Source organism: Pseudomonas sp. GW821-FHT09C10 (assembly GCF_059418085.1).
This window is the reverse complement of the sequence record NZ_JBWKPE010000003.1, coordinates 450,378-492,239: the sequence shown is the minus strand read 5'-3', so window position 1 is coordinate 492,239 and position 41,862 is coordinate 450,378. Positions and strand designations below refer to the sequence as shown.

Genomic DNA, 41,862 nt, shown 5'->3' with positions numbered 1-41,862 from the left:
TCGCCGATGGTAGTGTGGGGTTTCCCCATGTGAGAGTAGGTCATCGTCAAGATTAAATTCCGAAACCCCATTTGCGAGAGCAGATGGGGTTTTGTTTTGGGCGGTCGGAAAGTGCGAAGAAGCGCCTCGGGAGGGGCTTCAGTGCTAAAGTCCACGCCCATTGCGTGAAACAGGATCTCCGCTCGAAGCGCTAGCAGTACTTTGGGTGGGTCCAGGGGTAACCAAGGGTCGTTTTAGTGTTCTCGCAAGGCCTGTGAGTGGGCCTGCTGGACTTTATGGTGGGGGTTGAGGGGGATCGCACTATCTCGCTCTCTGGGGGCTGTCGCGGCCTCAGGGCGCTTTTCTGCAGACGAAAAAAAAGACCTTGAAATTCAAGGTCTTTCTTTAAGATGGTGCCCCGAGGGAGACTCGAACTCCCACTCCTTTCGAAAACGGATTTTGAATCCGCCGCGTCTACCAATTCCGCCATCAGGGCTCAATGGCGGCGAAGTATAGAGATGAGATTACCGTTGGTCAATCACGTTTCATGGTCTATTTTCACTATTTCCGCTAGACTTCCCGGCCCTGCTAGACGAACCCCATCATGCGCGTTGCTGACTTTACTTTTGAACTCCCTGATTCGCTGATTGCTCGCCACCCTTTGGCCGAGCGTCGCGCCAGTCGACTGCTGACCCTGGACGGGGCCAGCGGCACCCTCGCACACCGTCAATTCACTGATTTGCTTGAGCATTTGCATCCGGGCGATCTGATGGTGTTCAACAATACCCGGGTCATCCCGGCACGGCTGTTTGGCCAGAAAGCATCCGGCGGCAAGCTGGAAATTCTGGTGGAGCGAGTGTTGGACAGCCATCGTGTGCTGGCCCATGTACGCTCCAGCAAGTCGCCGAAACCGGGTTCGAGCATCCTCATCGAGGGTGGCGGTGAAGCCGAGATGGTGGCGCGTCATGATGCGCTGTTCGAACTCCGGTTCGCCGAAGAGGTTTTGCCGTTGCTGGAGCGCGTCGGTCATATGCCATTGCCTCCTTATATCGACCGCCCCGACGAAGACTCGGACCGTGAGCGCTATCAAACGGTCTATTCCCAGCGCCTCGGTGCGGTTGCCGCTCCGACTGCCGGGCTGCATTTTGACCAGTTGCTGCTGGATGCGATTGCCGCCAAGGGCGTCGAGACAGCCTATGTGACCCTGCACGTGGGGGCCGGCACGTTTCAGCCGGTGCGTGTGGATAACATTGAAGACCACCATATGCACAGCGAATGGCTGGAAGTCAGCCAGGACGTCGTGGACGCAGTTAGCGCCTGCAAGGCGCGCGGCGGGCGGGTGGTTGCGGTGGGCACCACCAGCGTGCGCTCCCTTGAGAGCGCGGCGCGTGATGGCGTGCTCAAACCATTCAGTGGCGACACCGATATCTTTATTTACCCAGGCCGGCCGTTCCATGTGGTCGACTGCCTGGTGACCAACTTCCATTTGCCGGAGTCCACGCTATTGATGCTGGTGTCGGCCTTCGCGGGTTATCCCGAAACAATGGCGGCGTACAAAGCAGCCATCGACAATGGATACCGTTTTTTCAGCTACGGTGATGCGATGTTTATCACCCGTAATCCGGCGCCGCGCGGCCCAGAGGAACAACTATGAGTCGTATGTCGTTTGAATTGCTCGCCACCGACGGCAAGGCCCGTCGCGGCCGCCTGACGTTTCCGCGCGGTACGGTAGAGACCCCGGCATTCATGCCCGTGGGCACCTACGGCACCGTCAAAGGCATGCTGCCGCGTGACATCGTCGCCACCGGCGCCGAGATCATCCTCGGCAACACCTTCCACCTGTGGCTGCGTCCAGGCACTGAAGTGATCAAGAAGCATGGCGACCTGCATGATTTCATGAAGTGGCAAGGCCCGATCCTCACGGACTCGGGTGGTTTCCAGGTGTTCAGCCTGGGTGCCATGCGCAAGATCAAGGAGGAGGGCGTGACCTTCGCCTCTCCGGTGGACGGTTCCAAGGTATTCATGGGCCCGGAAGAGTCCATGCAGGTGCAACGCGACCTGGGTTCGGACATCGTGATGATTTTCGACGAGTGCACGCCGTACCCGGCCGATGAAGACGTCGCGCGGATTTCCATGGAGCTGTCCCTGCGTTGGGCCCAGCGTTCGAAGAATGCCCATGGCGACAACACCGCGGCGCTGTTCGGTATCGTCCAGGGCGGCATGCATGAAAGCCTGCGCAAACGCTCGCTGGAAGGCCTCGACAAGATCGGTTTTGACGGCCTGGCCATCGGCGGTTTGTCGGTGGGCGAACCCAAGCACGAGATGATCAAGGTACTGGACTACCTGCCAGGCCTGATGCCCGCTGACAAACCTCGTTACCTTATGGGCGTTGGCAAACCCGAAGATCTCGTAGAGGGTGTGCGCCGCGGTGTGGACATGTTCGATTGCGTGATGCCAACCCGTAATGCCCGCAATGGGCATCTGTTCATCGATACAGGCGTGCTCAAGATCCGTAACGCGTTCCATCGCCATGATGATTCGCCGCTGGATCCCACCTGTGATTGCTACACCTGCCAGAACTTCTCCCGTGCTTATCTGCACCATCTGGACAAATGCGGGGAAATGCTGGGTAGCATGTTGAATACCATCCACAATTTGCGTCACTACCAAGTCCTGATGGCTGGTTTGCGCGAGGCTATTCAACAGGGTACATTGGCCGCCTTCGTCGATGCCTTCTATGCCAAGCGCGGGCTCCCTGTGCCGCCCTTGGACTGAGTTTTCCGACCCTAAGATTCACTATTTGCAACTGGAGTGCTAAATGAGCTTTTTTATCTCTAACGCCATGGCTGACGCCGCTGCGCCTGCTGCTGCCGGCCCTATGGGCGGTGGTTTCGAGTGGATTTTCCTGGTCGGCTTCCTGGTCATCTTCTACCTGATGATCTGGCGTCCACAGGCCAAGCGTGCCAAAGAGCAGAAGAACCTGCTGGGCAGCCTGCAGAAAGGCGACGAAGTCGTGACCACCGGCGGTATCGCGGGCAAGATCACCAAGGTTTCCGATGCTTTCGTGGTTCTGGAAGTCTCCGACACCGTGGAAATGAAGTTCCAGAAGGGCGCCATCGCCGCCACGCTGCCAAAAGGCACGCTCAAAGCGATCTAAGTTCCAACCTTTACCAATCGACGGGGCGCGCAAGGCGCCCCGCGTTATAAGCGGGCGGCGTGATGCTGAACAAATACCCTCTGTGGAAATACGTACTGATCCTGGCGGTGCTGGCGATCGGTTTTATTTATTCCGCTCCCAATCTTTACCCTGATGACCCGGCGATCCAGATCACTGGCGCCAGCACGTCGCTGCAGGTCAACCAGGCTGACCTGGAGCGCGCGAGCAAGGCACTGGCCGACGCGGGTATCCAGGTTAAAGCGGCAACATTGGCAGCTGGTGCGAAGGGCGGGTTGTTGCGCCTGACCAAGCAAGAAGACCAATTGCCGGCAAAAGATGTCGTACGCAAGGCCATGGGTGACGACTACGTCGTTGCGCTGAACCTGGCACAGACCACCCCACAGTGGTTGCGCAGCATTGGCGCGCACCCGATGAAGCTGGGTCTGGACTTGTCCGGCGGTGTGCACTTCCTGCTGGAAGTCGACATGGACAAAGCCCTCGACGCACGCCTGAAGGTCTATGAAGGCGACGTGAAGAGCCTGCTGCGCAAAGAGAAGTTGCGTTATCGCAGCCTGCCGCAGCTCAACGGTGCCATCCAGCTGGGCTTCTCTGACGAAGCTTCCCGTGAACAGGCCCGTGCGCTGATCCGCAAGAACTTCAATGATTTCGACATCGTACCGGCCGACCTGAATGGTCAGGCGGTACTGCGTCTGGCGATGAGCCCGGCCAAAATCGCGGAAATCCGCGAATACTCCATCAAGCAGAACTTGACCACGGTACGTAACCGCGTCAACGAGCTGGGTGTGGCCGAGCCGATTGTTCAGCGTCAGGGCGCCAACCGCATCGTGGTTGAGCTGCCGGGCGTGCAGGACACCGCTGAAGCCAAGCGCATCCTGGGTAAAACCGCCAACCTGGAGTTCCGTCTCGCGGCTGAGCCGGGTGCTTCCCGTGCAACTTCCGAAGAGTTCGAGTTCCGTGAAGGCAATCGTCCTCCGGCGCTGATCGAGCGTGGCTTGATCATCACCGGTGACCAGGTGACCGACGCCAAGGCCGGTTTCGGCGAGCACGGTACCCCTGAAGTGAACATCCGCCTGGATGGCCACGGCGGCGAACTGATGAGCCGCGCCACGCGTAGCAACGTTGGTCGCAGCATGGCGGTGATCTTCATCGAGCAGCGCCCGGTGACCACCTACACCAAGCAAATGGTCAACGGCGTCGAGAAAGACGTACCGGTGCAGACCTTCAAGGAAGAGAAGAAGATCATCAGCCTGGCGACCATCCAGTCGCCGCTGGGTGCTCAATTCCGCATCACCGGCCTGAACGGCCAGGGCGAATCCTCGGAGCTGGCCCTGTTGCTGCGTGCCGGTGGCCTGGCTGCGCCGATGTACTTCGCTGAAGAACGTACCATCGGTCCGAGCCTGGGTGCCGACAACATCACCAAGGGTATCGACGCGGCCTTGTGGGGCATGCTGTTCGTGTCGCTGTTCATCATCGCCATCTACCGCTTCTTTGGCATCATTGCCACCGTGGCCCTGGCGGGCAACATGGTGATGCTGCTGGCCCTGATGTCGCTGCTGGGCGCCACGCTGACCCTGCCAGGTATCGCCGGTATCGTACTCACCATGGGTATGGCGGTAGATGCCAACGTGCTGATCTTCTCGCGGATTCGTGAAGAGATCGCCGCCGGCATGACCGTACAGCGAGCAATCAACGAAGGCTTCGGCCGGGCATTTACCGCGATTCTCGACTCCAACCTGACCACATTGCTGGTTGGCGGGATCCTCTTTGCCATGGGCACCGGCCCGGTCAAAGGTTTTGCGGTAACCATGTCCCTCGGTATCTTTACCTCGATGTTCACGGCCATCATGGTGACCCGCGCAATGGTCAACCTGATCTTTGGCGGGCGTGACTTCAAGAAGTTGTGGATTTAAGGGGCTGCCATGTTACGTACAATCAACTTCATGGGCGTTCGCAACATTGCGTTCGGCGTCACCGTGCTCCTTACCGTTCTGGCGTTGTTCAGCTGGTTCCATAAGGGCCTGAACTACGGTCTGGACTTCACCGGCGGTACGCTCATCGAGCTGACCTACGAGAAGCCTGCCGACGTCACCCTGGTGCGCAGTGAGCTGGTCAAGGCCGGCTATCACGAAGCCATCGTGCAGAGCTTCGGTGCGACCACCGACCTGCTGGTGCGCATGCCTGGCGAAGACCCGCAACTGGGTCACCAGGTAGCCGAGGCCTTGCAGAAGGTGGGTGGCGACAACCCGGCGTCGGTCAAGCGCGTCGAGTTCGTGGGCCCGCAAGTGGGTGAAGAGCTGCGCGACCAGGGCGGCCTCGGCATGCTGATGGCGCTGGTCGGCATCATGATCTACCTGGCTTTCCGCTTTCAGTGGAAGTTCGGTGTCGGCGCCATTGTGTCGCTGATCCACGACGTGATCGTGACCGTGGGTATCCTGGCGTACTTCCAGGTCACCTTCGACCTGACCGTGCTGGCGGCCGTGCTGGCGATCATTGGTTACTCCCTCAATGACACCATCGTGGTATTCGACCGGGTCCGCGAGAACTTCCGCGTACTGCGCAAGGCGTCGCTGATCGAGAACATCAACATCTCCACCACCCAGACCCTGTTGCGGACCATGGCGACGTCGATCTCCACCTTGCTGGCGATCGCGGCGCTGATGATCTTCGGCGGCGACAACCTGTGGGGCTTCTCCCTGGCGCTGTTCATCGGCGTCCTGGCGGGCACCTACTCGTCGATCTACATCGCCAACGTGGTGCTGATCTGGCTGAACCTCAACAGCGAAGACCTGATCCCTCCTGCCGCCACTGGCAAGGAGGTCGACGACCGTCCTTGATGGGCGCTTGTTGATCTGCTGTTACGAAAAGGGCGCGAGTATTGAACTCGTGCCTTTTTTTTTGCTCCAAGGCTGGGTATAGCGCGGATCTTTCGGTCCGTTTGTGATGGTCAGGAGGTTCAACGTGAACAAGTCGTTACTGGTTGGTGCGGTATTGGGTGCTGTCGGTGTGACTGCCGGGGGTGCTGTTGCCACCTACAGCCTGGTAAAAAGCGGCCCTGAGTATGCGCAAGTGCTGGCGGTGCAGCCGGTGAAAACCCAGATTAAAACACCTCGCGAAGTCTGCAAGGACGTCGCAGTAACCCGGCAGAAGCCGGTGCAGGATCAACATCAGATCGTCGGTACCGTGGTGGGTGCACTGGCCGGTGGTCTGTTGGGTAACCAGGTCGGTGGCGGTAACGGCAAGAAGCTGGCCACCGTGGCCGGTGCGGTCGGTGGTGGTTACGCCGGTAACAAGGTTCAGGAAGGCATGCAGAACCGCGATACCTATACCACCACCCAGACTCGCTGTAACACCGTCAACGACATCAGTGACAAGGTCGTCGGCTATGACGTGCGTTACACCTTGGATGGCAAGGAAGGTTCGGTGCGCATGGATCGTGATCCGGGCGGCCAGATTCCAGTCGACAAGGAAGGGCGTCTCGTCCTGGGCCAGAACCAGCAGTAAGCCTTTTCTTGTATTTGATTTGTGGTGGTGTTGGTATTTAAGCTCATACCAAACAAATCACAGGCATAAAAAAAGCACCCCGCAGGGTGCTTTTTTATGCTCGCTCGTTTAGCGCTTCAGCGAGGCCGGCAGGTGCGGCTGGATCGCCGTCAGTACGGCCTTGAAGCATTTGGTGTTGCCGGCAACGACGTGGCCTTTTTCCAGGAAGTCATGACCGCCGGTGAAGTCGCTCACCAGGCCGCCGGCCTCTTGGATCAGCAGGGCGCCTGCAGCCATGTCCCACTCGGACAGGCCTGACTCCCAGAACGCATCAAAACGACCGGCAGCCACATAGGCCAGGTCCAGGCTGGCCGCGCCAGCGCGACGGATGCCGGCAGTCTGGCCAACCAGGGCGCGGAACATACCCAGGTAGTTTTCCAGGTTGTCCATCTGGTCGTCACGGAACGGGAAGCCGGTACCCAGCAGGGCGCCGTCCAGGCTGGTGCGACCGCTGACGCGCAGGCGACGACCGTTCAGTTGGGCGCCACGGCCACGGCTGGCGGTGAATTCTTCCTGGCGAACAGGATCGAGTACTACAGCGTGTTCCAAGCGGCCACGGTATTTGCAAGCAATGCTGACGGCAAAGTGGGGGATGCCGCGCAGGAAGTTGGTGGTGCCATCCAGTGGGTCGATGATCCACAGGTAGTCTTCGCCTTCGCCGCTGCCTTTGTGCAGGCCGGTTTCCTCGCCGAGGATGCCGTGGGTAGGGTAGGCCTTGCGCAGCGCGTCGATGATCTTCTGTTCAGCGGCGCGATCCACCTCGGACACATAATCCTTGGCGTCTTTTTCGTCGACCTTGATGGTATCCAGGCGCTCGATGGAGCGGAAGATCAATTCACTGGCGCTGCGGGCGGCGCGCAGCGCGATATTCAGCATGGGCTGCATGGATGTGTCACCTAAGGTTGTTAAAGAAAGCCGAGCATTCTAGCAGAAACTTTCTTCAGGTGAAGGACGACGTTAGCTTTCATGGCATAACCTTAGGCTGTTCTGTAAGATTTGCTCCCCTTTCCCGTGTCCGAGAGCGCCTACCTTGCTGCAAAACATTCGTGTCGTCTTGGTCAATACCAGTCATCCCGGCAATATCGGCGGGGTGGCGCGAGCCATGAAAAACATGGGGCTGACGCGCCTGGTGCTGGTCGAGCCGCGCGTGTTCCCGCACCACGAGGCCGATGCCCGCGCATCCGGCGCCAATGACATCCTGGAAAAAGCCCAGGTGGTCGCCACTCTGGAAGACGCCTTGGTCGGCTGCAACCTGGTGCTTGGCACCAGTGCCCGTGACCGCCGCATCCCCTGGCCGCTGCTGGATCCGCGTGAGTGCGGTACCAAGGTGGTGGAAGAGGCGGCCGGCGGTGCTGAAATCGCCCTGGTGTTCGGCCGTGAAGACTCCGGCCTCACCAATGAAGAGCTGCAACGATGTCATTATCACGTGCACATTCCATCAGACCCTGAGTTCAGTTCGCTGAACCTCGGAGCAGCGGTGCAGGTGTTGAGTTACGAAGTGCGCATGGCTTGGCTGGCCGCTGAAGGCCAGCCGAGCAAGGTAGAGAAGGATGAAGTGGCGTCGACCAAGAGTGGCGAGCTGGCCACCATGGACGAGCTGGAGCGGTTCTATGAGCACCTGGAGCAAACCCTAGTGGCCATCGAATTCCTCGATCCGGAAAAGCCTCGACACTTGATGGCGCGCCTGCGCCGCCTGTACGGGCGCAGCTCGGTCAGCCGGGCGGAAATGAATATATTGCGTGGCATTCTCACGGAAACCCAGAAAGCGGCCCGTGGCGAGCTTCTTAAGCGGAAGGATTAAAAATGTTCGAGCGTTTGCGAGAAGATATCCAGAGTGTTTTCCATCGTGATCCGGCGGCGCGCAACGCCTTTGAAGTGCTGACCTGCTACCCGGGCATGCACGCGATCTGGATCCATCGCCTGTCCGGCGCCTTGTGGAATATGGGCTGGAAATGGCTGGCGCGGCTGGTGTCGAACTTCGGCCGCTGGTTGACCGGGATCGAGATTCACCCAGGTGCCAAGGTGGGACGTCGCTTCTTTATCGATCACGGTATGGGCATCGTCATTGGCGAGACTGCCGAGATTGGTGACGACGTGACCCTCTACCAGGGCGTGACATTGGGCGGCACCAGTTGGAACAAGGGTAAGCGCCACCCGACGCTGGAGGATGGCGTGGTGGTGGGCGCGGGTGCCAAGGTGCTTGGTCCGTTCACCGTAGGCGCTGGCGCCAAGGTCGGCTCTAACGCCGTGGTGACCAAGGCCGTGCCGGCCGGTGCCACAGTGGTGGGTATTCCGGGGCGGATCATCGTCAAGCCGGACGTGGGCGATGAGCAGGAGGCTAAGCGCAAGGCCATGGCCGAGAAAATCGGTTTCGATGCCTACGGTGTCAGTGAGGACATGCCCGACCCGGTGGCGCGCGCCATCGGCCAGTTGCTTGACCACCTGCAAGCGGTGGACGGCAAGCTGGACGGTATGTGTGGCGCGCTGAAGGAGTTGGGCAGCAGCTACTGTGCAAAAGACCTGCCTGAGCTGCGCGAAGAGGACTTTGCCGAGATCAAGAGTGAGCCCGCAACCAAGGCTGGCTGAGATCTCGCATTTGCTGCTAGGCCCATGATGGAGGGCGCTTGCCCCCCGATGGCCGTCTGTCAGTCATCCAATATATTGACTGATCCACCGCTATCGGGGGCAAGCTCCCTCCCACATTTGATCTCCATTGGTCTTGATATCGAGCCATCACCCCCGCTGCTGCTGTTCGTCCTCGCCCCATCCTGCTATGATTCGCGCGCCCTTTTTACGGGTAATCCTGACTAAAGTACTAGGTCTTATAGTTGACTTAAATACTCGGGAATCGCATACTTGCTCCCATTCTGAAACACCTTGGTACTTGTCCATGAGACTGACTACAAAAGGCCGATACGCGGTGACCGCCATGCTTGACTTGGCCTTGCACGCGCAAACTGGGCCGGTGTCCCTGGCCGATATCTCCGAGCGCCAAGGCATTTCCCTGTCCTACCTTGAGCAACTGTTCGCCAAGTTGCGCCGCAGCAATCTGGTCTCCAGTGTGCGTGGGCCGGGCGGCGGCTATCAGCTGTCCCGCGACATGCAGGGCATCCAGGTGGCCCAGGTGATCGACGCGGTCAACGAATCCGTCGACGCGACCAAGTGCCAGGGCCTGGGTGACTGCCACGCCGGCGATACCTGCCTGACGCACCACTTGTGGTGTGACTTGAGCCTGCAGATCCATGAGTTTTTGAGTGGTATCAGCTTGGCTGATCTTGTGACTCGCCGTGAGGTGCAAGAAGTAGCCCAGCGTCAGGACCAGCGCCGTTGCAACACCAAGGCGCCGCGTCTGGACAAGATCGAAGCGTCCGCCGTCGAGTGACAGCCGAAGAGCTAACGGCACGCCAGCCAGCCTGATTTAGGAGAAAGTCCATGAAATTGCCGATTTACCTTGATTACTCAGCGACCACCCCGGTTGATCCGCGTGTCGCGCAAAAGATGAGCGAGTGCCTGCTGGTCGACGGAAACTTCGGCAACCCGGCCTCCCGTTCCCACGTTTTCGGCTGGAAAGCCGAGGAAGCGGTCGAGAACGCTCGTCGCCAGGTTGCTGACCTGGTTGGCGCCGATCCGCGTGAAATCGTCTGGACCTCCGGTGCCACCGAGTCCGACAACCTGGCTATCAAGGGCGCGGCGCATTTCTACGCGACCAAAGGCAAGCACCTGATCACCACCAAGATTGAGCACAAGGCTGTCCTCGACACCATGCGCCAACTGGAGCGTGAAGGTTTCGAGGTCACTTACCTCGAGCCAACCACCGACGGTATCGTCACCCCGGCGATGATCGAAGCCGCGCTGCGTGAAGACACCATTCTGGTTTCCGTGATCCACGTGAACAACGAAATCGGCACCATCAACGACATCGCGGCCATCGGCGAGCTGACTCGCTCCAAAGGCATCCTGCTGCACGTCGACGCCGCTCAGTCCACCGGCAAGGTCGACATCGACCTGTCCAAGCTGAAAGTCGACCTGATGTCGTTTTCGGCCCACAAGACCTACGGCCCCAAAGGCATCGGCGCCCTGTACGTGAGCCGCAAACCACGCGTGCGCATCGAAGCCACCATGCACGGCGGCGGTCACGAGCGCGGCATGCGTTCGGGCACCCTGGCGACCCACCAGATCGTCGGCATGGGCGAAGCCTTCCGCGTCGCCAAGGAAGACATGGCAGCCGAAAACGTACGTATCAAGGCCTTGAGCGATCGCTTCTACAAGCAGGTCGAGAACCTTGAAGAGCTGTACATCAACGGCAGCATGACTGCCCGTGTACCGCACAACCTGAATTTGAGCTTCAACTATGTCGAAGGCGAGTCGCTGATCATGGCGCTCAAGGACCTGGCGGTTTCGTCCGGTTCGGCCTGCACCTCGGCTTCGCTTGAGCCTTCGTACGTACTGCGCGCCCTGGGCCGCAACGACGAACTGGCTCACAGCTCCATCCGCTTTACGTTCGGCCGTTTCACCACCGAAGAGCAAGTCGACTACGCCGCGCAGAAGGTCTGCGAAGCCGTCAACAAGCTGCGCGTCCTGTCGCCGCTGTGGGACATGTACAAAGACGGTGTCGATATTTCCAAGATCGAGTGGGCGGCACACTAACTATAGAAGCCGCCACCCCAGCTCTGTAGGAACGTGGCGGAAAACGCAGGCGTTTCTACAGGGTTCCAGAGCGGCCCTGATGAGTGAGGATTCAGTACCATGGCTTACAGCGAAAAGGTCATCGACCACTACGAAAACCCGCGCAACGTCGGCAAGATGAACGCGGAAGATCCTGATGTCGGCACCGGCATGGTCGGCGCTCCGGCGTGCGGCGATGTGATGCGCCTGCAGATCAAGGTCAACGACGCCGGCGTTATCGAAGACGCCAAGTTCAAGACTTACGGTTGCGGTTCGGCCATCGCCTCCAGCTCCCTGGCGACCGAATGGATGAAAGGCAAGACCCTGGATGAGGCTGTGACTATCAGCAATACCCAGCTGGCCGAAGAACTGGCCCTGCCGCCAGTGAAAATCCACTGCTCCGTGCTCGCTGAAGACGCCATCAAGGCGGCCGTTCGCGACTACAAGCAGAAGAAAGGCTTGATCTAAGCATTTGGCGACGAGTAAGGAGTCAACGATGGCTATCAGCATGACAGAAGCGGCTGCGCGGCACGTGCGACGCTCCCTGGATGGGCGCGGTAAAGGTGAGGGGATTCGTCTGGGTGTTCGCACCACGGGCTGCTCCGGCCTTGCCTATGTGCTGGAGTTCGTCGACGAGGTGGTCGATGAGGACCAGGTGTTCGAAAGTCACGGCGAGAAAGTGATCATCGACCCTAAAAGCCTGACCTACCTGGACGGCACCGAACTCGATTTCGTGAAGGAAGGGTTGAACGAAGGCTTCAAGTTCAACAACCCCAACGTACGCGGTGAATGTGGCTGCGGCGAAAGCTTCAACATCTGAGGCTATTCGTGGGTACTCCTTGTCATTTCGCTTTATTCGAGCTGCAGCCGAGTTTTCGGCTGGATCTCGAGCAGCTTGCCACGCGCTACCGAGAATTGGCGCGTGGGGTGCATCCGGACCGTTTTGCTGACGCCTCCGAGCGTGAGCAACGCCTGGCGCTGGAGCAGTCGGCCAGCCTCAACGAAGCCTATCAGACGCTCAAGAGCCCTCCTAAACGCGCGCGTTACTTGCTCGCGATGAACGGTGGCGAGTTGCCGCTGGAAGTGACCGTGCACGACCCGGACTTCCTGATGCAGCAGATGCAATGGCGTGAAGAACTCGAAGACCTGCAGGACGAAGCCGATGTGGCGGGTGTCGCGGTCTTCAAGCGTCGTCTGAAAGTTGCCCAGGATGAGCTCAACGAAAGCTTCGCAGCCTGTTGGGACGATGCAGCGCAACGTGAACAGGCCGAGCGCCTGATGCGGCGCATGCAGTTCCTCGACAAGCTCACCTACGAAGTGCGCCAGCTGGAAGAGCGCCTCGACGATTAACCCAGTGTGCTGCCCGTGATGCGCGCCTGATAGACAGATAAGACCTGATTACCATGGCTCTACTGCAAATCGCCGAACCCGGCCAAAGCCCTCAGCCGCACCAGCGTCGCCTGGCGGTGGGGATTGACCTGGGTACCACCAATTCCCTGGTTGCTGCCTTGCGCAGCGGCCTGTCCGAGCCGCTGCCCGATGCCGATGGCCAGGTGATCCTGCCGTCCGCCGTGCGTTATCACGCTGATCGCACCGAAGTCGGTGAGTCAGCCAGGTTGGCGGCGTCTACCGATCCTTTGAACACCGTGCTGTCGGTCAAGCGCTTGATGGGCCGTGGTCTGTCCGACGTCAAGCAATTGGGCGACCAGTTGCCGTACCGCTTTGTCGGTGGCGAATCCCATATGCCGTTCATCGACACCGTCCAGGGCCCGAAAAGCCCGGTGGAAGTGTCGGCGGATATCCTCAAGGTGCTGCGCCAGCGCGCGGAAACCACGTTGGGTGGCGAACTGGTCGGCGCGGTGATCACCGTCCCGGCGTATTTCGATGATGCCCAGCGCCAGGCCACCAAGGACGCGGCGAAACTCGCCGGCCTGAACGTGTTGCGCCTGCTCAACGAGCCGACCGCTGCGGCCGTGGCCTATGGCCTGGACCAGCATGCCGAAGGCTTGGTCGCTATTTACGACCTGGGTGGTGGCACTTTTGATATTTCGATCCTGCGCCTGACTGGCGGCGTGTTCGAAGTACTGGCTACCGGTGGCGATACAGCGCTGGGTGGCGATGACTTCGACCACGCCATCGCGGGTTGGATCATCAGCAGCGCCGGCTTGTCCGCTGACCTGGATCCGGGCGAGCAGCGTAACTTGCTGCAAACGGCCTGTGCCGCTAAAGAGGCGCTGACTGACGCTGCTTCTGTTGACGTTTCCTACGGCAGTTGGTGCGCCAAGCTGACTCGCGAAGCCTTCGATTTGTTGATCGAACCGATGATCGCCCGCAGCCTGAAAGCATGCCGTCGAGCCGTGCGTGACTCCGGCATCGAGTTGGAAGACGTCGGTGCCGTGGTCATGGTCGGCGGTTCAACCCGTGTGCCGCGGGTTCGCGAAGCCGTTGCCGAAGCCTTTGGTCGCCAGCCGCTGACGGAAATCGACCCGGACCAGGTGGTCGCCATCGGCGCCGCCATCCAGGCCGATACCCTGGCCGGCAACAAGCGTGATGGCGGCGAATTGCTGTTGCTCGACGTCATCCCGCTGTCCCTGGGGCTGGAGACCATGGGTGGCCTGATGGAGAAGGTGATTCCGCGCAACACCACCATCCCCGTCGCGCGCGCCCAGGACTTCACCACCTACAAAGATGGCCAGACGGCCATGATGATTCATGTACTGCAAGGTGAGCGCGAGCTGATCAGCGACTGCCGCTCCCTGGCCCGCTTTGAATTGCGCGGCATCCCGGCCATGGTCGCGGGTGCGGCGAAGATTCGCGTGACCTTCCAGGTCGACGCCGACGGCCTGCTCAGCGTCGCCGCGCGCGAACTGGCGTCCGGCGTTGAAGCCAGCATCCAGGTCAAGCCGTCCTACGGCCTGACTGACGGTGAAATCGCCAAGATGCTCAAGGATTCGTTCCAATACGCCGGCGACGACAAGGTCGCGCGCGTACTGCGCGAGCAACAAGTGGATGCCCAGCGCCTGCTCGAAGCGGTGCAGGGCGCCCTGGATGCCGACGGCGAGCGGCTGCTGGATGCCGAAGAGCGCATGGTCATCGACCTGCAGATGCAGGAACTGGCCGAACTGATGAAAGGCAACGATGGTTACGCCATCGAGCAACAGACCAAGCGCTTGTCGCAGGTCACTGACGCCTTTGCCGCCCGCCGCATGGATCAGACGGTGAAAGCCGCACTGGCCGGGCGCAACCTGAATGAAATCGAGGAATAATTAATGCCGCAGGTCATTTTTCTGCCACACGCCGAGCATTGCCCGGACGGTATGGTTGTTGAGGCTGAGACCGGCAAGTCCATCCTCGAAGTTGCCCATGACAACCACATCGAGATCGAAAGTGCCTGTGGTGGTGTGTGTGCCTGCACCACTTGCCACTGCATCATTCGCGAAGGCTTCAATAGCCTGGAAGAGGCCGATGAGTTGGAAGAGGATTTTCTTGATCGCGCCTGGGGCCTGGAAGCCACTTCTCGCCTAAGCTGTCAGGCCAGGGTCGGGACTGAAGACATTACCGTCGAAATTCCGAAATATTCGCTCAACCATGCGGCCGAAGCGCCGCACTGATTCAAGGAAGTGGCATGAGTCTTAAATGGGTTGATGTGCAAGAGATCGCTATCCTGTTGGCCGACGGCAACCCGGATATGGATCCCTATTCCCTGAATTTTGTTGCTTTGCGTGACATGGTCATGGCCTTGCCAGGCTTTGATGATGAGCGCGATCGCGGCGGCGAAAAGGTTCTGGAAGCTATCCAGACTGCCTGGAAAGAAGAACAGGACTGACGCCTCCCTTACGCAGTTAGGCAATACCCAAGAACCCGCGTATAATTCGCGGGTTTAATTTTTCGTAAATTACCGTTTCTGGAGTTACACCATGGCTGTTCAACGTACTTTCTCCATCATCAAGCCTGACGCTGTTGCAAAAAACGTCATCGGCGAGATCACCACTCGTTTCGAAAAAGCCGGCCTGAAGGTTGTAGCTTCGAAACTCAAGCAACTGTCCAAGGCTGAAGCTGAAGGCTTCTACGCTGAGCACAGCGCTCGTGGCTTCTTCGGCGACCTGGTTGCCTTCATGATCTCCGGTCCTGTTGTTGTTCAGGTTCTGGAAGGCGAAAACGCCATCGCTCTGAACCGTGAGCTGATGGGCGCTACCAACCCTAAAGAAGCCGCTGCCGGCACCATCCGTGCTGACTTCGCTGACTCCATCGACGCCAACGCTGTACACGGTTCGGACTCCGAAGCCGCTGCTGCTCGCGAAATCTCGTACTTCTTCGCAGCTACCGAAGTAACCACTCGCTAAGCATCGGCTTAAAGAGTGAGGGTGAATCCATGACGACATCGACTGTAAAAACCAACCTGCTGGGTCTGACTCAACAGGAAATGGAAAAATTCTTCGACTCAATCGGGGAGAAGCGTTTCCGTGCCGGTCAGGTAATGAAATGGATTCACCACTTTGGCGTCGACGATTTCGACGCCATGACGAACGTCAGCAAGGCCCTGCGCGACAAGCTCAAGGCTATTGCTGAAGTACGTGGCCCCGAAGTGGTCAGCGAGGACATCTCCAGCGACGGCACCCGTAAGTGGGTGGTGCGCGTAGCGTCCGGCAGCTGCGTCGAGACCGTGTACATTCCCCAGGGCAAGCGCGGCACCTTGTGCGTTTCGTCCCAGGCAGGCTGTGCCCTGGACTGCAGTTTCTGCTCCACCGGCAAGCAAGGCTTCAATAGCAACCTCACTGCCGCCGAAGTGATCGGCCAGGTGTGGATTGCCAACAAATCCTTTGGCAGCGTCCCGGCGACCGTCGACCGTGCCATCACCAACGTGGTGATGATGGGCATGGGTGAGCCGCTGCTGAACTTCGACAACGTCATCGCAGCCATGCACCTTATGATGGACGACCTGGGCTACGGCATCTCCAAGCGCCGTGTGACCCTGTCGACCTCCGGCGTGGTCCCGATGATCGATGAGCTGGCCAAGCACATCGACGTCTCCCTGGCGTTGTCGCTGCATGCACCCAATGACGCATTGCGTAACCAATTGGTGCCGATCAACAAGAAGTATCCGCTTAAGATGCTGCTCGAATCCTGCCAGCGTTATATGGCGACCTTGGGCGAGAAGCGTGTGCTGACCATTGAGTACACCATGCTCAAGGATGTTAACGACAAGGTCGAACACGCGGTCGAGATGATTGAACTGCTCAAGAACACCCCGTGCAAGATCAACCTGATTCCGTTTAACCCGTTTCCACATTCTGGTTACGAGCGGCCAAGCAACAACGCCATTCGCCGTTTCCAGGATCAACTGCACCAGGCCGGCTACAACGTCACCGTGCGCACCACCCGTGGTGAAGACATCGACGCCGCCTGTGGTCAATTGGTCGGGCAGGTGATGGACCGTACCCGCCGCAGCGAGCGCTATATCGCCGTGCGTGAATTGAACGCCGCCGACGATCTGCCGCAAATTGCTGTGAATCGAATCTGAGAGAGGATCTCTATGCCCTTGCGCCTTGCGCTGCTTTTGCTGGTTACCGGCCTCGCCGCCGGTTGTGTTTCATCGGGCCATGACAGCCCTTTGCAAACCGGCAAGGGCCGTGACGAGGCGCGGGTTGCCTATGTGCAACTGGGGTTGGGTTACCTGCGACAAGGCATGAGCGAGCAGGCCAAGGTGCCGTTGAAAAAAGCCCTTGAACTGGACAGCGACGATGCCGACGCCAACGCTGCGCTGGCCCTGGTGTTCCACGCCCAGGCCGAGCCTGAACTGGCTGACCGGTACTTCAACAAAGCCCTGGCCGCACGGCCTGCCGATCCGAAACTGCTGAACAATTACGGCAGTTTCCTGTTCAAGCAAAAGCGTTATGAGCAGGCCGCCCTTTATTTCCAGCAAGCCAGTACCGATACCCTCTATCCTGAGCGCGCACGGGTGTTCGAGAACCTTGGGGTAACCTCGATGCGCCTCGGCCAGCGCGACAGCGCACGCCAGCAGCTGGAAAAAGCCCTGCACTTGAACGGCCATCAGCCACGAGCGCTGCTCGAAATGGCTGAGTTGTCCTACGAAGACAGGCATTATGTGCCGGCACGTGACTATTACGAGCGTTTTAGCCTGCTCAGCGGGCAAAATGCACGTAGTCTATTGCTCGGCGTGCGCCTGGCGACGGTTCATGAAGAACACGACACGGCCGCACGTTTTGGCCAGCAACTCGAACGACTCTATCCCGGTACGCCGGAATATCAGCAATACCTGTCGGAGCAATGATGAAAGCGGCGCACCCGGAAGTTGTAGCAGCTAATCGCGTAAACCCAGGCGACACCTTGCGTCAGGCCCGCGAAAGCAATGGTTGGTCGCTGGCGGAAGTGGCCCTCAAGCTCAATTTGACCACCACCTCCCTGGGCAACCTTGAGGCCGGCGCATTCGACAAGCTGCCTGGGCATACCTTCGCCCGTGGCTATATCCGCGCCTACGCCAAGTTGCTGGGCATCGACCAGGCCGTGTTGGTCCAGGAGTTCGACCAGTTCACCGGCACCGACTCCCAGGGCAGCAACGTGCATGGCCTGGGGCGCATCGAAGAACCGGTGCGGGTTTCCCACACAATCCTGCGTATTGTCAGCCTGTTGCTGCTGATCGCCGTGATCGGCGGCGGTTTCGTCTGGTGGCAAGACCAGACGTCCCAGCGCAGTAAGGACCTGACCAGCAACGCCATGGAGCACGTCGAAGTCGAAAGCGCCGACGGCACCACCCAGATTCATCCGCTGGATGAGCCGGAAGACCAGGCCGTAGCCCAAGGCCAGGCTGCCCCCGAAACCCCGGCCGCCGCTGAACCGTCCGAGCCGGAAAGTGCCCCGACCGCCGCCGTACCGACCCCAGTGACACCGACCGCGCCAACTCACACGCCCGCGGCTCCGGTTGCCCAGGCTCATACACCGGCTGCTCCGGCCCCGGCGCCAGCGAGTACTACGGCGCCAACCGCTCCGGCAGCCCCGGCGATTTCACCACCCACCACCCCTGCGTTGATCGCCGGTGACGGGCGTGTACAAATTACCTTCGTCGCTGACTGCTGGACGCAAGTCACCGATGGCAACGGCAAAGTGCTGGTCAGTGGTCTCAAGCGTAAGGGCGATACGCTCGACCTGGGCGGCAAGCCTCCTTTGACGCTGCGTCTGGGCTTCGCCCGTGGCGCGCAAGTGGCCTACAACGGCCAGCCTGTAGACGTAGCGCCGTTCACCACTGGCGAGACCGCTCGCCTGAAGTTGGGACAATAGTCATGCACGGCGAATCTCCAATCAAACGTCGCGTATCGCGCAAGATCTGGGTCGGCTCGGTGCCGGTGGGTGGCGACGCCCCCATCGCGGTACAGAGCATGACCAACAGCGACACCAATGACGTTGCCGCTACCGTTGCCCAGATCAATCGCCTGGAAGCGGCCGGGGTAGACATCGTTCGGGTATCCGTCCCGGACATGGACGCTGCCGAGGCGTTCGGTCGCATCAAGCAGCTGGTCAAGGTGCCGCTGGTGGCCGACATTCACTTCGACTACAAGATCGCCCTGCGCGTGGCCGAGTTGGGTGTCGATTGCCTGCGTATCAACCCGGGCAACATCGGTCGTGAAGACCGTGTGCGCGCTGTGGTGGACGCTGCTCGTGATCGCGGGATCCCGATCCGCATCGGCGTCAACGCCGGTTCCCTGGAAAAAGACCTGCAAAAGAAGTACGGCGAGCCGACCCCGGCAGCGCTGGTCGAGTCTGCACTGCGTCACGTTGAACACCTCGAACGCCTGAACTTCCAGGACTTCAAGGTCAGCGTAAAGGCCTCCGACGTGTTCATGGCGGTGGAAGCCTACCGCCTGCTGGCCAAGGAAATCGTGCAGCCGTTGCACCTGGGGATCACCGAAGCCGGCGGTTTGCGCTCAGGCACAGTGAAATCTGCGGTGGGTCTCGGTATGCTGCTCGCCGAAGGGATTGGCGATACTATCCGCATCTCGTTGGCGGCAGACCCGGTAGAGGAAGTGAAAGTCGGCTACGACATTCTCAAATCCCTGCGTTTGCGTTCACGCGGTATCAACTTCATTGCCTGCCCGAGTTGCTCGCGGCAGAACTTCGACGTGGTGAAAACCATGAACGACCTTGAGTTGCGCCTCGAAGACCTGCTGGTGCCGCTGGATGTTGCAGTGATCGGTTGTGTGGTCAACGGCCCGGGTGAAGCCAAGGAAGCCCATGTGGGCTTGACCGGCGGTACACCGAACCTGATTTACATCGACGGTAAGCCGTCGCAGAAGTTAACGAATGACAATCTGGTGGATGAGCTGGAAAAGCTGATCCGCGAGAAAGCGGCCGAAAAGGTCGCGGCTGACGCAGCGCTGATCGCTCGCGGCTGATTGGACGAATTTAAGGATTTGATGTGAGCAAGTCTCTGCAAGCCATTCGTGGCATGAACGACATCCTGCCGGAGCAAACGCCGCTGTGGCGCTACTTCGAGGGGACTGTCGCGCGCCTGCTGGATAACTACGGTTACAAGCAGATCCGCATGCCGATCGTCGAGTTCACCGAGCTGTTCAAGCGCTCCATCGGTGAAGTGACCGACATCGTCGAAAAAGAGATGTACACCTTTGAAGACCGTAACGGCGACTCCCTGACCTTGCGTCCGGAAGGTACCGCCGCGTGCGTGCGCGCCGTGCTTGAGCATGGCCTCACCGGTGCTGGCCAGCCGCAGAAACTGTGGTACATCGGCCCGATGTTCCGTCACGAACGTCCACAGAAAGGCCGTTATCGCCAGTTTCATCAGATCGGCCTGGAAGTGTTCAACATCGACGGCCCGGACATCGACGCGGAGCTGATCGTGCTGACGTGGCGCCTATGGGGCCTGCTGGGCATCCGCGACGCGGTCAAGCTTGAGCTCAACAGCTTGGGCACCAGTGAATCCCGCGGCCGCTATAAAGTGGCCCTGGTCGAGTACCTGTCCGCCCACCTGGACAAGTTGGATGAAGACAGCCAGCGTCGTTTGAAGACCAACCCGTTGCGCGTCCTCGATACCAAGAACGCCGACACCCAGGCCGTGCTGGTCAATGCACCGAAAATGGCCGATTACCTGGACGACGAATCCCGCATTCACTTCGAAGGCCTCAAGGCTCGTCTGGACGCGGCCGGCATTCCGTTCGTGATCAATACCAAGCTGGTGCGTGGCCTCGATTACTACAGCAAGACCGTGTTCGAGTGGGTCACCGACAAGCTCGGCGCCCAGGGTACCGTGTGTGCGGGTGGCCGTTACGACGGCCTGGTCGAGCAGATGGGCGGCAAGCCGACCACCGGCGTGGGCTTCGCCATGGGGATCGAGCGGCTGATCCTGCTGCTGGAAACGCTGGAGAAGGTTCCGGAAGAAATCTCCCGTCAGGTGGACGTGTACCTGTGCGCCTTTGGCGAGGCCGCCGAACTGGCTGCCCTGGCCCTGAGCGAAAAAGTACGTGACCAGTTGCCCAACCTGCGCCTTCAGGTCAATGCCGGCGCAGGCAGCTTCAAGAGCCAGTTCAAGAAGGCCGACAGGAGCGGTGCGCTGTACGCACTGATCCTTGGCGATGACGAGTTGGCCCAGCAAGTGATAGGTTTCAAACCCCTGCGTGGCCAGGGCGAGCAACAGAACATTGCCTTTGATGCGCTCGCTGCGCATTTGGCCACCTGCGTCGTGCAGGGTTGAAGCTGTCGAACAGCCGAATTTAGCGATTAAGGAGTATTGGGGTGTCGAGTACTGATGATGAGCAGTTGGCCGAGTTCAAGGACTGGTGGCAGCGTAACGGCAAGCCCCTGGTTACTGGCGGTCTGCTGGCTTTAGTGGTGGTGTTCGGCTGGCAAGCCTGGACAAAGTATCAGGCCAACCAGTCCCAGGGCGCCTCGATCGTTTATCAGCAATTGCTGGAAACCACCCTGACGCCGGACGGCAAGCCCAACCCCGCGCAGGTTGCAGACCTGGCCGGCAAGCTGAAGAACGAATTCGGCGGCAGCACCTACGCCCAATACGGCAGCCTGTTCGTCGCGAAAGTCGCGGTCGATACCGGCAAGCTGGATGACGCCGCCGCAGAACTCAAGGCCATCGCCGACAAGCCGACCAACCCGACCCTGGGTGAAATCGCGCGTCAGCGCCTGGCCCAGGTATTGGCGGCACAGAACAAGGCTGACGAAGCACTCAAACTGCTCGACGGCGATGCGGACAAGGCATTTGTAGCCACTCGCGAAGAGCTCAAGGGCGACCTGTTGGTCCAATTGGGTCGTACCGACGAAGCCAATGCTGCGTACAAGAAAGCCAAGGCGGCGCTGTCTGATGAAGCGGCGGTCGGTGGCTTACAAATCAAGCTGGACGACTTGGCCAAAGGGGATGCATGACGTGATCCGTTGGAAACATGCAGCATTGCTGGCTCTGGCCGTTCTGGCCGCGGGTTGCAGCAGCAACAGTAAAAAAGAACTGCCTCCGGCCGAGCTGACCAGCTTCAAGGAAGAAGTCGTCCTGCAAAAGCAATGGAGCCGCTCCATCGGTGACGGCCAGGGCGAGACCTACAACATGCTGGTGCCGGCAATCGACGGTGACAACATTGTGGCCGCTGACGTAACCGGCGTGGTGATCTCCATGGATCGCATGAACGGCGACGTGAAGTGGAAGAAAGACCTCGAATTGCCTGTATCCGGCGCTGTAGGCGTGGGTTACGGCATGGTCATGCTCGGCACGCTCAAGGGCGAAGTCGTGGCGCTGGACTCCAGCACCGGTGAAGAGAAATGGCGCGCTCGCGTGACCAGTGAAGTCCTCGCACCGCCTGCCACCAACGGCGATATCGTCGTGGTGCAAACCCAGGATGACCGTGTGATCGGCCTGGACGCCAGCACCGGCGAACAGCGTTGGTTGTACGACAGCACCCCGGCGGTGCTGACCTTGCGCGGTACCAGTGGTCCGGTTGTGACCAACAATCTGGCCGTTGCAGGCCTGTCGACCGGTAAAGTGGTCGCCTTGGACACCAGGAACGGCGTGCCGGCCTGGGAAACCCGTGTGGCCATCCCACAAGGTCGTTCCGAGCTGGATCGCGTAGTGGACATCGACGGTGGCTTGCTGCTGTCGGGTGAAACCCTCTACGTCGCCACTTACCAGGGCCGTGTTGCCGCGCTGGACCTGCAGAGCGGCCGTGTCAACTGGCAGCGTGATGCTTCCAGTTATGCGGGTGTCGCCCAAGGGTTTGGCAGCGTCTACGTAAGCCTGTCGTCCGGCACCGTTGAAAGTGTCGACGAGCGTTCCACCACTGCACTGTGGAGCAACGACTCCCTGGTCCGTCGTCAACTGTCGGCCCCGGAAGTGTTCTCCAGCTACGTAGCGGTCGGCGACTTCGAAGGCTACCTGCACCTGCTGAGCCAAGTGGATGGTCGTTTTGTAGGTCGTGAGCGTATCGACAGCGATGGCCTGCGTGCCCGTCCGCTGGTCGTGGGTAACATGCTTTATGTGTTTGGCAACAGCGGCAAGCTGGAAGCCCTGACCATCAAGTAAAGGTTTGACTATGCTTGGGGTAAAACCCAGGCGGCCCCGCTTCGGCGGGGCATGCGGCATTTGAATATGCTGCCCCGAGCACCAGCCGCTGCCTTGCAGCGGCTTTTGTATTTTCTGAAATAACGAAGTGGAGAGCCGCATGGTTCCCGTAATCGCCCTGGTGGGCCGACCTAACGTCGGCAAGTCCACCTTGTTCAACCGCCTGACCAGGACTCGTGACGCCATCGTCGGCGACTTGTCCGGTCTGACCCGTGATCGCCAATACGGTGAGGCAAAGTGGCAAGGGCGCTCCTACATTATTGTCGACACCGGTGGTATCTCCGGTGATGAGCATGGCATGGACGAAAAGATGGCCGAGCAGTCGCTGCTGGCCATTGAAGAAGCCGATGTCGTGTTGTTCCTGGTGGACGCCCGCGCGGGCTACACCGCTGCCGACCAGATGATTGGCGAGCACCTGCGCAAGCGCAACAAGCGTTCCTATCTGGTCGCCAACAAGATCGACAACATCGACCCTGAGGCGGCCCGTGCCGAATTCAGCCCGATGGGTCTTGGCGACGCGATCCCGGTCGCCGGTGCCCACGGTCGCGGCATCACCCAGATGCTGGAAATCGCCCTGCGCGACTTCCCCAAGGATGACGTCGAGGAAGAAGAAGGCGAAGAAGAGATCGTTGCCGAAGGCGAGGAAGCCAAGCGCATTCCCGGCCCAAGCGAAAAAGACGGTATCAAGATTGCAATCATCGGCCGCCCGAACGTGGGCAAGTCGACCCTCGTCAACCGCATGCTCGGTGAAGACCGGGTAATCGTCTACGACCAGCCCGGCACCACCCGCGACAGCATCTACATCCCGTTCGAGCGTAACGACGAGAAGTACACGCTGATCGACACCGCCGGTGTGCGCAAGCGCGGCAAGATCCACGAGGAAGTTGAAAAGTTCTCCGTGGTGAAAACCCTGCAGGCGATCAAAGACGCCAACGTGGTGATCTTCGTGATGGACGCCCGCGAAGGCGTGGTGGACCACGACCTCAACCTGCTGGGCTTTGCCCTCGAAGCCGGTCGGGCGCTGGTTATCGCGATCAACAAGTGGGACGGCATGACGCCGAGCGAGCGCGATTTCGTCAAGATCGAGCTGCAGCGCCGCCTGTTCTTCGTCGAGTTCGCCGATATCCACTTTATCTCGGCCCTGCACGGCACGGGTGTGGGCAACCTCTACGCCTCCGTACAGAACTCGTTCAAGTCCGCCGTGACCCGCTGGCCGACCAACCGTCTGACCCAGATCCTCGAAGACGCCGTTGGCGAGCACGCACCGCCGATGGTCAACAACCGCCGGATCAAACTGCGTTACGCCCACTTGGGTGGTGCCAACCCGCCGATTATCGTGATCCACGGTAACCAGATCGAGAAGGTGCCCAAGTCCTACGTGCGTTATCTGGAAAACACCTACCGCCGTGTCCTGAAACTGGTTGGTACGCCGATCCGTATCGAGTTCAAGGGGGGCGAGAACCCGTACGAAGGCAACAAGAACACACTGACTGACCGCCAGGTGAACAAGAAGCGTCGTTTGATGACTCACCACAAGAAGGCCGACAAGAAGCGTCGCGACAAGAAATAGCAGCCGCTTCACGTTGTAAGTTACAGGCTGCAAGAGAGGGCTCCTTTGGAGCCCTTTTTTGTGCCTGGCGGTTTGTCGCTTGACCTGCTTGCAGCTTGCAGCTTAAAACTTGCAGCTCACCCGAAGGGGGCTCCCATGATCACCAGCAAGCTGCCAAATGTCGGCACGACCATTTTCACCACCATGTCGCAACTCGCTGCCGAAACCGGCGCGCTCAACCTGTCCCAGGGGTTTCCCGACTTCAATGGGCCTCAGGCTTTGCTCGATGCCGTGGGCAAACATGTTGCCAGCGGGCACAACCAATATTCACCGATGACCGGCCTGCCGGCCTTGCGCCAGCAAGTGGCGACCAAGATCGCCCGCAGCTATGGCGCCACGGTGAATGCCGACAGTGAAGTGACCATCACCCCTGGCGCCACCGCCGCGATCTTCTGCGCGATCCAGGCGGTGATTCGCACTGGCGATGAGGTCATTGTGTTCGACCCCTGCTACGACAGCTATGAGCCCTCGGTCGAACTGGCCGGTGGCCGCTGCGTGCATGTGCAACTGAGCCTGCAAGGCTTTGCATTGGACTTCGAGAAGATCAAGGCCGCGCTGTCGCCACGTACGCGCATGATCATCCTCAATACCCCGCACAACCCAACCGGCGCGCTGATCAGCCACGCCGAGCTGGACCAGTTGGCCGAACTGATCCGCGACCGCGATATCTACCTGGTCAGCGACGAGGTCTACGAACACCTGGTATTCGACGGCGTGCCCCACGTCAGCGTGCTGGCCCATGAAGAGCTGTACCCGCGTGCGTTCGTGGTCAGCTCCTTTGGCAAGACCTACCACGTCACCGGCTGGAAAACCGGCTACGTGGTCGCGCCACCGGCCCTGACGGCCGAACTGCGCAAGGTGCATCAATACGTCAATTTCTGTGGTGTGACCCCGTTGCAGTTCGCGTTGGCCGATTTCATGGCTGAACACCCGGAGCACGTCGATGAACTGCCGGGGTTCTACCAGGCCAAGCGCGACCTGTTCTGCGACCTGCTGGCACCGTCGAGTTTCAGTTTTAGCCGAGTGGCCGGCACCTACTTCCAGTTGGTCGATTACTCACAAATACGCCCGGACCTGGATGACGTCGCCATGTCCCTGTGGATGACCCGCGAGCATGGTGTGGCGACCATCCCGGTCTCGGTGTTCTACCAGAGCCCACCGCAAGGCCAGCGCCTGGTGCGCCTGTGTTTTGCCAAACGCGAGGAGACGCTGCGGCAAGCGGCTGAAAAACTATGCGTGATCTGACGGCATTGCCTGACTTGAATATCGCCCTGGTCCAGACCACCCTGGCCTGGCACGACCGCCAGGCCAACCTCGAGCATTTCGAGGGGCTGCTGGAGCAGGCCCGCGGCGCCGACCTGATCGTACTGCCGGAAATGTTCACCACCGGTTTCTCCATGGCGTCGCAAACCCTCGCCGAGCCGGAAAACGGCCCGACCCATCAGTGGCTCCAGGCCCAGGCTGCGAAGTACAACGCCGTGATCACCGGCAGCGTGATTATCCAGGCCGCTGATGGCAGCCACCGCAACCGCCTGTTGTGGGCGCGGCCGGATGGCGAGGTGTTGCACTACGACAAGCGTCATCTGTTTCGTATGGCCGGTGAGCACAATCACTACACCCCCGGCGAGCGCCAGGTGCAGTTCGAATTGAAAGGCTGGCGTGTTCGGCCGCTGATTTGCTACGACCTGCGCTTCCCGGTGTGGAGTCGGGATGCCCACGACACTGACTTGCTGCTCTACACCGCCAATTGGCCGGGGGCGCGGCGCCAGCACTGGAACCGCTTGTTGCCGGCGCGGGCTATCGAGAACCTGTGCTACGTAGCGGCGGTGAATCGAGTGGGCACCGACGGCAAGGGCTTTGCCTACAGCGGTGATAGCCAGGTGCTGGATTTCCAGGGCGAGAGCCTGCTGAGTGCGGGGGAGGCCGATGGCGTGTTCCAGGTGTGCCTGGGTGCAGCTGAACTGGCGACGTATCGCACCAGGTTTCCGGCGAACCTGGATGCCGATAGCTTTCAGTTTGTCTGACAGGCCGTTATCGGGGGCAACCCAAATCTGAAACTCAATAAAAAAGGCCCCTGGGTTCTCACCCAGGGGCCTTCTGTATGACGGCGAAGGTTACGCCGCTTTCGCTTCCTGCTGGCTCAACGAGCGGTTCAGCGCACTGAACAGTGCCTTGAAGCTCGCCGTGGTGATGTTTTCATCAATACCCACGCCATGCACCGGGCGTTCACCGTTCACACGCAGTTCGATGTAGGCTGCGGCCTTGGCGTTGGTGCCTGCGCCGATGGCATGTTCGTTGTAGTCCATGATCTCCACCCCAATTGGCAGGCCGGCCACCAGCGCTTCCAGTGCGCCGTTGCCCTTGCCTTTCCAGTGCAGGTTGGTTTCGCCCTGGCCCTTGCCCGAGACTTCCACTTCGACAAAGCTGTTGCCGTTCTCTTCCTGCAGGCGATGGCTGACCAGCGCATACGGGGTGTTGGCTTGCAGGTATTCACGCTGCAGCAAGGCGTAGATCTGCGGTGCGGTCATCTCCAGGCCCACGCGGTCGGTTTCGGCCTGGACCACCTGGCTGAACTCGATCTGCATGCGGCGTGGCAAGCTGATGTCGTATTCCTGCTCCAGCAGGTAGGCGATGCCGCCTTTGCCCGACTGGCTGTTCACCCGAATCACCGCCTCGTAGCTGCGACCGATATCGGCCGGGTCGATCGGCAAGTACGGCACTTCCCACAGCGCATCCTCTTTCTGCTGGGAGAAGCCTTTGCGGATCGCGTCCTGGTGAGAACCGGAGAAAGCGGTGTGCACCAGATCGCCGACGTACGGATGACGGGGGTGAACCTGGATCTGGTTGCACTCCTCGACGACTTTGCGTACGCCGTCGATGTCGGAGAAGTCCAGTTGCGGGTCGAGGCCCTGGGTGTACATGTTCAAGGCCACGGTGACGAGGTCGACGTTACCGGTACGCTCGCCGTTACCGAACAGGCAACCCTCGACACGGTCGGCGCCAGCCATCAGGCCCAGCTCGGTGGCGGCAACGCCGGTGCCACGGTCGTTGTGGGTGTGCAGGCTGATGATCACGCTGTCACGACGATTGATATGGCGACCGAACCACTCGATCTGGTCGGCATAGATGTTCGGCGTGGCGCACTCGACGGTGGCCGGCAGGTTGAGGATCATCTTGTGCTCAGGCGTCGGGTTCCAGACCTCGATCACCGCATCACAGACTTCCTTGGCAAACTCCAGCTCGGTAGCGCTGAAGGTCTCCGGCGAGTACTCGAAAGTCCACTGGGTTTCCGGCTGCTGGGCGGCGTACTTGACGAACAGCTTGGCCGCGTTGACCGCGATGGCCTTGATGCCGTCCTTGTCCTGGTTGAACACGATGCGGCGGAACGACGGCGAGGTGGCGTTGTACAGGTGCACGATGGCCTTTTTGGCGCCGCGCAGGGATTCGAAGGTGCGTGCGATCAAGTCTTCACGGCCCTGGGTCAGCACCTGGATGGTGGTGTCCTCGGGGATGTGGTTGTCTTCGATCAGGGTGCGCACGAAGTCGAAGTCGGTTTGCGAGGCGGCAGGGAACGAAGCCTCGATTTCCTTCACGCCGACGGCAACCAGGGTCTTCCAGAAGCGCAGTTTTTTCACCGCGTCCATCGGCTCGATCAGCGACTGGTTGCCATCACGCAGGTCGGAGCTGCACCAGATCGGCGCGGTGGTGATGGTTTTGGACGGCCAGGTGCGATCCGGGATGTCGATGGTCGGAAACGCGCGGTACTTCGAAGACGGGTCTTTGAGCATGCTCATCGGGAAATCCTTTGTTGTAGGGGCCGAGAAAAGGCGGCCTGCCGTAGAACTGTTTTTAGGGATAAAACGTAAAGACGAGGCAGATCGATTCAGCCTGGCAGTCGTGCGCTGACAAGACACAGGCTGCGGTGCTGGCGGAGCTGAATGAGGGTGTGAGAGGTTTTCATAAGCTCAACCCTAACCGCCGGGGTGAAAGATGGCAAGCAGTCGCTAAAAATTGAGATAAGTTCTTTTATCTGCGTAAGAAACGGGATTTTATGGTTGTGAATTGCGCCGGGGCTAGATTAAATTGCGCTACCGTTATCGGGCGCGCAATCGCTTCATTCACGGTTGGAACGCCCCGATGAAAATCGCTGGGTCGACCCGCGCATCGTTCAGGCTCACATTCCAGTGCATATGCGGTCCGGTGGCGCGGCCGGTTGCGCCGACCTTGCCCACCACCGTACCGCGCACCAGTTGATCGCCGACTTTTACATCGATCTTCGACATGTGGCAGAACATGCTGATAAAGCCCTGGCCGTGGTCGACAAACACGGTATTGCCGTTGAAGAAGTAGTTACCGACCAGAATCACCTTGCCGTTCGCCGGAGTCTTGATCGGCGTGCCTGCGGGTACGGCGAAATCCAGGCCCGAATGCGGGTTGCGTTCTTCACCGTTGAAGAAGCGACGCACACCGAACTTGCTCGACAGCGGCCCATTCACCGGCTTATCCAGCACCAGATTGCTTGGCAGGTTGGGGCTGAAGCTGCGATAGGCCTTGATCTGTACCGCCAGTTCCGCCTCGATGCGCTTGAGTTGCGCTGGGGCCGGGTTGACCTGGCTTTTGTTCTTCAGGGTGATGCGCTGTTCCGGGTACTTCTTGTAACCAACGATAAACGGCAGGCTGCGCCCGCCGCTGCTGATACGCTCGTTGCCCGGTTTGACCGTCAGCGGGATGCCGACAATCGCCAGCCAGTTGTCCTGCTCCTTCACCACCAGCACGGGTTTGCCCTGGTACGTGGCTTTCGGCGCGGCAGCCGAAGGGCCGAGTTCAACCACCGCAACGCCGCCGGGCACCGGCTTGTTCAAGGTACGGCTGATATAGCTGTCGGCATGAGCGTTAACGGCGAGGCATAGCAGCAACAACACACTAAAGAAACGTGGCATCAATCAATCCAATAACGAAAGGGTGACGGGGGTCAGGTGGTTATCTTCCACCCGCACCTGCAATTGGCCTTCCCCGAGGCGCGCGGTGAGGCGTTGGCCGGTGTGGGTCTGTGCGGCGTTGCGGATGGCCTGGCCACGCTCGTCGAGCAAAATGCTGTAGCCACGGCCCAAGGTTGCCAGCGGGCTGACCACCTGCAACGTCTGCACCTGGCTTTGCAGTTGCAGGCGACGCGCCTTGAGGCCTTCGCGCATGGCGCGGGGCAGGCGTTCGGCAAGGCTGTCCAGGCGCTGGCGCAGCAGGGCCAACTGGCGCCCCGGATGCTGGCCGGCGAGGCGGGTTTCCAGGCGGATCAGGCGTTCGCGGCGGGTATTGAGGCTGCGCTCGAAGGCGCGGCGCAGGCGCATATCCAGATCATCCAGGCGCTGGGCCTGTTGGCGCAGGCGTTCGCCGGGGTGCCGCAGGCGTCGGGCCATTCCTTCCAGGCGCAGACGGTCGTGGGCCAGGCGATTGCGCATCAGCATCACCAGGCGGCGGTGCAGGTTCTCCACCTGGCGCACCAGGTGGCTGGCGTCCGGCGCCAGCAGTTCAGCGGCGGCGGAGGGGGTGGGGGCGCGCACGTCCGCTACGAAGTCGCTGATCGACACATCGGTTTCATGGCCGACGGCACTGACGATTGGCGTCACGCAAGCATCCACCGCCCGCGCCACGGCTTCTTCGTTGAAGCACCAGAGGTCTTCCAGCGAACCGCCTCCACGCGCCAGGATCAACGCGTCAAAGCCGCGGGCGTCGGCGAGTTTCAACGCACGTACAATCTGAGGGATCGCTTCGCGGCCTTGCACGGCCGTCGGGATCAAGGTCAGTTCAACGTTCGGCGCTCGACGGCGGAACACGCTGATGATGTCGCGTATCACCGCACCGGTCGGCGAGCTGATAATGCCAATACGCCGAGGGTGCGCCGGCAGCGGCACCTTGCGTTCGGCACTGAACAGGCCCTCGGCGCTGAGTTTTTCCTTCAGGGCATCGAAGGCCAGGCGCAACGCACCATCACCGGCCGGCTCCACGGTATCGAGGATCAACTGGTAGTCGCCACGGCCCTCGAACAGCGAGACCTTGCCGCGCACCTTCACCGCCAGGCCATCCTTCAACGCCTGGCGAACCCGCGCGGCGTTATTGCGGAACAGTGCGCAGCGCACCTGGGCGCCGCTGTCCTTGAGGGTGAAGTACACATGGCCGGAGGCCGGGCGAGCGAGGTTGGAGATCTCGCCTTCGACCCAGATATTGGTGAATACGTCTTCCAGCAACACCCGCGCGCGGCCGTTGAGCTGGCTGACAGTCAGGACTTCGCGGTCCAGGCCCAAGCGGGCAAAGGGATCTTTAATCATGGGCGGCAGTTTATAGGCATTCGCGCAGGGTTTGACAGAACTGCTCTACCAACGCGCTCGGTGACTGCTGGCAGGCCAGGGCGACGGTGCTCAGGCAGTCCGGGTCGGCCAGGGGCAAAAAGTGCACGTTGGCGGGGGCGATGTCCTGCATGGACTTTGGCAGCAAGGCTATACCGAAACCGGCCTGGATCAACTGTAACTGGGTGGTCTTGCGTGACATCACTCGCGCGGCCTTGGGGAAAAATCCCGCGCGCATGCACAGTTCGGCCGACAGATAACTCAGGCCGCCACGCTGGGGATGGGGGATCGAGATAAACGCCTGGTCTTTCAGTTGCTCCAGTTCGATGGGCGCCTGGTTGCGTGCCAGCGCATGATTCGCAGGCACGGCCAGCAGCAGGGGTTCGCTGTATAAAGGCATGACCCGTACACCTTCGCGCTGGCGCAGCACGGGTAAACGCAGCACCCCGACTTCCAGGCGACCGTCGGCGATTTCTTCCAACTGCGCTTCGGAGGACAGTTTGCCGATATCCATCGACACCCCAGGGCAGCGCTCCAGCCAGGTGCTGATGCCTTGCAGTAAAGGCCCGCTCATCGGCACGGTGCTCGAATGGCTGAGGCGCAGCGTGCCCAATTCGCCATTGCCCACTTGGGTCGCCATCTCGCTGGCCTTGAGCAATTCGCTCAGCAGGTTGCGCGCCCGTGGATAGAAGGCTTCACCGGCAGCGGTCAGCCGCGGCTGGCGCGCGGTGCGTTCGAACAGCGGGGTTTGCAGTTGGTTTTCCAGCTCCTTGATCTGCCGGCTCAGGGCCGATTGCGCCACGAACAAACGTTCGGCGGCCGCACTGAAGCTGCCGCTGTCGGCGATTTCGACGAAGTAACGCAGTTGGCGAGTGGAGATCACACGTCATGCCTTTTCGAGATGGGTGGAGGGCTTTGAAGATATTAGTCGCATCCCTCACCGATGGCTAAAGTGATGGTCATCTTCAATAAGGAATTCCCCATGAGCCCGGTTGAGCTGATGAGTCAGTGGTCATTTGGTGGTGTGGATTGGCTGGTGATCGGCCTGGGCATCGTCGTGGCCTATATCGTATTTGGCATCGCTGGCTTCGGTACGGCGCTGGTGGCGGGGCCGATCCTACTTGTGTTTATGCCACTGTCGAAGATCATCCCGCTGTTGGTGCTGCTGGATTTCGTCGCTGCCTTCGGCGGCCTGCTGCAAACGCGGCGTGACGTGAACAAGGCTGAGTTGCTGCGCCTGCTGCCGTGCATGGCCATCGGCTGCACCCTGGGCGTGGTGTTTCTGCTCAACCTGCATTCGGACCTGTTGCTGCTGCTGATGGGGCTGTTTATCAGCGCCTATGCGATCTACAGCCTGGCGGTGAAAACCCGGCCAACGCAGCTGGCCGCTGGCTGGTCGATCCCCATGGGCACCGTAGGCGGGTTGTTCGGTGCGTTGTTCGGCAGTGGTGGCTTTTTATATGCAATCTACCTCAACAGCCGCTTGCCCAAGGACGCGGCGCGCGCCACCCAAAGCGCGTTGATCAGCTGCAGCACGGTGGTGCGCTTGAGCCTGTTCCTGATCGCCGGGGTGTATGCTGACTGGCCGCTGCTGATGTTGGCGCTGTGCCTGCTGCCGGCGATGGCCCTGGGGCTGTGGTGTGGGCGCAGGCTGACCATGCGCATGTCCCGTGAGGCCTTCGTCCGGCTGGTGACGTGGTTGGTGCTGGCCAGTGGCATTGCGTTGATTGGGCGGTACTTGAGCACTTGACCTGATTTCTTCAGGGATTAAGCTGCCGTCCTCCCGGGCCTCATCGCGGGCTTGTCCGCGATGAGGCCAGAAGCCACGCCGCAGGTCCCCCATGAATTCCCAAAGCATCCTTGTCCCGAAAATCTCCACCTTGCCCGTCCACGAACCCCGCGCCCGGGCGATCGTGCGGTGGCTGGTGCGCAAGAACATCATCAAGGAAGAACTGACCACCTGTGGCCGCACCGGCAACCGCATGGCCTATGCCCTGGCCGACGGCGCCCGCGCCGTTGTGCTGCACCCCGAGGCGCTGCCGTTCAACGAGCCGATCAATGGCCTGGAGATCATCTACAAGCGCTGCATCTATACCCCGGCCAAGGGCTTTCTCGAAGAAGCCGGCTGCCCGGAATGCCTCAAGGAAGTCGGCGAGGCGCTGTTCGAAAGCCTGGAGGACTGGATGCCCGGCCACACCGACAACTTCACCTGCCCGCTGTGTGGGCATGAAGATGACATCAACGGTTTCCTGTTCCTGCAGGCGTGCGGGTTTTCCAACCTGGGATTCATCTTCAACAACTGGGCGGAGGCGGGGTTCAAGCAGAGCTTTATCGACGAATTCGCCGATTGGCTGGACCAGAAGATCAGCTGGGTCAAAGTCGAGCTGTAGTCCTTCTATCACTATTCCCAAATATGTCAGAGTTTTACATTGAGACCTGGGGGGTGTCTGAGTATAATGGCGCGCTTCCATTTTCCCGCTCGGGAGCCCCCGCGATGCTGCGTATCAGCCAAGAAGCTCTGACATTCGACGACATTCTCCTAGTGCCCGGTTATTCCGAGGTGCTTCCTAACGAAGTCAGTCTCAAGACCCGCCTAACCCGTGGCATCGAGCTGAATATTCCCCTGGTTTCCGCTGCCATGGACACCGTCACCGAAGCCCGTTTGGCAATCGCCATGGCTCAGGAAGGCGGCATCGGCATCATCCACAAGAACATGACCATCGAGCAGCAAGCTGCCGAAGTGCGCAAGGTCAAGCGTTACGAAGCCGGTGTGGTGAAGGATCCGATCACCATCGAAGCCGACGCTACCGTGCGTGACCTGTTCGACCTGACTCGCCTGCACAACATCTCCGGCGTTCCGGTACTGCACGATGGCGACCTGGTCGGCATCGTCACTTCCCGTGACGTGCGTTTCGAGAACCGTCTTGAAGTCACCGTCCGCGAAGTGATGACGCCTAAAGAGCGCCTCGTGACTGTCAAGGAAGGCGCCGACAAGAACGACGTGCGCGAACTGCTGCACAAGCACCGTATCGAGCGCGTGCTGATCGTCGACGACAAATTCGCCCTCAAGGGCATGATGACCGTCAACGACATCGAAAAAGCCAAGGCTTACCCGCTGGCCAGCAAGGATGACCAAGGTCGTCTGCGCGTCGGCGCTGCCGTCGGTACCGGCAAAGACACCGGTGATCGCGTTTCGGCCCTGGTGGCTGCCGGTGTTGACGTGGTGGTGGTCGACACCGCCCACGGTCACTCCAAAGGCGTGATCGACCGCGTTCGCTGGGTCAAGCAGAACTTCCCTGAGGTGCAGGTGATCGGCGGCAACATTGCCACCGGCGCGGCCGCCAAGGCCCTGGCCGAAGCCGGTGCCGATGCGGTCAAGGTCGGTATCGGCCCTGGCTCTATCTGCACCACGCGTATCGTCGCCGGTGTGGGCGTGCCGCAAATCAGCGCCATCGCCAACGTCGCCGCTGCCCTTGAAGGCACTGGCGTACCGTTGATCGCCGACGGCGGCATTCGTTTCTCCGGTGACCTGTCCAAGGCCATCGTTGCCGGTGCTTCCTGCGTAATGATGGGCTCGATGTTCGCCGGTACCGAAGAAGCGCCGGGCGAGATCGAACTGTTCCAGGGCCGTTCCTACAAGGCTTACCGCGGCATGGGTTCGCTGGGCGCCATGTCCCAGGCGCAAGGCTCTTCCGACCGTTACTTCCAGGACTCTTCGGCAGGCGCCGAGAAGCTCGTACCGGAAGGCATCGAAGGCCGTGTGCCGTACAAGGGCACCCTGAGCGCCATCATCCATCAACTGATGGGTGGCCTGCGCTCCTCGATGGGCTACACCGGCAGCGCCGACATCGAAGAAATGCGCACCAAGCCAGAGTTCGTACGGATCACCGGCGCCGGCATGGCTGAATCCCATGTCCACGACGTGCAGATCACCAAGGAAGCGCCAAACTACCGCGTAGGTTGAAGCTTCCAGCAAAACGTTAAGTAACCGGGGCTGTTCTTTCAGCCCCGAGTTGTTTCTGATTCATTAGACGAGACTGACTTCATGGCCCTCGACATTCACGCCCACCGCATCCTGATCCTCGACTTCGGTTCCCAGTACACCCAGCTGATCGCCCGCCGCGTGCGTGAAATCGGCGTGTACTGCGAACTGCACCCGTTCGACATGGATGACGAAGCGATCCGCGAATTCGCACCGAAAGGCGTCATCCTCGCCGGTGGCCCCGAGTCCGTGCACGAAGCCAACAGCCCGCGTTGCCCGCAAGCCGTGTTCGACCTGGGTGTTCCTGTCTTTGGTATCTGCTACGGCATGCAGACCATGGCCGAGCAACTGGGCGGCAAGGTTGAAGGTTCCGAGCTGCGTGAATTCGGTTATGCCCGTGTCGACGTGGTCGGCAAGAGCCGCCTGCTGGACGGCATCGAAGACCACATCGACGCCGACGGCCTGTTCGGCCTCGACGTGTGGATGAGCCACGGTGACAAGGTCACCAGGATGCCGGAAGACTTCCACATCCTGGCCAGCACCCCGAGCTGCCCGATCGCCGGCATGTTCAGCGACGAGCGTCGCTACTACGGCGTGCAGTTCCACCCGGAAGTGACCCACACCAAGCAAGGCGGGCGCATCCTGTCGCGCTTCATCCTCGACATCTGCGAGTGTGAAGCCCTGTGGACCCCGTCGAAAATCGCTGAAGACGCGATCGCCAACGTGCGCGCCCAGGTCGGCACCGACAACGTGCTGCTCGGCCTGTCCGGCGGCGTTGACTCCTCCGTGGTTGCTGCGCTGCTGCACAAGGCCATCGGCGACCAACTGACCTGCGTGTTCGTCGACAACGGCCTGCTGCGTCTGCACGAAGGTGAGCAAGTGATGGCCATGTTCGCCGAGAACATGGGCGTCAAGGTGATCCGCGCCAACGCCGAAGAGCAGTTCTTGAACAACCTGGCCGGCGAGTCCGACCCGGAGAAGAAGCGCAAGATCATCGGCCGCACTTTCATCGACGTATTCGATGCCCAGTCCAACAAGCTGGACAACATCAAATACCTCGCCCAAGGCACCATCTACCCCGATGTGATCGAGTCGGCCGGCGCCAAGAGCGGCAAGGCCCACGTGATCAAGTCCCACCACAACGTGGGTGGCCTGCCTGAGGAAATGAACCTCAAGCTGGTAGAACCGCTGCGCGAACTGTTCAAGGACGAAGTCCGTCGTCTGGGCCTGGAACTCGGCCTGCCGTACGACATGGTCTACCGCCACCCATTCCCAGGCCCGGGCCTGGGCGTGCGCATCCTCGGTGAAGTGAAGAAGGAATACGCCGACCTGCTGCGTCGTGCCGACCACATCTTCATCGAAGAACTGCGCAAGGCCGACTGGTACCACAAGGTCAGCCAGGCGTTCGTGGTGTTCCAGCCGGTTAAGTCCGTAGGCGTTGTAGGCGATGGCCGTCGTTACGCCTGGGTTGTGGCCCTGCGTGCGGTAGAAACCATCGACTTCATGACCGCCCGTTGGGCACACCTGCCGTACGAACTGCTGGAGACTGTCAGCGGCCGTATCATCAATGAGATCGAAGGTATTTCGCGCGTTACTTATGACGTGTCGAGCAAGCCGCCGGCGACGATTGAGTGGGAGTAAGGCTGATCCGCAACCACCTGATTCATAGGTAAAAAATCAGGTGGCTGCGATTTTTCCACGTCATCAATGGCTCGGTTCATGGTGCGTGGTGCGGGTCTCGTCTCAAACAACAAAGCCCGCATTGGCGGGCTTTGTTGTTTCAGACGAACACGTTAATCAGAAGTCGTAACGCACGTTCGCAGTGAAGGTGTCGGCGTCGAAACCGCTGCTGGTCAGGTAGTTGTACATCCCTCCCACGCTCCACGCGCCCACGCGGTAGTTCGCGCCCAGTCCCAGCTCGTAGCTGTCGCGCGCGGGTGTCGCACCGGTGGTGGTGAACGGGGTGCCGCCGAGCACGAAGGTGGAGGTGGTACCGGCCTTGTCGCCGATGAAATCGTGCCAGGCCATCAGCTTGGCTTCCGGTTCCAGGCTGCCCACGCCTACGTCAAAGGCGGCCGCCAGGCGAGCGCCCAGGCCCATTTCGCCGATTTCATAACGCTGGCTGCCGACGTTGAGGGCGGCTGAGCTGCCTTTTTCACGGTACGAATCAATCGATACGTTGGCATAGCGCGCACCGACCTGTGGTTCCAGCAGCCACTGCTTGTCGAGCTGGAACGTGTAGCCTGCCAGTGCGTTGACGCCGAAGGTCTCGCTGTCGTACTCGGCCTTGGCGCGGGTGCCGGCGATGTAGCGTTTGGACTCGTTGTCGTTCCAGACATACATCAGCGAGGTGTCGACGAAGAAGTTGTCACGGGCCCAGTTGCCATACAGGGTCAGTGCATGGCCGCTGACGTCGGTTTTGTTGCCCAGGTCGGATTTGACGTCGCTGGTCAGGTAGCTGTAAGCCAAGCCCACGGTGGTATCGGTGTTGAGTTTGCCGTCGGCACCCACGGCGATGCCGTTGGTGTTGGCGTCGTAGCCGTCGACACCGTGGCGGCTGTCCTGGTTGGCATCGCTGGACAGCGCTTGCAGCCATACGCCTTGTTCTGCCAGGACGTCACCGGAGGACAGGCCGCTACGTGCTTTGCTGGCGCGGCGGTTGATGGCACTTGCGACCAGGTTCTGGCTGTTGGTAGCGGCGTTGATCGCCCCACGGCTGACGTCCGGGGCCAGGGTTTCGGCAAGCTTGGCCAGCTCTTCACTGGTGGCGGCGCTGGCGAAACGCTGGAATACCGGGTCGTTTTCGTCCATCTGGCCCAGGGCCGTGTTCTTGAGCGGCGTGATGGCGTTCACCGCATTGCGCGAACCACGGGCACCCAGCAGGTCTTGTGTGATCACCTCATCACTGCGAGTGGCAACCAGTGCTTTCACGTCCTGGCCTTCGATGCCGAAGTTCCTCACTTCAAGCAGCGCTGAGGAGGAAACCACGGACAGGTTCTGCGGGTCTTCCCAAGTGCCAGAGTTAATGAGGGTGTAGCGGGTGCCCTGGGCCGACGTGCGGAAGTCGTCGGAGCGAGCCTGCAGTTCGACCTGGCTGCCTGGAGAGAAGAAGGTATTGCCGGTGACTTTCAGGATCGGCGTGTTGGGCTGCGTGTTGTTATCCAGCAGCAGGCGCAGGCGCGCAGTGTCGCTGTCCATGTCGAGGTCGCCCACAATCGTGGTCTGCGGGCGAAGCAGAGTCAGGCGGCCACCGTCGATATCGACGTAACCGGCGCGGATGGTCGAGCCATCGAACATCGCGTCCCCTCGCACCAGCACACCACTCAGGCCCAGCAGGTCACCCTTGACCTGACCACCCTGCCAGTAGAAATACGAAGGGGAGGCATTGTCGTCCACCATAATGGCTGCGGTGCCGCCTTCGATGAGGCCACCTGTCTGCCTGATGGAGAGCATGTCGAAACCGCCGGAGGTGTCGAGGCTGCGAAAGCGGATACCGACCCCGTCAGCGGAGATAGTCCCGCTGTTGTTGATATCACTCTTGAAGGGAGCGCCTGCCATCTGGCCGGTAAAGCGTGCTTTCTCTATGTCGATACCCACAGAGTCGATGCCACGCGCGGTGATAGTGCCCGAGTTATTGATGCGCGCCTGGGTCGAGGTGATCAGCATGCCTTCGGCATTTTTGCCAGTCACAGTGATGTTGCCGTTGTTGTTCACTTCACCAGCGATCTTTGCCAGATACAGGTCCAGCCCGACGCCGGCGTTGCCGTTCACCGTAATGTCGCCATTATTTACCAAGTCGCCACCGACGTTGGAATTGAGGGTCATGGCGATACCGGACGGGAAGTCGGTGGGGGTCGCAGCCGTCAGGTTGATTTTGCCCTGGTTGACCAAGTTGCCCGCCAGGGTCACATTCATCAGATTTACACCTGCGTTTTGCGACGTCCCGGTGAAGGTGGCGTTATTGAAAACCTCATCGGAGCTGCTGTATGCCCCTGTGCTCAGGTCGTAGTTAAGGTCGGGTGCGGGTGCAGCATGGGCCGTGGCAGTGGCAGCCGCGACGGACAGCGCCAACAACGAGCGGCGCAGGTGGGAAATGTTCAAGGCAGTATCCTTACAGGGCAGAAACTGACAGGGGAGCACCTACGCGTCAGCGTCTTTTTTTGGCTTCCCTGCCAGCTTGTCAGTGAATTGCTGATTCAAGCGCGTGCGAATTTACACGATGCTTGTAGGACAATTCATCATAAAAAGACGCAGTGGCGAAAAAAAAGCTAAAAAATGCGACGCTACAGATGTTTTTTGAAGATTTTTGGAGGTATTCAGCAATAAAAGAAACTTTGGGGGCGTCGTTGCGGCCGCGTCCGGATCAGGCACTAGGTGGGGAGAATATTTGGATGTTTTTAAACGGACCTGCCCACCCTGAATTTCAGGATTCTAATGTGCCAAAGGAGTTTTAACCCATTGGCTCCATATCACTTCCCACCCCCTATCATGGCTCACCCCTGGTACATGGATGCATTGGGAGAGGGGCGAGCCAAGCACCTGTTGGTACCTGTCAGCTAAACCAGTTGGAATAATCAGGTCTGCTTCTCCGACGAGATGACGCTGGGGTACTAAGGCGAGTCGATCACGGTAGTCCAACGGATCCAGTGAGCCGTCGAGCGGTGACAGCCCTTTCATCGTCGCCCACAGGCGTGGACTGAGATTGCCAGCAAGGGTCTGCACCTGGGTAACATCATTGCGCTGCGCCGCTAACAATAATGCGAGAGCGGCACCACCTGAATACCCCACCAGTTCGAACTCACTATTGCCATATCGCTGTTTTAGTTGGTCCAACGCCTGGCTGAGGCGGGTGACCACTTCCTGGGAAAATCGTCGGTTGGTCCAGAGTGCTGGCTGACAGGCTGCGGTCATGACGAACTGGCAGGGGCGTGCCAGGTACGCATTCGGTGTCGGATCATCGACCGCCAGCCGTGGCACTAACAGATTGTGCGGGCTCGGATCCAGGCTGGGTTGAGTGGCCGTCGCCCAGGAATGGCCATCGCCTTCCAGGTAGACACGCAGGCGAGTCATCTTTTCTGCCGTGCGCGGCGCAAGTATGAAGAGGGGGAAGGCGTGTCCCGGCAGGACTTCCAATTGTCGTCCATGCTCTTCAGCCAGTTGTTGCAGTGCCTCGCGCGGCGATTGGCAGGCGATGAGAAGCGCGCTGACCATCACCATCCAGGCTTTATAGAGGCAGGCCAATGTCCGACGACAGGGAAAGTGTTTATTCATAGGAAAGGCAAAGTCTGAGTCTGATGGCGGGGGCGTCGACATCCTCCGCTAGAGTGAGTAAAAAACCTGGCCTCGGCCAGGTTTTTTATTGCCTGTCAGGCAGGAAGCCGACTTTGCAAACTCATGCCCATATTGGTAAGGGCGCTGGACAGCTGTTCCAGCGTGGGGAACCGTATGTCATGCACGCCTGCCCAGGCCGGGCGGTCGATGTAAAAGCTGCCGTCGGCCAGCCGATTGATGGCGGTCGCAACGATGCCCCTGTCTCTGCTGTGGTGCCGCAGGGTGTAGTTGCCCTGGTTTTCGTCGATCAGGTACATGCCCTTGCGAAACAGCAGCCTCTGCTGTTGCTCCAATGTCCTGTGCACCGGCGGTGCTTCCACTTGTACGCGCAGGTCGGCATGCAAGGTGTCGAAGCTGTCACCGATGCTTTCATGACTGGGGGCGCTGTCGCGATCAATGGCGATGCCGGGGTCGATACGCACCTCGTTGCCTTGCCCCGGAAAGACCTCTTCTATACGCAGCCCGATACCTCCTTCCAGTTCACTGAGACCGGCGAACCCATTGAAGGTGTTGATGTTTCTGGCGCCGGTCAGTACCAGCCATTTACCGCCGCCGTTCAGCGCTCTGTCGGCTTGAACAAGGATGTGGGCGAGGTAATTGCTCATCACCTGCTCTGAAAGATCGGCGATAGGGGTGGGGTATTTGTAATGGGCTGCGCAGTCGATAGCCTGCACGCGTATGCCATTGGCCCTGGCGGTCTTGACCAGTTCCAGTTCGTTGAACCGCCCGGATGGATCGGTGCCCAGCTTGCCAAGGTAGCTTTCCAGGTCCTCCGGCATCTCGCCGGTCTGGAAGTAGTGGTTCAGATCATCCTGGGCGAAGTCGTTGAGCAGGCGCCGCACATACAAGGTTTTCACGCCCTTGCGCGCGAAGAGCGGCATGTTGTTGATCACCAGGCGGGTGCTGGTGATGCGGTCCAGGGTTTCGCCGATGACGTAGCCCGGTAGGTCTTCGGGCAGGCGTTCGAGGACTTCTTCGAAGGCCGTTGTCGGTTCAAAGGCGGGGATGTCCTGACGAGGTGGCAGGCGGGTCCAGGACAGTTCCTTGTAGAAGTCTTGTGCTGATTGCAGCAGTTTGCGCTGAGTTTCGCCGAAGTAGTAGGTGAAGCGGTCAATGCGGCCGAAGCGGCTGTGAACATGGGTTTCATTGAGGCCCATTGCCCAGCGTTTCACTTCCGGGCGGGTGGATGGCGGGGTATCGAAGGGGCTGGTCACCCTGCGCAGCGAGTGGGGTGGCGTGGTCATCGCTTGTGGCGGTGGCGGAACCTGCGAGGGGGCCGGCCTCCGGGCGCTTTTGCTGGAGTTTCCCCCGCCGCCTTTCAAACCGTTGCCGTGGGGCACAGGTTCCCATTCGTTGAGTTCGTTCAGGCGCACCGGCAGCGCGCCGGAAAAGCCATGGGGGTTGTTCGGGTCGACAATCGCCCAATGCCCACGGCCGTTGGGGTCGGCTTCGTAGCGCACGTAATAGGCTTGGTCGTTCATCAGGATGGCTTGCTGAGGCATGCCGTCGGAGGTCCGCAGGCTATAGACCTGCTGGAATTTTCCGGGGGCGGTATCCAGGTGCTCTCCTTCCAGTATCAGGTTGGCCTGGTAGGTGGCAGGTACCGCAGGCTCAGGCACCGACGGTGCGCTGGTGGGCGCTGTGGGCGGC

Annotated in this window: 39 protein-coding genes and 1 tRNA gene (1 of these 40 cut by a window edge); 31 read left to right on the top strand and 9 right to left on the bottom strand. The window is 60.1% G+C overall.

Annotation, left to right across the window (positions count from 1 at the left end; all coding sequences use genetic code 11):
* Nucleotides 1-390: 390 nt before the first annotated feature.
* A tRNA-Leu gene (locus tag AC07OT_RS09270) sits at nt 391-475 on the bottom strand.
* A gap of 108 nt (nt 476-583) precedes the next feature.
* Here AC07OT_RS09270 and queA point away from each other — a divergent pair.
* From queA to AC07OT_RS09240, 6 genes are all read left to right on the top strand, one after another.
* Nucleotides 584-1,633: a tRNA preQ1(34) S-adenosylmethionine ribosyltransferase-isomerase QueA gene (gene queA / locus AC07OT_RS09265; RefSeq protein ID WP_495107927.1), complete on the top strand. Its 1,050-nt coding sequence runs from the start codon at nt 584-586 to the stop codon at nt 1,631-1,633.
* Nucleotides 1,634-1,638: 5 nt separating this feature from the next.
* Nucleotides 1,639-2,754, top strand: coding sequence for a tRNA guanosine(34) transglycosylase Tgt (gene tgt / locus AC07OT_RS09260; RefSeq protein ID WP_003175976.1), 1,116 nt, complete (start codon nt 1,639-1,641; stop codon nt 2,752-2,754).
* Between the two features lie 43 nt (nt 2,755-2,797).
* Nucleotides 2,798-3,136 carry a preprotein translocase subunit YajC gene (yajC, locus tag AC07OT_RS09255; RefSeq protein WP_003175975.1) on the top strand — a complete coding sequence of 113 codons (339 nt, stop codon included), beginning with the start codon at nt 2,798-2,800 and terminating at the stop codon, nt 3,134-3,136.
* Between the two features lie 62 nt (nt 3,137-3,198).
* Nucleotides 3,199-5,067 (top strand): protein translocase subunit SecD, encoded by a 1,869-nt coding sequence (secD, locus tag AC07OT_RS09250; protein ID WP_027605408.1) that lies wholly within the window; start codon nt 3,199-3,201, stop codon nt 5,065-5,067.
* Nucleotides 5,068-5,076: 9 nt separating this feature from the next.
* Nucleotides 5,077-5,991: a protein translocase subunit SecF gene (secF, locus tag AC07OT_RS09245; protein WP_495100469.1), complete on the top strand. Its 915-nt coding sequence runs from the start codon at nt 5,077-5,079 to the stop codon at nt 5,989-5,991.
* Nucleotides 5,992-6,115: 124 nt separating this feature from the next.
* Entirely contained in the window at nt 6,116-6,658 is a 543-nt protein-coding gene (locus AC07OT_RS09240; protein ID WP_015885750.1) for a glycine zipper 2TM domain-containing protein, read from the top strand.
* A 108-nt stretch (nt 6,659-6,766) separates the two neighbouring features.
* Here the strand turns inward: AC07OT_RS09240 and suhB are convergent, their stop codons facing one another.
* Entirely contained in the window at nt 6,767-7,582 is an 816-nt protein-coding gene (gene suhB / locus AC07OT_RS09235) for a type III secretion system regulator SuhB (protein WP_003175971.1), read from the bottom strand.
* 145 nt (nt 7,583-7,727) lie between these two features.
* Between suhB and trmJ the strand changes: the two genes are divergently transcribed.
* From trmJ to AC07OT_RS09130, 21 genes are all read left to right on the top strand, one after another.
* Complete coding sequence (trmJ, locus tag AC07OT_RS09230) at nt 7,728-8,498, top strand: tRNA (cytosine(32)/uridine(32)-2'-O)-methyltransferase TrmJ (protein WP_003210307.1); 771 nt, start codon at nt 7,728-7,730, stop codon at nt 8,496-8,498.
* 2 nt (nt 8,499-8,500) lie between these two features.
* Nucleotides 8,501-9,283, top strand: coding sequence for a serine O-acetyltransferase (cysE, locus tag AC07OT_RS09225; RefSeq protein ID WP_092358316.1), 783 nt, complete (start codon nt 8,501-8,503; stop codon nt 9,281-9,283).
* A 304-nt stretch (nt 9,284-9,587) separates the two neighbouring features.
* Entirely contained in the window at nt 9,588-10,079 is a 492-nt protein-coding gene (gene iscR / locus AC07OT_RS09220; RefSeq protein WP_003194020.1) for a Fe-S cluster assembly transcriptional regulator IscR, read from the top strand.
* Nucleotides 10,080-10,129: 50 nt separating this feature from the next.
* Nucleotides 10,130-11,344: an IscS subfamily cysteine desulfurase gene (locus AC07OT_RS09215; RefSeq protein ID WP_017530022.1), complete on the top strand. Its 1,215-nt coding sequence runs from the start codon at nt 10,130-10,132 to the stop codon at nt 11,342-11,344.
* 99 nt (nt 11,345-11,443) lie between these two features.
* The gene (iscU, locus tag AC07OT_RS09210; RefSeq protein ID WP_003175965.1) at nt 11,444-11,830 is read left to right on the top strand and encodes a Fe-S cluster assembly scaffold IscU; all 387 of its coding nucleotides are present in this window, start codon (nt 11,444-11,446) and stop codon (nt 11,828-11,830) included.
* Between the two features lie 28 nt (nt 11,831-11,858).
* The gene (gene iscA, locus AC07OT_RS09205) at nt 11,859-12,182 is read left to right on the top strand and encodes an iron-sulfur cluster assembly protein IscA (RefSeq protein WP_024077295.1); all 324 of its coding nucleotides are present in this window, start codon (nt 11,859-11,861) and stop codon (nt 12,180-12,182) included.
* 8 nt (nt 12,183-12,190) lie between these two features.
* On the top strand, nt 12,191-12,712 hold the full coding sequence (gene hscB, locus AC07OT_RS09200) for a co-chaperone HscB (protein ID WP_027605413.1): 522 nt from the start codon (nt 12,191-12,193) through the stop codon (nt 12,710-12,712).
* Nucleotides 12,713-12,765: 53 nt separating this feature from the next.
* Nucleotides 12,766-14,628 (top strand): Fe-S protein assembly chaperone HscA, encoded by a 1,863-nt coding sequence (gene hscA, locus AC07OT_RS09195; protein ID WP_495100470.1) that lies wholly within the window; start codon nt 12,766-12,768, stop codon nt 14,626-14,628.
* 3 nt (nt 14,629-14,631) lie between these two features.
* Nucleotides 14,632-14,973, top strand: coding sequence for an ISC system 2Fe-2S type ferredoxin (gene fdx / locus AC07OT_RS09190; RefSeq protein ID WP_027605415.1), 342 nt, complete (start codon nt 14,632-14,634; stop codon nt 14,971-14,973).
* Nucleotides 14,974-14,987: 14 nt separating this feature from the next.
* The gene (gene iscX / locus AC07OT_RS09185) at nt 14,988-15,188 is read left to right on the top strand and encodes a Fe-S cluster assembly protein IscX (protein WP_017846180.1); all 201 of its coding nucleotides are present in this window, start codon (nt 14,988-14,990) and stop codon (nt 15,186-15,188) included.
* A gap of 91 nt (nt 15,189-15,279) precedes the next feature.
* Nucleotides 15,280-15,705, top strand: a complete 426-nt coding sequence (ndk, locus tag AC07OT_RS09180; RefSeq protein WP_017846179.1) for a nucleoside-diphosphate kinase — start codon at nt 15,280-15,282, stop codon at nt 15,703-15,705.
* A 29-nt stretch (nt 15,706-15,734) separates the two neighbouring features.
* Nucleotides 15,735-16,883 carry a dual-specificity RNA methyltransferase RlmN gene (rlmN, locus tag AC07OT_RS09175; RefSeq protein ID WP_027605416.1) on the top strand — a complete coding sequence of 383 codons (1,149 nt, stop codon included), beginning with the start codon at nt 15,735-15,737 and terminating at the stop codon, nt 16,881-16,883.
* A 12-nt stretch (nt 16,884-16,895) separates the two neighbouring features.
* Nucleotides 16,896-17,654 carry a type IV pilus biogenesis/stability protein PilW gene (gene pilW / locus AC07OT_RS09170; protein WP_115487246.1) on the top strand — a complete coding sequence of 253 codons (759 nt, stop codon included), beginning with the start codon at nt 16,896-16,898 and terminating at the stop codon, nt 17,652-17,654.
* Complete coding sequence (locus AC07OT_RS09165) at nt 17,654-18,658, top strand: RodZ domain-containing protein (RefSeq protein ID WP_495107926.1); 1,005 nt, start codon at nt 17,654-17,656, stop codon at nt 18,656-18,658. The genes pilW and AC07OT_RS09165 overlap by 1 nt, the downstream gene beginning before the upstream one ends.
* A 2-nt stretch (nt 18,659-18,660) precedes the next feature.
* On the top strand, nt 18,661-19,770 hold the full coding sequence (gene ispG, locus AC07OT_RS09160) for a flavodoxin-dependent (E)-4-hydroxy-3-methylbut-2-enyl-diphosphate synthase (RefSeq protein ID WP_003175952.1): 1,110 nt from the start codon (nt 18,661-18,663) through the stop codon (nt 19,768-19,770).
* Nucleotides 19,771-19,793: 23 nt separating this feature from the next.
* Nucleotides 19,794-21,083, top strand: coding sequence for a histidine--tRNA ligase (gene hisS, locus AC07OT_RS09155; RefSeq protein WP_495107925.1), 1,290 nt, complete (start codon nt 19,794-19,796; stop codon nt 21,081-21,083).
* 41 nt (nt 21,084-21,124) lie between these two features.
* Complete coding sequence (locus AC07OT_RS09150) at nt 21,125-21,766, top strand: YfgM family protein (RefSeq protein ID WP_495107924.1); 642 nt, start codon at nt 21,125-21,127, stop codon at nt 21,764-21,766.
* Complete coding sequence (gene bamB / locus AC07OT_RS09145; protein ID WP_495107923.1) at nt 21,759-22,910, top strand: outer membrane protein assembly factor BamB; 1,152 nt, start codon at nt 21,759-21,761, stop codon at nt 22,908-22,910. The genes AC07OT_RS09150 and bamB overlap by 8 nt, the downstream gene beginning before the upstream one ends.
* 139 nt (nt 22,911-23,049) lie before the next feature.
* Nucleotides 23,050-24,519, top strand: coding sequence for a ribosome biogenesis GTPase Der (gene der / locus AC07OT_RS09140; protein WP_005791167.1), 1,470 nt, complete (start codon nt 23,050-23,052; stop codon nt 24,517-24,519).
* Between the two features lie 135 nt (nt 24,520-24,654).
* Nucleotides 24,655-25,803: a pyridoxal phosphate-dependent aminotransferase gene (locus AC07OT_RS09135; protein ID WP_495107922.1), complete on the top strand. Its 1,149-nt coding sequence runs from the start codon at nt 24,655-24,657 to the stop codon at nt 25,801-25,803.
* A complete protein-coding gene (locus AC07OT_RS09130; RefSeq protein WP_495107921.1) occupies nt 25,791-26,582 on the top strand; it encodes an amidohydrolase in 792 nt (263 codons plus the stop codon). The genes AC07OT_RS09135 and AC07OT_RS09130 overlap by 13 nt, the downstream gene beginning before the upstream one ends.
* 90 nt (nt 26,583-26,672) lie before the next feature.
* On the opposite strand, the gene leuA is transcribed toward AC07OT_RS09130, so the two are convergent.
* The 4 genes from leuA to AC07OT_RS09110 all read right to left on the bottom strand — a co-directional run bounded on the left by leuA (nt 26,673) and on the right by AC07OT_RS09110 (nt 31,782).
* On the bottom strand, nt 26,673-28,352 hold the full coding sequence (gene leuA / locus AC07OT_RS09125; protein ID WP_027605424.1) for a 2-isopropylmalate synthase: 1,680 nt from the start codon (nt 28,350-28,352) through the stop codon (nt 26,673-26,675).
* Between the two features lie 324 nt (nt 28,353-28,676).
* Nucleotides 28,677-29,498, bottom strand: a complete 822-nt coding sequence (locus tag AC07OT_RS09120) for a M23 family metallopeptidase (protein WP_065939243.1) — start codon at nt 29,496-29,498, stop codon at nt 28,677-28,679.
* A gap of 3 nt (nt 29,499-29,501) precedes the next feature.
* Nucleotides 29,502-30,881, bottom strand: a complete 1,380-nt coding sequence (xseA, locus tag AC07OT_RS09115; protein WP_141155948.1) for an exodeoxyribonuclease VII large subunit — start codon at nt 30,879-30,881, stop codon at nt 29,502-29,504.
* Nucleotides 30,882-30,891: 10 nt separating this feature from the next.
* Nucleotides 30,892-31,782 carry a LysR family transcriptional regulator gene (locus AC07OT_RS09110; protein ID WP_495107920.1) on the bottom strand — a complete coding sequence of 297 codons (891 nt, stop codon included), beginning with the start codon at nt 31,780-31,782 and terminating at the stop codon, nt 30,892-30,894.
* Between the two features lie 99 nt (nt 31,783-31,881).
* Between AC07OT_RS09110 and AC07OT_RS09105 the strand changes: the two genes are divergently transcribed.
* The 4 genes from AC07OT_RS09105 (at nt 31,882) to guaA (ending at nt 36,522) form a co-directional block, all read left to right on the top strand.
* Nucleotides 31,882-32,649: a sulfite exporter TauE/SafE family protein gene (locus tag AC07OT_RS09105; RefSeq protein WP_495107919.1), complete on the top strand. Its 768-nt coding sequence runs from the start codon at nt 31,882-31,884 to the stop codon at nt 32,647-32,649.
* Between the two features lie 91 nt (nt 32,650-32,740).
* On the top strand, nt 32,741-33,289 hold the full coding sequence (locus AC07OT_RS09100; protein WP_141155945.1) for a sugar ABC transporter ATPase: 549 nt from the start codon (nt 32,741-32,743) through the stop codon (nt 33,287-33,289).
* Between the two features lie 104 nt (nt 33,290-33,393).
* Nucleotides 33,394-34,863, top strand: a complete 1,470-nt coding sequence (gene guaB / locus AC07OT_RS09095; RefSeq protein ID WP_010207937.1) for an IMP dehydrogenase — start codon at nt 33,394-33,396, stop codon at nt 34,861-34,863.
* 81 nt (nt 34,864-34,944) lie between these two features.
* Nucleotides 34,945-36,522, top strand: a complete 1,578-nt coding sequence (gene guaA, locus AC07OT_RS09090) for a glutamine-hydrolyzing GMP synthase (RefSeq protein ID WP_027605430.1) — start codon at nt 34,945-34,947, stop codon at nt 36,520-36,522.
* Between the two features lie 156 nt (nt 36,523-36,678).
* Here the strand turns inward: guaA and AC07OT_RS09085 are convergent, their stop codons facing one another.
* The 3 genes from AC07OT_RS09085 to AC07OT_RS09075 all read right to left on the bottom strand — a co-directional run.
* Entirely contained in the window at nt 36,679-38,982 is a 2,304-nt protein-coding gene (locus AC07OT_RS09085; protein WP_495107918.1) for an autotransporter family protein, read from the bottom strand.
* 330 nt (nt 38,983-39,312) lie between these two features.
* On the bottom strand, nt 39,313-40,152 hold the full coding sequence (locus AC07OT_RS09080; RefSeq protein ID WP_495107917.1) for an alpha/beta hydrolase: 840 nt from the start codon (nt 40,150-40,152) through the stop codon (nt 39,313-39,315).
* A 95-nt stretch (nt 40,153-40,247) separates the two neighbouring features.
* Nucleotides 40,248-41,862 carry the 3' portion of a dermonecrotic toxin domain-containing protein gene (locus tag AC07OT_RS09075; RefSeq protein WP_495107916.1) on the bottom strand. 1,445 nt of this gene lie beyond the right edge of the window, so only the last 1,615 of its 3,060 coding nucleotides appear in the window; the start codon falls outside the window, past its right edge; the stop codon is at nt 40,248-40,250.

What these genes read in the sequence shown, in the direction of transcription:
- iscR (WP_003194020.1), top strand. Translation starts at nt 9,588, where the DNA reads ATGAGACTGACTACAAAAGGCCGATACGCGGTGACCGCCATGCTTGAC.
- iscA (WP_024077295.1), top strand. Translation starts at nt 11,859, where the DNA reads ATGGCTATCAGCATGACAGAAGCGGCTGCGCGGCACGTGCGACGCTCC.
- rlmN (WP_027605416.1), top strand. Translation starts at nt 15,735, where the DNA reads ATGACGACATCGACTGTAAAAACCAACCTGCTGGGTCTGACTCAACAG.
- AC07OT_RS09100 (WP_141155945.1), top strand. Translation starts at nt 32,741, where the DNA reads ATGAATTCCCAAAGCATCCTTGTCCCGAAAATCTCCACCTTGCCCGTC.
- xseA (WP_141155948.1), bottom strand. Translation starts at nt 30,881, where the DNA reads ATGATTAAAGATCCCTTTGCCCGCTTGGGCCTGGACCGCGAAGTCCTG.
- AC07OT_RS09165 (WP_495107926.1), top strand. Translation starts at nt 17,654, where the DNA reads ATGAAAGCGGCGCACCCGGAAGTTGTAGCAGCTAATCGCGTAAACCCA.
- bamB (WP_495107923.1), top strand. Translation starts at nt 21,759, where the DNA reads ATGCATGACGTGATCCGTTGGAAACATGCAGCATTGCTGGCTCTGGCC.
- cysE (WP_092358316.1), top strand. Translation starts at nt 8,501, where the DNA reads ATGTTCGAGCGTTTGCGAGAAGATATCCAGAGTGTTTTCCATCGTGAT.
- leuA (WP_027605424.1), bottom strand. Translation starts at nt 28,352, where the DNA reads ATGAGCATGCTCAAAGACCCGTCTTCGAAGTACCGCGCGTTTCCGACC.
- ispG (WP_003175952.1), top strand. Translation starts at nt 18,661, where the DNA reads ATGCACGGCGAATCTCCAATCAAACGTCGCGTATCGCGCAAGATCTGG.
- fdx (WP_027605415.1), top strand. Translation starts at nt 14,632, where the DNA reads ATGCCGCAGGTCATTTTTCTGCCACACGCCGAGCATTGCCCGGACGGT.
- ndk (WP_017846179.1), top strand. Translation starts at nt 15,280, where the DNA reads ATGGCTGTTCAACGTACTTTCTCCATCATCAAGCCTGACGCTGTTGCA.
- der (WP_005791167.1), top strand. Translation starts at nt 23,050, where the DNA reads ATGGTTCCCGTAATCGCCCTGGTGGGCCGACCTAACGTCGGCAAGTCC.
- pilW (WP_115487246.1), top strand. Translation starts at nt 16,896, where the DNA reads ATGCCCTTGCGCCTTGCGCTGCTTTTGCTGGTTACCGGCCTCGCCGCC.
- tgt (WP_003175976.1), top strand. Translation starts at nt 1,639, where the DNA reads ATGTCGTTTGAATTGCTCGCCACCGACGGCAAGGCCCGTCGCGGCCGC.
- AC07OT_RS09105 (WP_495107919.1), top strand. Translation starts at nt 31,882, where the DNA reads ATGAGCCCGGTTGAGCTGATGAGTCAGTGGTCATTTGGTGGTGTGGAT.
- queA (WP_495107927.1), top strand. Translation starts at nt 584, where the DNA reads ATGCGCGTTGCTGACTTTACTTTTGAACTCCCTGATTCGCTGATTGCT.
- iscX (WP_017846180.1), top strand. Translation starts at nt 14,988, where the DNA reads ATGAGTCTTAAATGGGTTGATGTGCAAGAGATCGCTATCCTGTTGGCC.
- AC07OT_RS09130 (WP_495107921.1), top strand. Translation starts at nt 25,791, where the DNA reads ATGCGTGATCTGACGGCATTGCCTGACTTGAATATCGCCCTGGTCCAG.
- guaA (WP_027605430.1), top strand. Translation starts at nt 34,945, where the DNA reads ATGGCCCTCGACATTCACGCCCACCGCATCCTGATCCTCGACTTCGGT.
- AC07OT_RS09215 (WP_017530022.1), top strand. Translation starts at nt 10,130, where the DNA reads ATGAAATTGCCGATTTACCTTGATTACTCAGCGACCACCCCGGTTGAT.
- iscU (WP_003175965.1), top strand. Translation starts at nt 11,444, where the DNA reads ATGGCTTACAGCGAAAAGGTCATCGACCACTACGAAAACCCGCGCAAC.
- secF (WP_495100469.1), top strand. Translation starts at nt 5,077, where the DNA reads ATGTTACGTACAATCAACTTCATGGGCGTTCGCAACATTGCGTTCGGC.
- AC07OT_RS09080 (WP_495107917.1), bottom strand. Translation starts at nt 40,152, where the DNA reads ATGAATAAACACTTTCCCTGTCGTCGGACATTGGCCTGCCTCTATAAA.
- hscA (WP_495100470.1), top strand. Translation starts at nt 12,766, where the DNA reads ATGGCTCTACTGCAAATCGCCGAACCCGGCCAAAGCCCTCAGCCGCAC.
- AC07OT_RS09135 (WP_495107922.1), top strand. Translation starts at nt 24,655, where the DNA reads ATGATCACCAGCAAGCTGCCAAATGTCGGCACGACCATTTTCACCACC.
- yajC (WP_003175975.1), top strand. Translation starts at nt 2,798, where the DNA reads ATGAGCTTTTTTATCTCTAACGCCATGGCTGACGCCGCTGCGCCTGCT.
- suhB (WP_003175971.1), bottom strand. Translation starts at nt 7,582, where the DNA reads ATGCAGCCCATGCTGAATATCGCGCTGCGCGCCGCCCGCAGCGCCAGT.
- AC07OT_RS09120 (WP_065939243.1), bottom strand. Translation starts at nt 29,498, where the DNA reads ATGCCACGTTTCTTTAGTGTGTTGTTGCTGCTATGCCTCGCCGTTAAC.
- secD (WP_027605408.1), top strand. Translation starts at nt 3,199, where the DNA reads ATGCTGAACAAATACCCTCTGTGGAAATACGTACTGATCCTGGCGGTG.
- guaB (WP_010207937.1), top strand. Translation starts at nt 33,394, where the DNA reads ATGCTGCGTATCAGCCAAGAAGCTCTGACATTCGACGACATTCTCCTA.